Raw genomic sequence first — 45,397 nt, 5'->3', positions numbered from 1 at the left:
GGGGGCGGGGGCGGGGGGGGTGGGGTGCGCGCGGGGGGGGGGGGGGGGGGGGACGGGGGGGGGGGGGGGGGGGGGGCCCCCCCGGCCCCCCCCGCGGCGCTCGCCGCCGTGAACCGGCCGCCGTACCACCCGCCGCCGTACCGCCCGCGGCGCTCCCCTTACGGCCGCCACAGCGGGTGTTCGTCCTCCGCCCAGGTGCGGCTGACCACGCCGGTGCGCAGGCCGCGCCGGGCCTCCGGGTCGCCGACGGCCATGCCGATGTGGCCGGCCAGGACGATGCCGACGGTCAGGGCGAGCCAGTCGTGGACGAAGGTCGCGCCGGTGCGCCACACCAGCGGGGTGAGGTGGGTGAACCACATCAGCACTCCGGTGCCGAGCATCACCAGGCCGGCGCCCGCGATCCAGGCGGCGTACACCTTCTGCCCGGCGTTGAACTTGCCGGCCGGGCGGGAGCCGGGCCGGCGGTCGCGGCGCAGGGCGGCGCGCAGCCAGCGGCGGTCGTGCGGTCCGAACCGGTCGAGCAGGCGCAGATCGGCGCGGAAGGCGCGGGAGGCCAGCCCCAGCAGGACGGGCAGGGGCAGGGCGAGGCCGGCCCACTCGTGGACACGGACCACCAGCTCGCGACGGCCGACGAGCACGGCGAGCTGGGGGATGTACAGACAGGCCGCCGTGACCACGCACACGCCCATCAGCGCGGCCGTGGTGCGGTGGATCCACCGCTCGGCGGGGGTGAAGCGGCGGACCCCGGTGCCGGGCGCGGCGGCCGCGGGCTCAGCTCGTAGGGTCATCGCCGCGTCCGTTCGAGCGGCCCACCCACGCGTCGACGTCGTAGCCGCGCTCCTCCCAGTAGCCGGGCCGCACCTCGTCGGTGACCGTGATGCCGGAGAGCCACTTGGCGGACTTGTAGAAGTACATGGGGGCGACGTAGAGGCGGACCGGGCCGCCGTGGTCGTGGCCGAGGTCCTTGTCCTGCATGCGCAGCGCGACCAGGACGTCGGGACGGCGGGCCTGGTCCAGGGTGAGGCTCTCGGTGTAGGTGCCGTCGAAGCAGGTGAAGCGGACGGCCCTGGCCGTCGGGCGGACTCCGGCCGCGTCCAGCAGCCGGGACAGGCGGACCCCCTCGAAGGGCGTGCCGGGCACCCGCCAGCCGGTGACGCACTGGACGTCGCGGACCAGGCGGGTCCGGGGCAGCGCCCGCAGTTCGGCCAGTGTGTACGCCGCCGGGCGGTCGACCAGGCCGTCCACGGTCAGGCGGTAGTCGGCGGCGTCCTTGTGGGGGACGGAGACGGCGACCGAGTAGTAGCGGAAGCCGCCGCCGTTGGGGAGCAGGCCGGTCAGGCCGGTGGGGTCCTTGCCGGAGGCGGCGCCGAGGAAGGACTCCAGACCCCGTTGCAGGGTGGGTGCGGCGAGCACGCCGAGGGCGCCCAGGCCCAGGGTGCCCAGGAGGACGCGGCGGCCGACCGGACGGCCCTGCTCCTCCGCGGGGCCGGGCGGTGCCGCGGCGCCCGGCGCCGGGGACGCGTCCTCCGGCGGGCCGGCGGGACCGGGACCGGGACCGGGGCCGGCTGGACCGGGGGTGGCGGGCCGTTCGGGTGGTTCGGGGTTCACCCTTTCATTCGAGCACCCGCGGCCCCCGGCGGGCCAGGGATCGCGGACACCCGTCAGACTTCCGTCATCATTGCGGGGCCGGCACGGCCCTGCGAACGCACGACGCCGGGCGCTGTCGCGCGGGTCAGGAGGCGGCCTCCGCGGCCTTCTCCAGCTGGAACGCCTCGTTGCCCAGCCCGATCCGGGCGTGCGCCGCGGGCCTGCGGCTGCGCAGTACGGCGCCCTGGACCAGGCCGGCGACGGCGGCGAGGCCGATGATGCCGGGCAGCGCCCAGCTGAGCGCCGAGCCGGGTCCGGCGCCGACCAGCACGTCGAAGTCCTTGACCGTGTAGACGGCGATCACGAGCAGGGCCGCGCCCGCCAGGCCCGAGGTGACCAGCCGCCAGAGTTGCGCCCCCGCCGCTCCGCGCCGCACGAAGAAGACGATCACCGACAGCGAGGCCGCCGCCATGAGCACGATCACGCCGAGCGCCCCGATGTTGCCGCCCCAGGTGAACAGGTGGAGCACGGGCGCGGTCGGATCGCCGGCCGGTTTGCCGTCGGTGACGGCGAAGGCGACCACGATCACCAGGGAGAAGACGGTCTGCGAGAGCGAGCCGGTCGCGGGGGCGCCGCTGCTGCTGGAGGTGCGTCCGAACGCGGCGGGCAGCAGCCCCTCGCGTCCCATGGCGAAGGCGTACCGGGCGACGACGTTGTGGAAGCTGAGCATGGCCGCGAACATGCCGGTCACGAACAGGACGTGCAGCACGTCGGTGAAGGTGCCGCCGAGCCGGGACCGCGTCAGCGAGAACAGCAGCCCGGCGCTCTGCTCGCGGGACGCGGCGACGACCGCCGAGGGCCCGGTGGCGACGGTGAGGGCCCAGCAGCTGAGCGCGAAGAACACGGCGACCCCGCCGACGGCGAGGAACATCACCCGGGGCACCAGGATGTGCGGGCGGCTGGTCTCCTCCGCGTAGACCGGGGCCTGCTCGAAGCCGAGGAAGGCGGCGATGCAGAAGCACAGCGCGGTGCCGACGCCGGCGCCGGAGAGGGTGCCGGGGTTGAAGGCGTGCAGGGACAGGCCCTCCCGGGCGGGGTCGGCGACCGCGGCCACGTCGAAGATCACCACCAGGGCGACCTCGATGACCAGCAGCACGCCCAGCACGCGCGCGTTGACGTCGATCTTCAGCCAGCCGAGCACGCCCACGGCGGCGACGGCCGCGAGCGCCGGTGCCCACCAGGCGACGGTGACGTCGGCGTAGGTGGCCAGCAGGTTGGAGACCTCGAACCCGAAGATGCCGTAGATGCCGGCCTGCAGGGCGTTGTAGGCGACCAGGGCGACCAGGGCCGCGCCCGCCCCGGCCGTGCCGCCGAGGCCGCGGGAGATGTACGCGTAGAAGGCGCCCGCGTTGTGCACGTGCCGGCTCATCTCGGCGTAGCCGACGCTGAAGAGGATCAGCACCGCGCCGAGCCCCACGAACAGCAGCGGCTGGCCGACGATGCCCATCACCGCGAATGTAGTGGGCATGACACCGGCGACCACCATGAGCGGGGCGGTCGCCGCCAGCACGGAGAGCAGCAGCCCGCCCGTGCCCAGGCGGCCGGCGCGCAGGGCGCGCTCCTGCCCCTTGAAGGTGCTGATGCCGCTCTCGGCGGCGGATCTGCTCGTGCTGGAACTGCCCGTGGTCATCGGTACGGTCCTTTCGGCCTCGGTGAACGGTCGGTCGTCGTACGTCTCGGGGCGGGTCCGTCCGGGGACACGGAAGCGGTCACCAGGCCGTGCCGAGGGCGCTCGCACGGGCCGCGCGGAAGGCGGCGCGGGCGTCCCGGTCGGGGTAGGACCACGGAGCGGGGGTGAGGTGGTCGCCGATGCGGTGGAACAGGGCCGCCGCCTCGGCGGGACGGCCCTCGCAGTGCTTGGCGTGGGCGAGGAAGTTCAGGTCGACCATGCGGCGCGGGTGGCCCTCCTGCCCCCACTCCAGCCACCAGTCGAAGGCCGCCGTCATCACCTGCCGGGCCCGGCGGCCGGCCCAGTGGCCGGAGGCGGCCGGGTCGGCGGGCGCGGTGCCCGCGGCGGCCAGGACGCGGTAGCGCTCGGCGTGCGCGACCACCGGGAGGATGGCGAGCGGGGAGTCGGCGGGGGCCTGCTCGGCGGCCCAGCTCGCGAAGTCGTACACCTCGTGCAGCGGGTCCGGGCCGGTGTCCGGGCGGCGCTCGGCGAGCCGGGCCACCATCAGGTGGTGGGCGTGGTGGTGGTCGGGGTGGCGGTGGCGGATCTCGTCGAACAGCCGCACCACGTCCGCCTCGCCGCCCACGGCGCGCTCCAGCAGGAGCAGGCCCAGCCAGGGGGTCGGGTCGGCCGGCGCGAGCTCCGCCGCCTCCCGGCACGCCGCACGGGCCCGCTCGGGCTTCTCCTTGCCGCGCACGGCGAGCCCGGCCAGCGACACGCCGAGCAGCAGCCGGGCGTCGGCCGACTCCGGTTCGGCCAGCAGCCAGTCCTGGGCCCAGACGGCGGTGTGGGACTCCTGGGCGAGTACGGCGACGCGGTGCCCGCGCAGGTCCCAGTCGTCGCCGGTGCGCGCCATCAGGGCGCGGACCGCCTGCCAGCGGCCCTGGGCCAGGGCGGTGCGCGCCGCGACGAGCTCGCCGTCGTCGAGAGCGGCGTCGAAGGCCTGGGCCGCACGCTTGCGGCCGCGGCCGAGGGCAGGCGGGGGTGGGGGCACCGCGGTCTTCCTCACGCGCTCTTCGCTTGTGGCTCGGTCGCCTCGGGGGCCACGCTGCCCCGTCGGCGCGTTCGCCGTGGCTCGCTCGCCGTGGCCGGGTCACCGCCGTGTCGCCGGGTCACCGCCGTGTCGCCGGATCGCCGCCGTGTCGCCGGATCCCGGGTCCGCCAGCGGCCTGCCATCGGCTGATCACGGACAGCAAACCCTCAGCCAGTGCTTCACGTCAAGGGCCGGCGAGGCGTTACACGCGTCAACTCGCCTTGTGCCCAAGGCAATTGTCACGGTGCGGACGTCCGCGGCCCGGCGGCCGGGGCCCCGGCCGTCGCCCGTGTGGCGTACGCCATGGCGCGGCGGCCCCCGCGCGTCCCACCATGGCGCGACGGCCGTGCCCTCGCCCGCGACCGCAGGCGTCGTCACCGGACCGGCTGCCCGCAACCGGCTGCTCGCGACAGCGGAGCGCCCCGGGACGCTACAGTCGGCCCCCTACGCACCCCGTGGCCCGGCCGGATGATCGAGGTACGCAGCGTGTCGGTTCTGGTTCTGATTCTCGCCGTGAGTGCCGCCTGCTGCCTGGGCTTCGGGTTCGTACTGCAGCAGAACGCGGCCCAGCGGGCACCGCTCAGTGACTTCCTCTCCCCCCGGCTGCTGCTGGACCTGATGAAGGTGCCCCGCTGGCTGGGCGGGCTGGGCCTGATGATCGTCGGCATGATGCTGGGCGCGGTGGCGCTCGGCCGGGGCGAGATCTCCCTGGTGGAGCCGCTGCTCGCGACGAACCTGCTGTTCGCCCTCGCCCTGGTCCGCAAACAGACCCGGCAGCCGGTCGGCCGGCAGGGCTGGGCGGGCCTCGCGCTGCTGGCGGGCGGGGTGACCGCCTTCATCCTGGCGGGCCGGCCGCGGGCCGGCAGCGCGGTGACCGATCCGCTGCGGCACTGGCTGATCATCGGGGTGATGGCGGGCCTGGCGCTGCTGCTGACCGCCTACGCCAAGCGCTCCCGGCTGAGCTGGGGCCCGGTGCTGCTGGCGGTGGCCGCCGGCCTGCTGTACGGGCTCCAGGACGCGCTGACCCGGGTGAGCGGGCAGCGCCTGTCCGCGGGCGGCTGGGCGGAGCTGTTCTCCGGCTGGCAGCCGTACGCGCTGCTGGTGATCGGGGCCACCGGGCTGGTCCTGGTGCAGAGCGCGTTCGAGACCGCCCCGCTGCGCATGTCGCTGCCCGCGCTGACCGCGGCGGAGCCGCTGGCCGGGATCGTCTGCGGCGTGGGCTTCCTCGGCGACCGACTGCGCACCGACACCGGGGCGCTCGCCTGGGAGGCGGGCGGGCTCGCGGCGATCGTCACCGGGATCGTGCTGCTCGGCCTGCACCCGGCGATGCCGTGCGGCGTGCGGGCGCCCGAGCGGCAGCGCGACCTGCAACCGCGCTGAACCGCGGACGCGGAAGCGCCACCGCAGCCGTACCGCGGACGCGGAAGCGCCACCGCAGCCGTACCGCGGGCCCGGAAGCGCCGCCGGCGCGGGAGCCACCGCAGCCGTACCGCGGGCCCGGGAGCGCCGCCGGCGCGGGAGCCACCGCAGCCGTGCGGCGTGCGGGCGCCCGAGCGGCAGCGCGACCTGCAACCGCGCTGAACCGAGGACGCGGGAGCGCCACCGCAGCCGTACCGCGGGCCCGGAAGCGCCGCCGGCGCGGGAGCCACCGCAGCCGTACGGCGGACGCGGAAGCGCCGCCGGCGCGGGAGCCACCGCAGCCGTACGGCGCCGCGCGGGCGCGGGAGCGCGACGGTCGCGGGCGGTCGTCCGGCCGTCCCGGGGCGCCCGCACGCGCGTGCGTGCCTTCCGCGCGGGTGCCGTGCCTGCGCGGCGCGGCCGCCTGCTTGGATGGGCGGCATGAGCGCTGCTGACGAGATCCTCGACATCGTCGACGAGAACGACCGCGTCGTCGGGCAGTCCCCGCGCGGCGAGGCGTACGCCGCCGGGCTGCGCCACCGTTGCGCCTTCATCGAGGTGCGCGACGCCCAGGGACGGATCTTCGTCCACCGCCGCACGCCCACCAAACTGGTCCACCCCTCGCTGTACGACATGTTCGTCGGCGGGGTCGTCGGCGCGGGCGAGTCCTACGACGACGCGGCCCTGCGCGAGGCCGAGGAGGAGCTCGGGGTGAGCGGCCTGGCCCGCCCCGAGTTCGTGTTCAAGTTCCTGTACGACGGCGGCGCCGGCCGCAGCTGGTGGTCGGCGGTCTACCAGGTCCGCTGCGACCTGCCGGTGCGCCCGCAGGCCGAGGAGATCGCCTGGTACGGGTTCCTGACGCCGCAGGAGGTCGAGCGCCGGCTGCACGAGTGGGAGTGGGCGCCGGACGGCGTCGCCGCGTACGAGCGGCTGAAGGCGTACCGGGCGGCGGGGTCCCCCGCGTGAGCGCCCTGCGCGACGTCCGGCTGTGGTTCGCCCCCGAGGAGATCCGCCGGGAGGGCAGCACACCGGACTACCGCTTCTCGCTGGCCAACGAGCGCACCTTCCTGGCCTGGCTGCGCACCGCCCTCGCGCTGATCGGCGGCGGCTTCGCGGTGGACCAGTTCCTGCCGGACCTGCGCTGGGGCTGGCGCATCGGGCTCGCCCTCGCGCTGCTCGCGGCGGGCGTGCTGTGCTCGCTGCGCGCGGTCGGCCACTGGGTGCGCTGCGAGCGGGCGATGCGCCGCGGCGAAGACCTCCCGGCGTCCCGCTTCCCGGCGCTGCTGGGCGTGATCGTCGCGTTCGTCGCCATCGCCATGGTGGTGGTCGTCCTCGCCGGATGGGCGGGATGAGCGGGATGAGCGGGATGAGCGGACACGGCAACGGGACCGAGAGCCGCGGCGAAGGGGCCACGCAGCGCGCCGCGGGAGCGCCGAGCACCGGTACCGGCACCGGCACCGGCAGCCCCACGGGTGCGGGACACGGCGCCCCGGCGGGTGCGGGACGCGGTCGTGGCGGGCCCCTGGGAGGCGACGCGGGCGCGGGCGCAGGCACAGGCGGCGCGGGCGCGGACGACGGCACAGGGACGGACGGCGACGCGGGCGCGGACGACGCCACGGGCGCGGGCGCGGGCGGCGACGCGGGCGCGGGCGCAGGCACAGGCGGCGCGGGCGCGGACGACGGCACAGGGACGGACGGCGACGCGGGCGCGGACGACGCCACGGGCGCGGGCGCGGGCGGCGACGCAGGCACAGGCGGCGCGGGCACAGGCGGCGCGGACGGCGGCACGGGAACAGGCGGCGCGGCCGGGGGCCGGGATCCCGGGCTGCAGCCGGAGCGGACGCGGCTCGCCTGGCGGCGCACCACGCTGTCCTGCACGGTCGCCGCCGTCCTCGCCGCGAGGACCGCGCTGCACGGCGGAGCGTCGCCCGCCGGTGTGGCCGTGGGCGCCCTGTGCTGCCTGCTCTGGCTGGGCTTCCTCCGGCTCGCCCAGCGGCGGATCCGCGCCCTGGCCGGGGCGGTGGCGCCGGCGGCCCTCGCCCCGCGGCACGCCACGGCGGCCACCCTGTGCACGGTGGCGCTGGCGGTCTGCGCGGCGGTGCTCGTCGTATGACCGGCACCGTGCGGCGGCCGGCGTGGCACCGATCACGTTGGGTCCCCCTACTGGACGACATACCGACCGGTCGGCATCATGGGTGAGTCCCGTTCACGCGCCCGCCCGTAGGAGCCATGATGAGCCCCGATCACCCGCCCGGACTCGACCTCGACCGGCTGCGCGGCCTGCTCGACCGCGAGCGGCCCGGCCTGGTGCGGGGGCCCCTGACCGGCCGGCTGATCGAGGGCGGGCGGTCGAACCTGACGTACGCCGTCTCCGACGGTGCCTCCCGGTGGGTCGTACGGCGCCCTCCCCTCGGCCACGTCCTCGCCACCGCGCACGACATGAAGCGCGAGTACCGGGTGATCAGCGCGCTGCACCCGACGGCCGTGCCGGTGCCGGACCCGCTGCTGCTGTGCCAGGACGAGGAGGTGCTCGGAGCACCGTTCTACGTCATGGAGTTCGTCGAGGGAACGCCGTACCGCACCGCCGGCCAGCTCGCCGCGCTGGGCGAGGAGCGCACCCGTGACGCCGTGCTGTCGCTGGTCGACACCCTGGTGGAGCTGCACGCGGTGGACCCCGCGCGGGTCGGCCTGGAGGACTTCGGCCGTCCCGAGGGCTTCCTGGACCGCCAGCTGCGGCGCTGGGGCAAGCAGCTGGACGCCTCCCGCAACCGCGACCTGCCCGGCATCGACGAGCTGCACGCGGCCCTCGGCCGGCAGCTGCCCGGCTCCCCCGCCCCCGCCGTCGTCCACGGCGACTACCGCCTGGACAACGTGCTCATCGGCGACGACGACCGGATCCGGGCGATCCTCGACTGGGAGATGTCCACGCTCGGCGACCCGCTGACCGACCTGGGCCTGCTGGTGATGTACAGCACGCCGCTCGAGCTGCCCCACTCGCCCGTCTCCACCACGGCCGCCGCGCCCGGCCACCCCTCGCCCGCCGAGCTGATCGAGCGGTACGCCGCGCGCTCGGGGCGCGACGTGAGCGCCGTCTCCTGGTACACGGCGTTCGCCTGGTTCAAGCTCGCCGTGATCCTCGAGGGCATCCACTACCGCTACACGCTCGGCCAGACGGTCGGCCGCGGCTTCGACCGCATCGGCGATCTGGTCCCCGTCTTCATCCGGCACGGACTGACCACATTGCACGACGGTCTTCAGGAGGGCTGATCAGTCATGGACTTCACGTTCGACGAGCGCACCGAGGAGCTGCGCGCCCGGCTCCTCGCCTTCATGGACGAGCACGTGTACCCGGCCGAGCAGGTCGCCCACGAGCAGCGCGCGCGGCTGGCCTCCCCCTGGCAGAACCCGCCGGTGGTGGAGGAGCTGAAGGCCGAGGCGCGCCGGCAGGGGCTGTGGAACCTGTTCCTGCCGGACGCCGAGTACGGCGCCGGGCTGACCAACCTCCAGTACGCCCCGCTGGCCGAGATCACCGGCCGCTCCCCGCAGCTGGCGCCCACCGCCACCAACTGCGCGGCCCCCGACACCGGCAACATGGAGGTGCTCGCCCAGTTCGGCGACGAGGCGCAGAAGAAGCAGTGGCTCGAGCCGCTGCTCGCCGGTGAGATCCGCTCGGCCTTCGCCATGACCGAGCCGGAGGTGGCCTCCTCGGACGCCACCAACATCGGCACGCTGATCGAGCGGGACGGCGACGAGTACGTCATCACCGGCCGCAAGTGGTACGCCTCGGGCGCGATGCACCCGGACTGCAACATCTTCATCGTGATGGGCAAGACGGACCCGGACGGCGCCGACATCCGCCGCCAGCAGTCGATGGTGCTGGTGCCGCGCGACACCCCCGGGGTGACCGTCGTGCGGGCGATGCAGGTGTTCGGGTACGAGGACCACTACCACGGCGGTCACGCCGAGGTGGTGTTCGACCACGCGCGTGTGCCGGTGTCCCACCTCGTCGGCGAGGAGGGCGGCGGCTTCGCCGTCGCCCAGGCGCGCCTGGGCCCGGGCCGCATCCACCACTGCATGCGGCTGATCGGCATGGCCGAGCGGGCGATCGAGCTGATGTGCCGGCGCGCGGTGTCCCGTACCGCCTTCGGCAAGCCGCTGGCCCAGCAGGGCGTGGTGCAGAACTGGATCGCGGACGCCAGGGTCACGGTCGAGCAGCTGCGGCTGCTGGTGCTCAAGACGGCCTGGCTGATGGACACGGTCGGCAACCGGGGCGCGCACACCGAGATCCAGGCCATCAAGATCGCCACCCCGCGCGCGGTGGTGGACATCCTCGACCGGGCTATCCAGCTGCACGGCGCGGGCGGGGTCAGCCAGGACTTCCCGCTGGCCGAGCTGTACGCCGGGGCGCGCACCCTGATGATCGCGGACGGCCCGGACGAGGTGCACCAGCGTTCGCTGGCGCGGCGGGAGCTGAAGAAGTACCTGTGAGGCGGCGAGTGTGAGGGGCGGCCGCCGGCGGGCGGCCGCCCCTCACGCGTGCGCCGGCGGCGATCCCCCGGCCCGCCCGCCCCGCGGACCGCGGCCCCCGTCACAGCAGGTGGGCCGTCACGGCCGTGGAACCCTCCCCGCCGTGGGCCCGGTCAGGGCAGAGGCCCGTCACGGCACGGGTGCCGTCAGCGCCGCGGAACTCTCCCTGCCGCGGGACCGGTCACGGCCGCAGCGCCCGCAGCAGCAGGTCCGCGAGGTGGTCGGCCACCTCCTGCGGGCCGAGCGGGCCGTCCGGGCGGTACCAGGTGGACAGGTGGTGCACGGACCCGAAGTGGTAGTCGACGACGAGGTCGGCCGGGGTCGCCGTGGAGAAGACGCCCTCCCGCTGGCCCTCCTCGATCAGCGCGCGGAAGCGCTCGTGGTAGCGCCGGCGCTCGGCGCGCACCTGCTTGTTCTTCTCCGGGCTGAGGTGGTGCATGGAGCGGAAGAAGATCATCGCGTCGTCGAGGTTCTCGATCGTGGTGACCACGACGTCCGCCGCGGCGGCGCGCAGCCGCTTCTCGATGGGCTCGTCGGCGTTCGCGAAGGCGTCGAGCCGTTCCTGCTGGACGCGCAGCACACGCGCGTACACCTCGTGCAGCAGGTCGTCCTTGGAGCCGAAGTAGTGGTACAGCGCGCCCTTGGTGACGCCGGCCGCCTCCACGATCTCCTGCACCGAGGTGCGGTCGTAGCCCTGCTCGGCGAAGAGCCGGGTGGCGGCGGCCAGGAGCCGCTGCGGCACGGGAGTGCCGGCTGAGTCCGTCGTCCTGGGCACTGCCGCCACCTGCCTTTCTTGTCGCTGACTGGGTGCGCCGACCGGTGCTGCCGACCGGTTCTACGGGGTGTCGCCCCGCGTACGGGAACGCAGTTCCCGACGGAGGATCTTCCCACTCGCCGTTTTCGGCAAGTCCGGCAGGATCTCGACCTGCCGGGGATATTTGTAGGCGGCCAGTCTCTCCTTGCAGTACGCGGCGAGCGCACCGGGGTCCGGGTCCGCGCCCGGACGCAGGCTGACGTAGGCCTTGACGGTCTCCCCGCGGTAGCCGTCGGGCACCCCGACGACGGCCGCCTCGCGCACCGCCGGGTGCGTGTGCAGGACGTCCTCGACCTCGCGCGGCCACACCTTGAAGCCGGACGCGTTGATCATGTCCTTCTTGCGGTCGACGACGTACAGCCAGCCCCGCTCGTCCATGAACCCGATGTCGCCGGTGCGCAGTTCGCCGTCCGGGAAGGTCCGTGCGGTGGCGTCGGGGCGCCGCCAGTAGCCGGGCACCACCTGGGGGCCGCGCACCACGATCTCGCCCTGCTCGCCGAAGGGCACCTCCGCGCCCGCGTCGTCGACGATCCGCACCACGGTGTCCGGGCCGGGCACGCCGACCGCGAGGGTCCCGGAGGCCGGGTCGACGGGGGCCTCCAGGCCGGGCGGCACGGAGGCGCAGGGGGCGGTGCACTCGGTGAGGCCGTAGCCGTTGCGGATGTACGGCCCGAAGCCCGCGCGGAACCTCTCCACCAGCGCGGGCGGCAGCGGGGCGCCGCCGGAGGAGATGACGGTGAAGGAGGAGAAGTGGTCCGGGGTGACGGACGGGTGGGCGGCCAGCGCCATGAACGCGGTCGACGGGCCCACGGTGTAGTGGGGGCGGTGCTCGGCGAACGCCTCCAGGACCACCCCGGGCTCGAAGCGGTACGCCAGCACCAGCGTGCCCGCGCTGTTCAGGCAGGCGCCGAACTGGCAGACCATGCCGGTGATGTGGAACAGCGGGGCGAGCGCGAAGTAGACCGGCGCGTCGGGCAGGCCGAGGCCGGTGCGCTGCCGCTCGGCGTTGTACATGATGTTGCCGTGCGTGTTGGTGGCGCCCTTGGGGGTGCCGCTGGTGCCCGAGGTGTAGCTGATCAGGGCGATGTCGCCGGGCCCGGCGTCGCGGCCGGCGGGCGCCCGGTGGCCGGCGCGGGCGACGGTGACCAGGTCGTCGGCGTCCGGGGCCTGCGGCAGCCGTTCGAAGGTGAGCACGCGTGCGTCGTCGCGCGTCTGGAAGTCCAGCTCGCAGGCGGTCAGCGCGATCCGCACCGGCGAGCCGGCGGCCGTGGCGCGCAGATACGACTCCCACGCCCGGTCGGCGCAGATCAGCGCGGCCACCTCGGCGTCCTTCAGGACGTGGGCGACCTCCGCCGACTTGTACATCGGGTTGACCGGCACGACGACGGCGCCCGCCTTCCAGGCGCCGAGGACGGCGATCACGAAGTGCGGGGAGTTCTGCAGCAGTACGGCCACCCGGTCGCCGCGCTCCAGGCCGCGGGCGGCGAGGTGGCCGGCGACCGAGTCGCTGAGCTCGTCGATCTCGCGGTAGCCGAGGCGGGCGTCGAAGTAGGCGAGGAAGGTGCGGTCCGGGGCCTCGGCGGCGGACCGGCGCAGGGCGTGCACCAGGGAGGGCGCGGGGTCGACGGGGGCGCGCTGGGCGTCGTCGAGGAGGTCCAGCCAGGGGCGGGCGGCGTAGCGGGAGGCGGTCACCGGGTCTCCTCCCAGCGCCGCTGGAGGTGGTTCATGCCGGTCAGCCAGCGGTCCGGGTCGGCGGCCCGGGCCTGGTAGAAGGCGGCGACCTCGGGGTGCGGCAGGATCAGGAAGCGGTCCTCGGCGATGCCCTTGAACAGGGCGTCGGCCACGTCCTCCGGCTCGATCGCGGTGGGCTTGAGCACGATGTCGCCCGCGCTGCCGGTGGCGGCCAGCATGTCGGTGCGCACGCCCTGCGGGCAGATCGCGTGGACCTTGATCCCGCGGTGCCGGTACGTCAGCGACAGCCACTCGGCGAAGGCGTAGGCGCCGTGCTTGGTGACGCTGTACGGGGCGGCGCCGATCATGGTGAGCAGGCCGGCGGCGGAGACGGTGGAGACGAAGCGCCCGCTGCCGCGCTCCAGCCAGGCCGGGAGCAGTTCGCGGGCGGCGCGGACGTGGGCCATCACGTTGACGTCCCAGGCCGCGGCCCACACGTCCTCGCCGGCCGCCTCCGAACCGCCCGAGCCGAGGCCCGCGTTGGCGCAGTAGACGTCGACGGCGCCGCCGAGCGCGTCGCGGGCGGCGCCGACGACCGCGGAGGCGTCGCCGGGCAGCGCGATGCCCCCGATCTCCGCGGCGACGGCCTCGGCCCGGCCGGCGTCGAGGTCGTTGACGACGACCCGGGCGCCCTCCGCGGCGAACCGGCGGGCCAGCGCGGCCCCGATGCCGCCCCCGGCCCCCGTGACGACCACTCCCGCACTCTGAACGGCTTCCACGGCTTCCACCATCGGTCTCCTTCGGCTCCCGGGCGACGCGGCTCGCCCTCGCCGCGCCAGACTAACCGGTCGGTATGTAACGGGGAAGAGCCGTCGCGGTGTCCGCCCCGGCTCGTTCCTCCGTGCGCCCGCCCGGCCCGGCTCGTTCCTCCGTGCGCCCGCCCGCCCCGGCTCGTTCCTCCCTGCGCCCGCCCGCCCCGGCTCGTTCCGTGCGCCTCCCCCGCACGCTAGCGTGCGAGCAGCATGTGCGTGGGCATGACACCCGCCGCGATCACGGAGGTCACCGCATGAAGCTGTCCAGACGGAGTCTGCTCACCGGCACGGCCGCGGTCGCGGCCACGGGAGTCCCCGCCGCGACCGCCGGGGCGGCGCCGCGGCGCGGGAGCACGCCGCGGCGGCACGGGAGCGTGCCGCGCACCGGCTTCGAGCGCCTGGCCGCGGACGGCTACGCCCTGCTGGAGGGGCAGCGGACCGGCATCGTCACCAACCCGACGGGGGTGACCCGGGACGTGCGTCACATCGTGGACGTGATGCACGCCGACCCCCGAGTGAACCTCACCGCCGTGTTCGGTCCCGAGCACGGCTTCCGCGGCACCGCGCAGGCCGGCGGCTCCGAGGGCCGCTACGACGACCCGGCGACCGGGCTGCCCGTGTACGACACCTACCTCAAGAGCGGGCGGCCGCTCGCCGACGTGTTCACCGCGTCCGGCGTGGACACGGTCGTCTTCGACATCCAGGACGTGGGCGCCCGCTTCTACACGTACATCTGGACGCTGTACGACTGCATGGAGGCCGCCGCGCTGGCCGGGAAGCGGTTCGTGGTGCTCGACCGGCCCAACCCGGTGACCGGGCGCCAGGCCCTGGGGCCGGTGCTGCACAAGGAGTTCGCGACCTTCGTCGGGCGGCAGCCCGTCGCCCAGGCGCACGGCATGACGGTCGCGGAGCTCGCCCGGCTGTTCAACGGCGAGTTCCTGGCCACGCCGGTGCGGCTGGAGACGGTGCCGGTGACCGGCTGGAAGCGGTCGCAGTTCTACGACGCCTCGGGGCTGCCCTGGGTGCCGCCGAGCCCGAACATGCCCACCCCCGACACCGCCCTGGTCTACTCCGGGACCTGTCTGTTCGAGGGCACCAACCTGTCCGAGGGGCGGGGCACCACCCGTCCCTTCGAACTGCTGGGCGCGGAGGGCGTCGACGGGCGCTGGGCGGACGCCGTGAACGCGCTCGGGCTGCCGGGCGTCCGCTTCCGGGAGGCGTACTTCGCGCCCACCTTCTCCAAGTTCCAGGGCAGGACGGTGGGCGGGGTGCAGCTCCACGTCCACGACCGGGCCGCCTACGACCCGGTGCGGACCGGGATCGCGCTGCTGGTGACCGCCAAGCGGGTGTGGAGCGGCTTCGCATGGCGCCCGGACGACTGGATCGACAAGCTCACCGGCTCCACCCGCGTGCGCACGATGATCGACGCCGGGGCGGGCACCGACGAGGTGGTGGCCGGCTGGCAGCGGGAGCTGGCCGCGTTCCGCGAGGTGCGCGAGGAGTACCTGCTGTACCGGTGAGGCCGTGACGTATGGCCAACTCCCCCCGTTGGCAGGACGATGCGCGGCACAGCGCACCGTTTCGGGCCACAAGGGGGTCGGTCATGGCGGAACCGGCGATGAGCGTGTCTCCGTACTGGGAGCTGACCTTCGACGCGGACGGGGACGTGGACGGCCCCGAGCGGGACCGGCTGCTGGCGCAGGTGCCCGCGCGGGGCGTGCGCGACCTGATCGTGTTCGCGCACGGCTGGAACAACGACCGCTCCGGCGCCACCCGGCTGTACAGCCGCTTCTTCGCCCCCGTACCGCGCCTCGCGCCCACCGCGCGGATCGGCTACGTGGGCGTGGTGTGGCCCTCGATGCGGTTCTGCGACGAGCCGATCCCCGACTTCCCGCGGTCCGTGGCCGCCGGGCCGGTGCCGGCGCACGCGCTGGACAAGGACACCCGGCGGGCGCTGCTGGAGACGTTCCCCGGGCGGGCCACGGTGGTGGACCGGCTCGCGGAGCTGCTGGACGAGCGCCCGGACGGCACGGCGGCCCTGGAGGAGTTCGGGCGGCTGGCGCGGCTGCTGGTGGAGGCCGAGCCGTCTGGCCCGCAGGCGCGGTGCGCGGCGGACACCGGGGCGGACGGCGAGCCGCAGGGCGAGCCGGAGATGTTCCTGCGGCCCCCGGCGCGGGTGTGCGAGGAGTTCGCGCGGGCCGTGGCGCGGGCGGCGGCGCCGGACGAGCCGCGGACGTTCGCCCTGCCCAACCCGTGGGACGGCGCCAAGGAGCTGCTGCGCCAGGCGGCGTACTACGCGATGAAGCGGCGCGCGGGCACGGTGGGCGAGCGGGGGCTGGGCCCGGCGGTCGGCCGGCTCGCGGGCGCGGCGCCCGGAGTGCGGGTGCACCTGGTGGGGCACAGCTTCGGCGGGCGGCTGGTGTCGTTCGCGCTGCGCGGTCTGCCCGAGGGGGTGCGGACGGTGAAGTCCGTGACGCTGCTCCAGGGCGCGTTCTCGCACTACGCCTTCGCGCCCCGGCTGCCGGACGACCCGCGGGCGCGGGGGGCGTTGCAGGGCCTGCAGCACCGCGTCGACGGTCCCGTGGTGTGCTGCTTCTCCCGTTTCGACGCGGCGCTGGGCACGCTGTACCCGCTGGCGTCGAGGATGGCCGGCGACGACCGGTCGGTGCTGGGCCTGGACGCCGGCGGGCTGCTGGCGCGGTGGGGCGCGATGGGGCACAACGGCGTGCAGGCCGTGCCCGGCACGCGCGCCCTCACGCTCTCCGAGGCGATGAGCGCGCCACTGCCCGCCTCGGGCTGCGTGAACGTCGACGCGGCCGAGGTGGTCCGGCGCGGCGGGCCGCCGAGCGGCGCGCACAGCGACATCGTGCACCCGGAGCTGGCCCGGGTGGTGCTGGCGGCGGGCCGCATCCGCTGACCCGCCGCCGCCCGGGGTCACCGGTGCGAGGTGTACTCCACGACCTGCTGGTAGGTGGGCCGGTTCTGCCAGCTGATCCGGCCGTGCTTGATGCCGCCCAGGGCGCGCTGGGCGATGGAGTCGGCGCACCACTGGTCGCCCGCCACGCACTGGTCGTCGCCGGGGTAGACCTGGGCGGCCGTCAGACCGGCCGCCTGCTTCAGGGTGGCGAGCAGGACGTCCCGGCAGGCCCCGAGGCTGCCGCCGCCGCAGTAGGTGCGGGCCAGCGGGCCGCGCACCTGCTCGCCGAGCACCGTCCGGATGTCCTTGTCGACATAGCTCCACCAGCCGTACTGGAAGGAGCTGCCGGCGTGCGAGCCGGTGGGGCCGTGCCCGGCCGACGGGGACTCGTCGACCGGCAGGTTGCCGGTCATGGCGGTGTACAGGTCGCTGCCGAGGCCCGGTTCGAACTCGGCCTTGACCAGCAGCGGCCACCAGGCGTCCAGGATGCGGATGGCGTCCGCGTCGGCGTACTTCCTGGATCCGGCCGAGGTCTCGGTGCGCCGGGCACCCGCCGTGACCCACGCCCGCAGCTTGCCCGCCGCCGCGGCGGCCGCCGGGTCGGTGACGGGTGAGCCGTCGATCACCTGCAGCAGCCGGGGCAGCACGTCCTCGGCCCTGAGGTCGGCGAGGGCCGCGTCCGCCATCGCCCGCACCAGCGAGGAGCGGGTCACCCCGCCGGCCGCGACCAGCTTGCTCACCCGGTCCTCGAGCAGGTCGCCGCGGTGCACCGAGCCCTCACCCCAGGGCGCGGCCGCGTAGTCGGGGGCCTGCTTGTTGTTCCAGGAGATGTAGTAGTCCTGGTCGACGGAGTTCGGGTGGGCGGCCGGCTCGGTGTAGCCGGCGGTGTTGGTCGCCGGGTCCCAGTCGCCCCACTCGTACGCCGGTCGCGCCCACACCGGGAACTCGGGGTCGACGCCGCTCGCCCGCCGCGGGTTGTCGCCGCTGTTGTAGTACGCGGTGTGGGCGGAGTCGGCGTAGAACCAGTTGAACGTGTAGTTGATGTGCTGCGCGGCCCGCTGGAAGTCCTCGGGCCCCTTGACGTAGTCGGGGTCGTTCAGCATCTGGAAGCCGATGATGGAGTCGGCCTCGTGCAGGTAGGACGAGCGCAGGGTGGTGTAGGCGACCTTCTTGCCGCCGACGGTGGCGCGGTGGGTGACGGGGCCGTACTTGGTGCGCCAGGCGCGCATGGTGTAGGAGCCGGCCGCGGTACCGTCGGCGACGGTGGGCTTCCAGGAGTTGGTGTGCTCCACCTTGTCCATGGCCGTGCAGGTGCCGTGGTACAGGTAGTGGTGGTCGTCCTGGCACAGCTCGACGGCATAGGTGTCGATGATGTCCTGGCCGGAGGTCGTGGCGCTCCACGAGTAGTCCTGGCCGCGGCCGAGTTCGACGTACATGCTCAGGCCGGCGAACGAGGCGCCGCGGGCGCTGATGCCGGGGCCCTGGATCTCCTGGAGCATCAGCAGCTGGGGTGCGAAGTAGCCGGTCTGCGGGCCGAAGACGGCGACCGGGTGGCCGCTCGCGGTGTGCCGGCCGCTGACGACGAGGGCGTTGGACATGCCGCGCCGGGCCGAGGACAGGGCCGTGCGCGCGGCCGTGGCGGAGGCCGACCTGGCGGCCGTGGTGGCCGCGCTGCCGGTGCGGTCGTACACCAGCGGCTCCTGGGTCACCGAGCCGGCGTCGGGCAGCGCCCGCCCCTGCGGGCTGTCCGGCCTGGTGGCGTACGGGAAGCGGCGTCCGTCGTGGACGGTGAGGACCGCCTCGGGGTCGTTGCGCTCGCGGAAGGACTCCCAGACCCGGGTGCCCTCCTCGACGCCGTACTTGGCCTGGGCGGCCAGCAGGGACAGCGCGTTGTTCACCTCGCCGCCCCCGCCGGAGCCGAACAGCGAGCCGACCACGGAGGCCAGCGCGACCAGGTCGGTGGTCTTGAAGTGCTCGATGGTGCCGGCGTTGGTGATGGAGTCCTTGTGGCCGGTGAGAACGTACTCGCCGGGGAAGTAGCGGCCGGAGTCGGAGGCGTCGATGTAGGCGTTGACGCCGGCGATGTAGGCGTTGACGTCGTCGAGCGCCTGCTTGCCGCGGGCCCCGGCCCGGGCGACGGCGCCGTCGATCTGCGCCTGGAGGTCGGCCTCGGTGTAGGGGGCGTTGCGCCAGAACTCCTGCTCCAGGCCCTGGTTGGCGGCGGCGCCGCCGGCGAAGGAGGTCAACTGCCCGCGTCCGACGTGCCGGAAGAGGTCCATGAGCCACAGCCGGTCCTCGGCGGCGGCGTACCCCGCGCCGAACTCGGTGCCGTAGCGGGTGGTGCCGGTGATGTGCGGAACACCGGTCTTCTTGTCCCGGACGATGGTGACGTCGCCGCGCCCGTCGGGCCTCTCGGTGGAGGCGACCTGGCCGGCGGGGACTCCGAACGAGGCGTCGTCGAAGAAGTCGTTGATCTTCGCGTCGGTGAGGGAGGGGTAGCCCTTGGCCAGGTCGGCGTACGGGCCGAGCTGGTCCTCGGCGTGGGCGGGCTGGGTGCCGAAGACCTGGTTGAGGAGGATCTGGGCGAGGGTGGCGTTGCCGTTCTCGCCGGGCGGCAGGATGTCGGAGCACTGGCCGCCGCAGTGGTCACCGGCCGCTGCCGCCGCGTTCACTTCGGCCGCCTGCGCGGAGACGGAAGTGGAAAAGGGCGACAAAAGACCGGCGACGAGGGCGCATACGGACGCGGCCTTCAGGAACCCGTGGGATCCGCGGGGAGTTCTCAGTCTGTGGAGCGCGTGATGTGGGGTGCGCCGTGGCATGGCGGCTCCTCCCGTGCGGGGGTGGGGCGGATCGTTACCGCCGGTATCCCCGAGTTGGAAGGTGAACATGCGTCACTTTTCGGAGTCACCTCGTGAAGGTCAAGCAGGGCGGCGTTATGGGGGGCATCGGGAATCGGATGGAGCCGAAAGCCGGGCCGGCACGTCCGACCGGCGACGCCGTCGTGACGGCCGCGCGGGACGACGACGCCGTACGACGACGCCGAAGTGACCGAAGTGCAGAGGCAGTTGCAGATGTGACGGAGGTGCAGGGCGATGGCCGGTTTCCGGAGTCTGGCGAGACAGGTGAGGGACCCGCGGTGCGATCTGGCGCTGCGGCGTTATTCGTTGCGCAAGTGCCTGGAGCGGTTCGCGCCCTACGGGCACCGGGCGACCTGGGACCATCTGTGCTCCCGGGCGGGGTTCGGCCCGGAGGACAGGTCTCCCGATCCGGTGCGGCTCGTGGCCGCGCTGGACGAGCTGGAGGAGGCGCGTTCGGTGTGGCTCGACTACGAGGCCGGGTTCGCCAGGCGCCGCAAGAAGGAGAAGCACGACGGGCTGCGCAGGCCGGGCAGCGTGGACGACTGGCACCGGCTGACCTGGGGCGGTTTCGGGGTCGCCTGGTGCGACGACCCGCGGGTCCACCCGCGTGAGCCGCTGGCGGAGGTGCTGCGCCGGCTGATCGCGGCGCTGGAGCGCGAGCCGGGGGACTGCTGCCCGGTGTGCGAGGGGGAACGCCTGGTCTGGCGGTACGACCTGGACCACGAACCCTCGTCCGGTCCGGTCTGCGTGGAGTGCGGGATCCTGGTCCCGCGGCCCGTCCTGACACCGCAGGCGCTGGCGCACGCCAGGCGGGCGCCGCTGCTGGTGCCGGCTTGAGCACGGCCTGAGCACGGCGGGGGTGCGCCGGGGGGACGCCGCACCCCTGCGGGAACGGGGGCCTTCGCGAACGGGGGATCGCGAGGGGTGGTGCGAACGGGGGGCGCACAACGGCCGACGGCCGGTCGCGCCCGCGAGCGGCGACGGGGGAATCACACAGGCAGCCGTCGGGCCGTCACCAACCGGGGCTCAGGACAGGCAGCCGTCGGGCCGTCACCAACCGGGGCTCAGAACAGGCAGCCGTCGGGCCGTCACCAACGGGGGAACCACACGGACGACCGCCCGGCGGGGCGTGCCTGGCGCGTCACACCGCCGGTCCGTTGACAGGCGCCGCCCACCCGGCCATGCTAAGCAGTCGCTTAGACATCTTCACTGGGACAAGACCGCGAAGCGGGAGGCCGGGCACATGGCAGAGCCGAGGATCTTCACGTCCGTCGAGGAACTGAAGGCGGCGGTGGGCGAGCAGCTGGGGTACACCGACTGGCTGGAGATCGACCAGAAGCGGATCGACCTGTTCGCGGAGGCCACCGGCGACCACCAGTGGATCCACGTGGACCCGGAGAAGGCCGCCGCCGGTCCGTTCGGCACGACCATCGCCCACGGCTATCTGACCCTGTCGCTGCTCCCGCTCTTCGGCCCTCAGCTGATGGGTGTGGAGGGCGTGCGGATGGGCGTCAACTACGGCACCAACAAGGTCCGCTTCCCCGCCCCCGTGCCGGTCGGCTCCCGGCTGCGCGCCACCGCCACGGTCAGCGGTGTGGAGGAGGTGGCGGGCGGGGTGCAGGTGACCACCGCCTTCACCGTGGAGCGCGAGGGCGACGACAAGCCGGTGTGCGTCGCGGAGTCGGTGGCCAGGTACTACCTGTGACGGCCGGGCCGGGCCCCGCCCACGACGGCCGGGCGCCCGGTCTCAGCCCTGCCGCTTGGCCCCGACCATCCGCAGGACGAGGTCGGCGTACAGCGCGCCGACCTCCTCCGGGGTGCGGGGGCCGTCGACGTTGAACCAGCGGGCGACGTCGATGCACAGCGACAGCACGGCCAGCGTGGTGCCGCGCACGTCGGGCACGTCGAACTCGCCGCTCGCCACGCCGTCCTCGATGATCCCGCGCACCTCGGCGTCGACCTGGCGGCGCAGCGCGAGGATCTCCGCGCGTGCCTCGGGACCCAGCGAGTCGAGCTCGTACTGCACGACCCGGGCGGTGGTGCGCCCCCCGGCGTGCCAGCGGACGAACGAACTCACTGCGTCGGCGAGCCGCTCGGTGGCGCTGCCCTCGCGCCGGGCCGCGGTGCGCAGGATGTCCAGCGCCTTCTCGTGACCGATCCGGCTGATCCGGTGGAGCAGCTCCTCCTTGGTCTTGTAGTGGATGTAGAGCGCGGCCGGGCTCATCCCGGCGCGGCCCGCGATGTCGCGGGTCGTCGTCGCGTGGTAGCCCCGCTCGGCGAAGGCCTCCACGGCGGCCACGAGCAGCCGCCGGGCCGCGTCGGGCGTGACCTCGCCCCATGGCTGCGCGTCGCCGCAGGCCGTCTCCTCCGCCGAAGTCATCGCTCGTTCGCCCCTCTCTGCGTCAGGGGCTCCACCATACCGCCGAAGGTGAGCGCTCGCTTAGCGTGGCCGGTCGAACGAGTGACGGCCGAGGCGGCCGTGGCCGGCGTGGCGGGCGTGGCGCGCGTGGCGGCCGGCGGCCGCCGGCGGTGCTCAGAGCTTTTCGAAGGGGTCGTGCTCGGCGAGCAGCTTCTCCAGCCGGGCCTGGTCGACCCGGCTGACGATCTGCCCGGCCTCCTGCCGGTCGCGGATGACCTTGGCGAGCGTGAACGCGGACGTCACGAGGTACAGGACGGCGATGGCCAGGAAGCCCCGGACCCAGGCGTCGGCGCTCAGCCGGAGGATGCCGATCGCGGTGGCCGCCATGGCCACGGCGAAGGAGGCGACGGCCTGGCCGTAGAAGGCGGCCGTGCTCTGCTGCTTGACGGGTGTGTCGCTCATGGGACAAGCCTCGGTGAACGTGGCCGCCCTCACATCCGCCGGAATACTCAGTCCGGGTACTCAGTCCGGGTACGCACTCCAGGTACTCGGTCCGGTCTCAGAAGGCCGACACACCCGTCAGGGCCCGGCCGATGACCAGCTTCTGGATCTGGCTGGTGCCCTCGTAGAGGGTCATCACGCGGGCGTCGCGCAGCAGCTTGCCCGCCGGGTACTCGTCGATGTAGCCGTAGCCGCCGAAGACCTGGAGGGCGTTGTTGGCGGCGCGCACGGCGGCCTCGGAGGCGAACAGCTTGGCCTTGGACGACTCGACGGCGAACGGCAGCCCGCGGTCGACGAGGTCGGCGACCCGCCAGGTCAGCAGGCGGGCGGCGTCCACGTCCACGGCGATGTCGCTGATCAGCTCCTGGACGAGCTGGTGGTGGGCGATGGTCCTGCCGAACTGCTCGCGCTCCCCGGCGTAGCGCACCGCCGCGTCCAGCGCGGCCTGGGCTATGCCCACACAGCCGGCCGCCACCGACATCCGGCCCTTGGCCAGCGCGGACATGGCCACCGAGAACCCCTTGCCCTCCGGCGCCAGCAGCGCGGACGCGGGCACGCGCACGTCCTCGAGCACCAGCTCCGCGGTGGCCTGGCCGCGCAGGCCGAGCTTGCCGTGGATGGTCCGGCGGGTCAGGCCGGGCGTGTCGGTGGGGACGAGGAAGGCGGAGACGCCCTTGTGACCCGGGGCGTCGGTGGAGCGGGCGAAGAGCAGGACGACGTCGGCCCAGGTGCCGTTGGTGATGAACATCTTGGTGCCGTTGATGACGTAGTCGTCGCCGTCGCGCACCGCGCGGGTGGCAAGGTTGCCGGCGTCGGAGCCGGTGCCGGGCTCGGTCAGGCCGAAGCAGCCCACCAGTTCGCCGGCGGTCAGGCCCGGCAGCCAGCGCCGCTTCTGCTCCTCGCTCCCCCAGGCGGCGACGGTCTTGGCGACCAGGCCGAGGGAGACGGAGACGATGCCGCGCACGGAGGAGTCCCCGCGGCCGAGTTCCTCGGTGACGAGGCAGTAGGCGAGGTGGTCGCCGCCCGAGCCGCCGTACTCCTCGTCGATCGTCAGCCCGAGGAAGCCGACCTCGCCGAGCTTCTTCACGACGGACCGGTCGACCTCCTCGGCGCGGTCCCAGGCGACGGCGTTCGGGGCGATCTCGCGCTCGACGAAGTCCCGGGCGAGCTGCCGGACGGCGGCCTGCTCCTCGCTGAGTCCGAGGTTCATGACGGTTCACCCCACCTGGAAAGCATGTGCTGCGGACACTCGGCACTGGATGCCGGACGCCGGATCGCCGGATCGCCGGATGCCGGAAATTTAAATTATCACTGCTAGTTTTATGGCGCAGCCCTACTATGTGCGCCATGGCCCGACCGCGCAAGCCCCTGCTCAGCACCGACCGCATCGTCGCGACCGCGCGGGACCTGGTGGACGCGGAGGGCCTTGCCGCCGTCTCCACCCGCCGGCTCGCCGCCGAGCTCGGGGTGAGCGGTCCCTCGCTGTACAACCACTTCCGCACCAAGGACGAGATCCTGGAGGCGGTCGCGGACTCGGTGAGCGCGCAGGTCGACCTGTCGATGTTCGAGGACGGCCGCGACTGGCGGACCGCGCTGCACGACTGGGCGGTCTCCTACCGGGCCGCCCTGCGCGACCACCCGAACATCGTGCCGGTCCTGGCCGGCGGTCCCGGCCGCCGTCCCGCCGCGCTGCGGCTGGCCGACGCGGTGTACGGCGCGATGGTCGACGCGGGCTGGCCGCCCGCCCAGGCCACCTCGATCGGCGCGCTGATGCGGTTCTTCATCATGGGCTCGGCGCTCGGCTCCTTCGCCCGCGGGTTCGTGGACGACGCCAGCGCCTACGACCCCGCCGACTACCCGCATCTGGGCCAGGCCCATCTGCTCGCCGAGCAGCAGGAGAAGATCGACGAGCGGGCCTTCGAGACGGGCCTGACGGCGCTGCTGGACGGACTGGCGCTGCAGTACGAGCAGGTGGCGCGGAGCGCCTGAGCGGACCCGCGCGCCCCACCGCCGTACGCCCGCCCGTACGACCCGTACGCCCCGTACGCCCGCCCGTACGGCCGGCCGTACGCGTGGCCGCCTCGCCGCACCGCCCGTACGCCGGGCCGTCGCCGCCGCCGCGCACACTTCGGTGACGGCCGAACGATGTGTGCGCGAAGCTGGAAGGCATGAGGAGCACCGGAACGGTACGCACACCGCCCAGGGACGCGCAGGCCCCGGGTCTCGCCGCGCTCGCCGGGCTGATCGCCGACGAGACCCGGGCCACGTGCCTGCTGGCCCTGCTGGACGGGCGGGCGTGGACGGCGGGCGAGCTGGCCCGGCACGCGGGCGTCGCCGCCTCCACGCTCAGCGAGCACCTGGGCAGACTGGTCGCCGGCGGCCTGCTCGCCGAGGAGCGGCAGGGGCGGCACCGGTACGTGCGGCTCGCCGACGAGCGGGTGGCCCAGCTGGTGGAGGACCTGGCCGCGCAGGCCGGGCCCGTGCCGGCCCGGGCTCCGCGCACCCTGCGGGAGGCGAGCGCCGGCTCGGCGATGGCCCGCGGGCGGACCTGCTACGACCACTTGGCGGGCCGCCTCGGCATCGCGGTCACCGACGCGCTGACCGCGCGCGGCCTGCTGCGCCAGGACACGGGGTTCGCGCTCACGGACGCGGGCCTGCGGTGGTTCGAGGACGCCGGCATCGGCCTGGACCGTCGCGGCCGCCGGCCCCTGGCCCGGGCCTGCCTCGACTGGACCGAGCGCCGTCCCCACCTCGCGGGCGCCGCGGGCGCGGCGCTGTGCCGGCACGCCCTGGACGCGGGCTGGTGCGTACGCGTCGGCACGACCCGGGCGGTACGGCTCACCCCGGCCGGGCGGCAGGCCCTGTCGGCGCTGCTCGGCGTCGGCACGGCGGCGCTGGGCTGACCGCCCGGCGGCTCGGCGCCGGCCCGGGGACGCCGGGCCGACCGCCCGGGACCGCCCGGCCGCCCGAGACGGGGCGGCCGCCCGGTCCCGGACGCCGACGGCAGCCGTGCGCCCCGTCCGAAAACCGCCGGACTCCTGTCCGGTCCCCTGCCTAGCCTCTGGAGCATGATGAAGATCTCCCCGTCCCGTCTGGCCGCCGGCGCGGCCTCGGTCACCGTGGTGCTGTGGGCCTCGGCCTTCGTCTCGATCCGCAGTGCCGGCGGCGCGTACTCGCCGGGCGCGCTGGCCCTCGGGCGGCTGCTGGCCGGCGCCCTGACGCTCGGCGCGCTGTGCCTGATACGGCGGGAGGGGCTGCCGCCGCGCTCGGCGTGGCGCGGCATCACGCTGTCCGGGGTGCTGTGGTTCGGCTTCTACATGGTCGCCCTGAACTGGGGCGAGCGGCAGGTGGACGCGGGGACCGCCGCCCTGGTGGTCAACGTGGGCCCGCTGCTCATCGCGCTGCTCGGGGCCCGGCTGCTCGGCGACCCGATGCCGCCGCGGCTGCTGGCGGGCATGGCGGTGTCGTTCGCGGGGGCGGTGACCGTGGGGCTGTCCATGTCGGGCGGGGGCGGCTCGTCGCTGCTCGGCGTGGTGCTGTGCCTGCTCGCGGCCTTCGCGTACGCCGCCGGGGTGGTCGCGCAGAAGCCGGTGCTGGGCCGGGCGAGCCCGCTGCAGGCCACCACGTTCGGCTGCCTGGTGGGGGCGGTGGCCTGTCTGCCGTTCACCGGTCAGCTGGTCCACGAGGCCGCCCGCGCCCCGCTGCCGGCCACGCTGAACATGGTGTACCTGGGGGTCTTCCCGACCGCGCTGGCGTTCACCACATGGGCGTACGCGCTGGCCCGCACGACCGCCAGCCGCATGGGCGCGACGACGTACGCCGTACCCGCCCTGGTCGTGCTGATGTCGTGGCTGGCGCTGGGCGAGGTCCCCGGGCCGCTGACGCTCGTGGGCGGGGTGCTGTGCCTGGCCGGTGTGGCCGTGTCCCGCTCGCGGCCGCGGCGGCCGGGGCCGTCGCGGACCGGGACACGGACGGCCGGGAAGGCGCCGCACGAGCGGGTGGGCTGAGGGCCGCGGTCCGGCGCGGGCGCCCTCCGGCCGCGCAGCCGGGCGGGCCGACGGGCCGATGGGCCGACGGGCCGACGGACGTCCGGGAAGCAAGGGGCCGGGACCAGTGGGGCCCCCGGGGCCCGGGTCCTGGCCGGGGCCGTGGCGTCGGGCCCCACCGGTCCCGGGAGGCTGCGGCCCGCCCCGGTGGCCGGGGAGCCGCGGCCCGAGCGGGTGGCCCGCAGAATCGCAGCCCGGGCTCTCCCGGGCCACCCGGGCGGCGGGACGGCTCGGGAGGGTCAGAAGACGACCAGGGCGCGGCCTCCCTTGCCGGCGGTCATGTTGTCGAAGGCCGCCGGGATGCCGTCCAGGGCGATCCGGTCGGTGACGAGCGCGCCCAGGTCCAGGCGTCCGGCGCGCACATGGCCGGCGAGCACCGGCAGGTCCTCGGCCGGGTCGCAGTTGCCGTAGACGCAGCCGGACAGGGTGCGGCCCCAGTGGAAGAGTTCCAGCGCGTTGAAGGTGACCTGCTGGTCCTTGCCGCCGATGCCGACGACCGTGGTGCGGCCGCCGCGGCGGGTGGACTCCCAGGCGGCGCGGATGGTGGCCGCGCGGCCCACGCACTCCACGGCGACGTCGGCGCCCTGCCCGCCGGTGAGGGCGCGGATCTCGCGCGGGGTGTTCTCGGAGGCGATCACGTACTCGGTGGCGCCGGCCGCCCGTGCCAGTTCCTCCTTCTGCGGGGAGACGTCCACCGCGACGATCGTCGTGGCGCCCGCGATCCGGGCGGCCTGGAGGGTGGCCAGGCCCACGCCGCCGACGCCGAACACCGCGACGCTCTCCCCCGCCCGCACCCGCGCCGAGTGGTGGACGGCGCCGTAGCCGGTGAGGACGGCGCAGCCGAGGAGGGCCGCCTCGGTCAGCGGCACGCCGTCCGGCAGCGGCAGCACGCAGGAGGCGGTGACCACCGTCTCCTCGGCGAAGGCGGCCACGTTCAGACCGGGGTGCAGCGGGGTGCCGTCGGTGGTGCGGGCGTACACCTCGGCGGCGCCGTTCAGCGCGTTGGCGCACAGCCAGACCTCGCCGAGCGAGCAGGCGTGGCAACGGCCGCAGGAGGGCGCCCAGTTGAGAACCACGGCGTCTCCCGGTGCGACATGGGTGACGCCCTCGCCGACGGACAGCACGGTGCCCGCGCCCTCGTGGCCGAGGACGGCGGGCACCGGGACCCGCATGGTGCCGTTGGCCAGCGACAGGTCGGAGTGGCAGACCCCGGCGGCGGCCAGGCGCAGGCGGACCTGTCCGGGGCCGGGCTCGGGCAGTTCGATCCCGGTGATCTCCAGCGGGGAGCCGATCGCGGGCAGGACGGCGGCACGTACGGCCATGGGCAAGCTCCTGGGGTGGCGAGGAGGCGGCGGACGGGGGCTCGGGGGCCAGGGGAACGGGCCCGGCGGTCCGGGGAACGGTCCCGGTCGGGCTACGGCACGGGCTCGTGCGGGCTCCGGGAACGGGCCCGGGCCTCAGAACTGCAGGGACTTGGTCTGAAGGTATTCGGCCAGGCCGTGCGCGCCCAGTTCGCGGCCGACGCCCGACTGCTTGTACCCGCCGAAGGGGGCCCGCGGGTTGAACCGGCCGCCGTTGATGTCGACCTGGCCGGTGTCCATCCGGCGGGCGAAGGCCACCGCCTCCGCCTCGTCGCCCGCCCAGACGGCGCCCGCCAGGCCGTAGACGGTGCCGTTGGCGATGCGCAGGGCGTCGTCCTCGTCCTCGTAGCGCAGCACGCACAGCACCGGGCCGAAGATCTCCTCCTGGGCGATGGTCATGTCCGGGGTGACGTCGGCGAACACGGTCGGGCTGACGTAGTAGCCCCGCTCGTGCGGGGATCCGGGGCCGCCGGCGACCAGTCGGGCGCCCTCGGCCACGCCCTTCTCGATGTAACCGCGCACCCGCTCCCGCTGCTTGGCGTTGACCACCGGGCCGATGCGGTCGCCGTACTTCCCGGCGGCCGCCGCGGCGAGTCCGACCGCCTCCTCGTACTGGTCCCGGTGCACCAGCATCCGCGTCCAGGCGCTGCACGTCTGCCCCGAGTTGGACATCACGTTGGCCACGCCGACGTTCACGGCCTTGGCCAGGTCCGCGCTCGGCAGGATGACGTTGGCGGACTTGCCGCCGAGTTCGAGTGCGACCTTCTTGACGGCGGCGCCGGCGACGGCGCCGATCCGCCGGCCCACGGCGGTGGAGCCGGTGAAGGACACCAGGTCGACGTCCGGGTGCTCGGCGAGGGCCTGCCCCGCGACCGGGCCGAGGCCGGTGACCAGGTTGAGGACACCGGCCGGCAGGCCCGCCTCGTGCACCGCCTCGGCGAAGAGCTGGGCGGTGAGCGGGGTGTCCTCGGCTGGCTTGAGCACGATCGTGCAGCCGGCGGCCAGCGCGGGGGCGGCCTTGGCGACGATCTGGTGCAGCGGGTAGTTCCAGGGCGTGATCGCGCCGACCACGCCGACCGGCTCCTGGTAGACGGTGGAGTTGCCGACCTTCTCCTCGAAGGAGTACGTGGCGGCGAGGTCGGCGTAGGAGCCCGCGACCGCGATCGGCACGCCCGCGTGGACGCTCTGGGAGAACGCCAGGGGCGAGCCGAGTTCGGCGGTGACGGTCTCGGCGATCTCGTCCTTGCGCACCACGAGGACGTCCCGCAGGGCGGCCAGGCGGCCGGCCCGTTCGGCGGGCGGGGTGGCGGCCCAGGCCGGGAAGGCCGCGCGGGCGGCGCGTACGGCCGCGTCGACGTCCTCGGCGGTGCCGGCCGGGACGGTGCCGATGACCTGCTCGTCGGCCGGGTTCACCACCTCGATGACGTCCCGGCCGGCGGCGGGGCGCCAGGCGCCGTCGATGTACATGCCGTCGTGTGCCTTCATGGTGCTCCTCCGGGGCGGGGGGTGCGTCCTGGGCGTCCGCGGGGGTCCACGGCCGCGCAGTCGCGTCACAACCTACCGACAGCCCCATAAACTAGCGCCGATAGTTTTCTGGCGCCAGGGGGTCGCGCGGGGGTCCGGCCGGAGGGCTTCCGGCGGCCGTCCCAGGGGGCCGCACACGCGCCGGAGGACCCGGAAGTCGAGGCTCCGGCGAACCCGGCAGAGCCGGAGGACCCGGGAGAGCCGCAGGACCCTAAGGCGGGCGGGGGGCTCCGGGTTCACTCCTCCAGGTCGGGCAGACGGTCCGGGGACGGGCAGATGCGGTCGCCGTGCTGGTCGAAGACGAACAGGTGGGCGAGGTCGACCAGGAGCGGCACCTGCATGCCGTGGCGCAGCCGGATGTCCGGCGTGGTGCGGACGACCAGGTCGCCGGGCAGCCGCGGTTCGGCGGACGGGGCCGGCTCCGGTTCCCGCGCCGCACCCGCCCGCGCGCCGGCCTCCGCCTCGTACCCGCCCGCGCCGTACCCGGCGCCCGCGTCGTACCCGGCACCCGCGGGCGGGTCCAGCACGCCGACGGCTCCCGCGCGCAGGGCGCCCGCCCGCTCACGCAGCCGCTCCAGGACCGTGCCCTCCCGGCGGCGCCGCCGGACCGGGCGGCGGGCGGGCCGCGGGGCCTCCAGATCGGGTACGACGGCGGGGCGCGAGCCGGTGTCGAAGTGGACGAGCACCTCGTGCCCCTGGAACTCCATGTGCTCGACCAGGCCGGTGATCGGCACCTCGCCGGGCCGGGCCGAGGACGCCTTGGCGATGCGTACGGCCTCCGAGCGCAGCCCCACGATCACCTCCCGGCCCTGCTGCACGCGCAGCAACTGGTGGTCGAGCGAGAGGGGTTCGGGCAGGCGCAGGAACTGCTTGCCGAGGCTGATGGTCATCGCGCCGTCGAGCGGGGCGCGGACCACTCCGCGCAGCAGGTTGATGCGCGGGGTGCCGACGAAGGCCGCCACGAAGACGTTGCGGGGCAGCCCGTACACGGCGCGCGGCGTGCCGACCTGCTGCAGGACGCCGCCGCGCAGCACGGCGACCCGGTCGCCCAGCGACATGGCCTCGCCCTGGTCGTGGGTGACGTAGACCGTGGTCACGCCCAGTTCCCGGGTCAGCTTGGCGATCTCGGCGCGCAGGTGGTTGCGGAGCTTGGCGTCGAGGTTGGACAGCGGCTCGTCCATCAGGAACGCGGAAGGGTGGCGGGCGATGGCCCGTCCCATGGCCACGCGCTGGCGCTCGCCGCCGGAGAGCTGGGCGGGGAAGCGGTCGAGCAGGTCCTCGATGCCCAGCATCCGGGCCGTGGCGCCGACCCGGACGCCGGGGTCCGTGCCGGGAGACTCGATGCGCAGCGGAAAACCGATGTTGTCCCGGCTGGTCATGTTGGGGTAGAGCGCGAAGTTCTGGAAGACCATCGCCATGTGCCGCGCCGAGGGGGGCAGTTCGTTGGCGTACTCGCCGTCGAGCAGCAAGTGCCCCTCGGTGATCTCCTCCAGTCCGGCGATCATCCTGAGCACGGTGGACTTGCCGCAGCCGGAGGGCCCGAGCAGCACGAGGAACTCGCCCGGCGCGATGTCGAGCGACAGGCGGTCCACCACGCGGACGCCCTTGGCGTAGGTCTTGCTGACGTCGTGCAGAGAGATGGCGCGTGTCATGAGGGATGCCCCCGCAACTCACCCGGAGCGCTGCCGCTCCGCGGTCGGACGCCACGTGCGGGTCGTACGGGCGTGTGAGTCACGGAAGTTAACGGAATGTGCGCGCCCGGGGGAAGACACCGGGCGGGATCGGGCACCGGGGTCCACGAAGTGAGAAAGCGGACGCTCGGATTCAGCCACCCGCGTGGGCCAGGGTGCGCTGGACGGGGCGCACGGGCCGAGGGGGCGGGCGGTCCGCGTGCGCGGGCGGCGCGCGCGGCCCGTCCGCGCCCCGGCCCACCTGCGCACACGGCCCGTCCGGGCCCCCGTCCCCGCCGGTCTCATCGCGTCGACGTCAGGTGGGCGAAGACCACCACGTTGCTGGAGTAGCCGTCCTTGTGGGTGTAGAGGCCGCCGCAGGTGATGATGCGCAGCTCGGGGCGGCGGACGGGGCCGTAGACCTCCTTGTCGGGGAAGCGCGTCTTGTCGAAGACCCGCACCTTGTCCACGGTGTAGACGGCGGTACGGCCGTCCGCGCGCCGGGCCTCGACGTGCTTGCCGGGCGCGACCTGCCCGAGGGCGGCGAAGACGGCGGCGCCGGTCCTGGTGTCGCGGTGCCCCACGGCCACGGCCGTGCCGGACTCCCCCGGCGTGGGCCCGTTCTCGTACCAGCCGACGAGTCTGGGCTTGTCGACCGGGGGCGCCTCGAGCTGGCGGTCCTTGTCCAGGCCGATGCCGATGACGGGTGCGTCGATGCCCAGGGAGGGGACGCGCAGCGAGGTCGCGCGGGACCGGGGCAGGGGCTCCGGCGGGGGCGAGGAGGGGGCGCCGGCCGAGGCGGAGTCCTCGCCGCCGGGACCGTTCCCGTCGGAGCTGCCGCCGTCCCCGTCGTCGGCGGGGGACGTGGACGCCCGTGCCGCGGAGCCGTGGCCGGCCCGGTCCGCCGCCGGGCCCGCGTGGTGCCCCCCGCACCGGACCCCCGCCGTCACCAGGACGACCGCCAGGACGGCCGTCCGGAGCAGGCGGTAGGCGCGGGTCCGGTGCCAGGGCCTGCGTCCGCGCCTACGCGGCGCCATAGGGACGCCGGCGGATCAGCCGGAGGTACACGAGCCCGCTCACCACGACCAGCCCCACGGCCGCGGCGCCGGTCACCGGCGAGAAGGCCGCGGCCGTCCGGGCCGCGAGGCCGCCGCCACCCGCGTGCACACCGCCCCGGGGGCCGCCGGAGTCGCTCTTCCCGGCCGCGGCCGCCGTGCCGCGCTGGTCCTGGTCGCCCTCACCGCGGCCGGAGTCGTCGCCGGACCGGCCGCCCCGGTCGCCCGCCTCGCCGCGTTCACCCGGGTCGCCGATCCGCCCGCCCGGGCCCTGCCCGCCCGGGCCCTGGGCGCCCTCGCGGCGCCCGTTCTCGTCGTGGCAGTTGACGCGGAAGATCTTCTCCCGGCGCGGGGGCACGGTGCCCTCCGGGACGTTCGGGAAGATCAGCCGGTACTGCCCGTCGGCGAGCCCCAGCGGCTCGCTCTGGCCGACGCCCCCGGCGAGGGTGATCGAGCCGTTGTAGCCGTCGCCGGTGGGGGCCGGGGGCTGCGGCTCGATCCGGTAGGTGACGCTTACGTCGGCACCGAAGTTGGTGGCGTCCAGGTAGAACCGGCAGACCAGGGGATCGTCCTTCGTCACGCCGAACGGGACACCCACGCGGTGGATTCTGATGTCGCCGTTGGTCTGGGCCACGGCGGACGGCGCCGCCAGCCACGTGGCACCCGCCGCGGTCAGGGCCGTGACAGCGGCGGCTGCACCGGCGCGGGAGCCGAGGTTGCGTGGGAGTGTCAGGGTGGGCATGAGCGCTCCTCCGAGTCAGACGATTTTCATACAAATCGCTCTTTCACCTGACTCTCTTTCACGTCCGCTCCCCAGCACGGGGAACCCGGGCCCGACGCGCCGTCCCATGTCCCCCGTCCGGCCCAGCGACCCCCGCTCCCCGGACCCTCGGCTCCGGCCGCCGGGCCCGGCTCCGACCCCGGGGCGCGGCCCTCGGCCCGTGGGCCCGGGCCCGGCTGGGGCTCTGGGCCCCACCCCGGCTCCTCGCCCCCGTGGACCGGCGCGTGGCCGGACCGGGGGTCCAGGACCCGTGAGCCGGGGGCCGGGGCCGGCACCGGAGGCCAAGGCCCCCAGGGCCGGAGGCCGAGGCTCGAAAGCCGGGCCCGGGAGCCGTCCTCGGGTCCCGGAACGCACGTCCCGGGACCGGGCCGGGCTCCAGGGGCGGGAACCCGGGCCCGAGGCGGGGCCGAACTCCCCGGGGACGGGGGCCCGGGACCCGGGGTCCGGGCCCGGTTCTGCTGCCGGGAAGCGGAATCCGTGGCCGAGGGCGCCGGACGGCCGGTTCAGACCGCGGGGGTCAGTTCGACGGGGATGCCGTTGAGCACGGCGTTGCCCGAGAGCGGGTCGAGGAGGGTGCCGTCGAGGAGCTGGTTGACGTTGACGCCGGGGTCGGTCGCGGCGTGGGTGAGGCGGGTGCCCGGCCGGTCGTGTCCCCAGCCGTGCGGCAGGCTGACCACGCCGGGCCGTACGCCGTCGGTGACCTCGGCGGGCGCGGTCACCTCGCCGCCCGCGCCCTTGACCCGCACCGGGGCGCCGTCGTCGATGCCGAGCCGCCGGGCGTCCTCCGGGTGGATGTGCACGGTGCAGCGGTTGGAACCACCGGTGAGGGCGGGCACGTTGTGCATCCAGCTGTTGTTGGAGCGCAGATGGCGGCGGCCGACGAGGACGAGCCCGGTGGGGCGCTCGCGCAGGGCCCGCCGAAGGCGCGGCAGGTCCTGGGCGAGGGGGGCCGGCAGCAGTTCGATCCGGCCACTGGCCGTCTTCAGCGGCTGGGGCAGACGGGGGCGCAGCGGCCCGAGGTCGATGCCGTGCGGGTGCGCGAGCAGTTTCCGCAGGCTGAGCCCGTCGGGCCGGGCGCCGAAGCCGTCGCCGTAGGGGCCGAGCCGCAGCATCAGGTCCAGTCGCCGCTCGGGGCCGCCGGTGCCGGTGAGCAGGCCCGCGAGTTCCTCGGTGTCACGGCCGTGGACGGGCGAGTGCGGGTCCCGTACCGCCCGGCCGAGCGTCTGGGCGATCACCATGGCGTCGACCTCCGCGGGGTCGGCGCCCTGCATGCCCGTGACGGCGAGGATCAGGCGGGCCATGATCTCGGTCTCGGCCATCCGTCCGGGTTCCAGGGGGACGGAGGGGCGGGTGTAGCGGACCTGGTTGCGCACGGCCAGGGTGTTGAACGCGAAGTCGTGGTGCGGGCTCTGCGCGGGCGGCGGCGGGGGCAGGACGACATGGGCGTGGCGTGAGGTCTCGTTCAGGTACGGGTCCACGCTCACCATGAAGTCGAGGGAGCCGAGGGCCTTGTCCAGCCGGTCGCCGTCCGGGGCGGAGAGCACGGGGTTGGCGGCGACGCAGATGAGGGCGCGGACCGGCTCGCCGTCCGGCGTGGCCGTGTCGATCTCCTCGGCGAGCGCGGAGATCGGCAACTCGCCCTTCGCCTCCGGGTGTCCGCTCACCCGGGAGCGCCAGCGGCCGAGCGCGAAGCCGCGGCCGGGACCGGCGGGCCGGGGCGTTCTGTCGGTGGCCGCCTGCGGGAAGAGGGCGCCGCCGGGCCGGTCGAGGTTGCCGGTGAGGATGTTGAGGACGTCGACGAGCCAGCTGGCCAGGGTGCCGTGCGGGACGGTGCAGCTGCCGATGCGGCCGTAGACGGCGGCGGTGGGGGCGGCGGCCAGTTCACGGGCGAGGGTGCGGATCAGCGGCGCGTCGACGTCGCACGCCCCGGCCACGGCTTCGGGCGTGAAGTCGCGTATGGCCTCGCGGAGTTCGTCGACGTCCTGGACGTGCGGGGCGAGGTGCCCGAGGTCGGTGAGGTGCTCCTCGAAGAGGACGTTCGCCAGGGCGGCCAGGAGCAGGGCGTCGGTGCCGGGCCGGACGGCGACGTGCCGGTCGGCGAGCCGGGCGGTGCGGGTGCGGCGCGGGTCGACGACCGTGAGGGTGCCGCCGCGGGCCTTCAGCGCCTTGAGCTTGCCGGGGAAGTCGGGGGCGGTGCACAGACTCCCGTTGGACTCCAGCGGGTTGGCGCCGATGAGGAGCAGATGAGCGGTGTGGTCCAGGTCGGGGACCGGGATGGCGTTGGCGTCGCCGTAGAGCAGGCCGCTGGAGACGTGCTTGGGCATCTGGTCGAGCGTGGAGGCGGTGAACAGGCTCCGGGTGCCGAGGGCGGCCAGCAGGACGGGCGGGTAGAGGGCGCCGGCCATGGTGTGCACATTGGGGTTGCCGAGGACGACGCCGACGGAGTGGGGGCCGTACCGCTCGACGACCGGCCTGATCCCGGCGGCGACCGCCTCGAACGCCTCCTCCCAGGTGGCCTCCCGCAGCTCGCCGTCCCTGCGCACGAGCGGGGTGCGCAGCCGGTCCGGGTCGCCGTCGACGGCCCCGAAGGAGGCGCCCTTGGGGCAGATGAACCCCTTGCTGAACACGTCCTCCCGGTCGCCGCGCGCGCCGGTGACGCGGGTGCCGTCGATCGTGAGCGTCAGCCCGCAGGTGGCCTCGCACAGGGGACAGATACGCAGGGCGGTGCGGGTCACGTGACCTCCCGGTGGATGAGGGCGACGGCAGCCACGCGCGGGCGCCGAAGTGGCCCCGAGCATACCGACCGGTATGCATGGAGGGGACCCCCCTCACGGGAACCCGCACCACGATGTGCGGTACGGCACGCGCGGGCACCGTAGGCGCCGGGCACGCACCCCGGGGCAGCCTCCGGGCTCCGGGCAGCCTCGTCCGTCCGGGCCCCGGGTCTCGCCCGTCCGGCCTCCGGGCTCCGGGCCTCGCCCATACGACCTGCGGGCTCCGGGCCTCGCCCGTACGGGCTCCGGGCTCCGGGGGTCGCCCGTCCGGGCTTCGGGGCTCGTTCAGTCGAGGACGCGGGACAGGTAGGCCCGCAGCATCTCGCGCATCTCCTCGATGATCCGCTCGTCCCCTTCCGGGGCGACGCGGAAGGCGAGCTGGACGAGGGTGTCGGCGGTCTCCACGGCGATCAGGAACGTACGGCGCAGATCGTCGTCGGGCTCGCGGTGGAGGTAGCCGGACAGCAGGGCGGTAAGCCGGTCGGCGACCCGGCGGTTGGGCCGGGACTGGCCGGTTCCGACCGGTATCTGGTTGCCGAAGTCGACGAGGGAGAAGCCCGGCGCGGTCCGCTTCATCGCCAGGTACTCGTCGAGCACGGCGTCCATCGCGGTGCGCCAGCCCTGCTCCGCGGTCCCCTTCAGCCGCTCGGCGACCCGCTCGGTGTAGCGCTCGAGGTTGCGCTGGGCGAGCGCGTCGGCCATCGCGCGCTTGTTGCCGAAGAAGCGGTAGACCGAGCCGATGGGCACGCCCGCCCGCAGCGCGACGGCGCGCGTGCTCAGCGCGTCGTAGCCGACCTCGTCGAGGAGGTCGGCGCACGCGTCGAGGATCCTGGTCAGCCGTTCTGCACTGCGCCGCTGCACGGGCGCACGGCGTAGCGGGGTCACATGGGGCACGCCCCTCATGATGCCCAACCCCCACCGCGCGGTGAAGCGCGCCCTCCCCCTGCGCGAGCGCCCCCCACGCCCACTGCGCGCCGGGGCACCCCTGACCGCGGCCTACGCCTCCGGCACCGACGCCGTGATGTCCGCCGTGCTCTGCACGGGCCTGCCGGACACCGCCCACGCCGTCTCGTCGTCGGCGTAGAGGCGCGCCGTGACGTGGTGGGTGCCGCGCGGGACGAGCCGGGCGGGCAGGCGGTACGCGGGGCCGTGCAGGCGGGTGACGAGCCGGCCGTCGACCAGCAGGTGGGCCAGCCCCCGCCCGGCCGTGGCGCGGGCCGCCGTACCGGCCGGGGAGAAGCGGAAGCGGCGCACGGTCAGCCGCACCTCCCAGCTGCCGTCCGGCTCCGGCTGCACCTCGACGCCCACCTCGGGCGCGCCCCCGCCGTCCACCTCGCGGTAGTGCCGTCCCTGCTCGTCGGTGCGGTCGAGGAGCCGGCCCGCCGGCGCCTGCGACCGCCCCTGCCCGCTCCCCCGCCCGCCGCTCGGGCCGCACCCCGCCGGCCCGGCGAGCAGCAGGACGCAGACCGCGAGCGCGGCGGGAAGTCCGCGCGTCCACGACTTCATGCGGGGAGGGTAGAGGAGCGGTCCGCGTGGCCGGATCCCTCTCAAGTCTGGTTCGGCCCGCCGTACGCCGTCCGGCGCGAGGAGGACCGGAGTACCTCTTGCGTAGCGGAAACCGCATTCCTATGGTGTGCCATAGGAATCAGGCGGTGGCAGGCAGTGGCAGGCAAGGGAGCGATGATGAGCGGGGACGCACGCAAGACCGCGGAGGGACTGACCTATCTCTCCGGTTTCGGCAACGAGCACAGCTCGGAGGCGGTGCCGGGCGCGCTGCCCGAGGGCCGCAACTCGCCGCAGCGCGCCCCCCTCGGGCTGTACGCGGAGCAGCTCAGCGGCTCGGCGTTCACCGAGCCCCGCGCGCACAACCGCCGCTCGTGGCTGTACCGCATCCGCCCGTCGGCCGCCCACCCGGCCTTCACCCGCACCCGCAACGGCTCCCTGCGCACGGCGCCCTTCACCCAGACCGCGCCGGACCCCAACCGGCTGCGCTGGAACCCGCTGCCCGAGCCGCCGCGGGGCACGGACTTCCTCGCGGGTCTGTGGACGCTCGGCGGCAACGGCGACGTCACCCAGCGCGCCGGCATGGCCGTGCACCTCTACCACGCCAACTCCTCGATGGAGCGGGTCTTCAGCGACGCGGACGGCGAGCTGCTGATCGTCCCGGAGCGCGGCGGGCTGCTGCTGCGCACGGAGTTCGGGCTGCTGCACGCCGAGCCCGGCCATGTGGCGCTGGTCCCGCGCGGGGTGCGCTTCCGCGTGGAGCTCCTGGACGCCACCGCCCGCGGGTACGTGTGCGAGAACTACGGCGCCCCCTTCCGCCTGCCCGACCTCGGCCCGATCGGCGCCAACGGCCTCGCCAACGCCCGGGACTTCCTCGCGCCCGTCGCCGCCTACGAGGACGTGGAAGGGCCGGTGGAGGTGGTGAACAAGTTCTGCGGCAACCTGTGGACCGCCACCTACGACCACTCCCCGCTCGACGTCGTCGCCTGGCACGGCAACCATCTGCCGTACGTCTACGACCTGCGCCGTTTCAATGTCATCGGGTCGATCTCGTACGACCACCCCGACCCGTCGATCTTCACCGTGCTCACCTCGCCCTCGGACACCCCGGGCCTGGCCGGGGTGGACTTCGTCGTCTTCGCGCCGCGCTGGCTGGTCGGCGAGGACACCTTCCGGCCGCCGTACTTCCACCGGAACGTGATGAGCGAGTACATGGGCCTGATCGAGGGCGCCTACGACGCCAAGGCGGAAGGTTTCGTGCCGGGCGGCGGCTCGCTGCACAACATGATGTCGGCGCACGGCCCGGACCGGGAGACCTTCGACCGGGCGAGTGCGGCCGAGCTGAAGCCGCAGAAGATCGACGACGGGCTGGCGTTCATGTTCGAGACCCGCTGGCCGGTGACGCTCACCCCGCACGCGGCGCGCGCGGACCATCTCCAGCAGCGCTACGACGACGTCTGGCAGGGCCTGGAGCGTCACTTCCGCCCCTTGCACTGATCGTTGCCTACAGGTACGGATGGCCCGTGACCTCCTTCGCCCCGGACTCGATCGTCCTGAACCGCAAGCTGCCGCTGTGGTACCAGGTGTCGCAGTCGCTGCGCGCCTCGATCCTCGGCCGCTCGCCGCAGGACCCGCTGCGCCTGCCGACCGAGGAGCAGCTGGCGGCGCACTACGGCGTGAGCGTGCTGACGATGCGGCAGGCGCTGAAGGAGCTGGAGGACGAGGGCCTGATCACCCGTCACCGGCGGCGCGGCACGTTCATCGAGCCGGGCGTCCTGCGCGGCGCCCCGGTGCGGCTGCTGGGTTCGGTGGACGCGATCGTGGCCCAGCAGTCCGGCATGACGACCGAACTGCTGGACCACGGCACGACGCCGGTGCCCGCCGAACTCGCCGAACACTTCCCGGATCTGACGGAGGTGGCCGCCTACCACCGGCTGCGCGCGGACGAGAAGACGGGCGAGCCCACCAACCACGCCCGCAACTACGTCCGTCCGGAACTGGCCCGGCGCATCGCGGCGGAGGACCTGCTGCGGTGGCCGATGACCAAGGTGCTGCGGGACGTGGCGGGCGCCGGCATCAGCCGGATCACGGACACCGTGCAGGCGCGGCTGGCCGACCCGGAGACCGCGCGGCTGCTCCAGGTGCCGCTGCTGAGCCCGATCCTGCACTACACCGGTGTCACCTACGACGCGTCGGGGCGGGCGCTGGACGTGGCGGTCATCCACTACCGGGGGGACCGTTTCTCCTTCACCGTCACGCTCGACGCCACCTGACCGGGGCCTGGTGGCAGGCCGTACGATGCCCGGCGTGACGCACGACGACGCGATGCCGCTGGCCGATCTCATGCCGTGGTCCGTCGCACCCGTCCGGCTCGGCCGGACGTGGCCGGTGGCGCCCGACGCGGCCAGTCTGCGGGCCCGTTGGGACGCCCTGCTGAAGGCGGAGGGCGCCGGCCGGGAGGTGCTGTTCGAGCCGACGCGCTCCCGGACGCCGTACACGGCGGTCGGTCAGCTGCCGGGGCACGGCGGGGGCACGGAGCGGCTCGTCCGTGCCGCGGGCCCGTGCCCGGAGCCGGTGCGGGTGCTGGTGGCGCCCTTCGACGAGCAGTGGCTGATCCCCGACCACCGGCTGATCGACGCGGCCCGCCCCGAACTGTGGCGGGTGGCGGACGCCGGCCAGATCTTCGTGACCGCGACGGCCCCCGCCCCCGGGTCCGCGGGCCCGCTCCTGCTGGCGACGTCCCTGATACCCCTGCTGCGCCCGGACCGCGTCCGCCCGCTGTACCGCCGCCCGGGCGCCGAGGAGCCGAACCTCGCGCCCGGCCTGCTGGACCACCTGGCCGTCCGTCTCGGGGACAGGCCCACGGCGGTGGACGTTCTGGCCTGGGCGCTGGCGACGGCACGGCCCGGTCCGCACGGCCCGGCCGTCCCGCTCACCGCGGACCCGGAGCGGTGGGAGCGGGGCGTGCGGCTGGGCCGCCGGACGCTGTGGCTGATGCGCCGTGACGGCGAGCGCCCCAAGCTCCCCGGCGGCCGGCGCCCCTACGTCCGCGCCCCGCTGCCGGCCCGTCCCCTCGCCCTGCGCTACGACCGCGACGAGGAGGCCCTGTACCTGGACGAGGGCCGCATCGCGCCGGTGCCGCCGGAGGCCTGGGACTTCGAGGCGGGCGGTGTCCGGGTGCTGGAGCAGTGGTTCGCGGCCAGGACGGCCGAGGGCGCGCCCGGCACCCTGGCGGCGCTCCGCCCGGCCGCCTGGCCGCAGACGTGGACCTCCGAACTGCTGGAGCTGATCACCGTCCTGGCGCTGCTGGCCGAGGTGCGCCGGGACGGGCCCGAACCGGCCGACGCGGCCCCGATCACCACCGCCGAGCTGCGCGAGGCCGGTGTGCTGCCCGTCCCGGCCACGGCCCGCCGCCCCGCCTCGGTACTGGACCACCACGAAGAGGGCCCGGAGGGCCAGTTCGCCCTTCTCTGAAACCCCGAGGGCCGGTTCGCCCTTTTTCTCCCCGCCCCCGAGAGCCCGCACCCGGGCGCTGTGCCGGGGCCGGTGCTGACAGGAGTGGGGGGAGCGGGTCATGATCCGGCCATGGACCAGCTTCCCCTGCCCCTGGAGGGCATCACCGTCGTCGCCGTCGAGCAGGCCGTCTCCGCGCCCTTCGCCACCCGGCAGCTCGCCGATCTCGGGGCGCGGGTCGTCAAGGTCGAGCGGGTGGACGGCGGCGACTTCGCGCGCGGCTACGACACCGCCGCCGCGGGCCTCGCCTCGCACTTCGTGTGGTGCAACCGCGGCAAGGAGTCCGTGGCCGTCGACCTCAAGGACCCGCGCGGGCTGGACGCCGTACGGCGGCTGGTGGCGGACGCCGACGTGTTCGTGCAGAACCTCGCCCAGGGCGCCGCGGCCCGGCTCGGGCTGGACGCGGCCACGCTGTGCGCCGCGCACCCGCGGCTGATCGCCGTCGACATCTCGGGGTACGGGTCCGGCGGGCCGTACGCGGACAAGCGGGCCTACGACATGCTCGTGCAGTGCGAGGCGGGGCTGGTGTCGGTGACCGGCACGCCCCAGCAGCCGGTGAAGGCGGGGATCCCCGCGGCGGACATCGCGGCGGCCATGTACGCCTTCTCCGGCGTGCTCGCGGCGCTGGTGCGGCGCGGCACGACCGGGCGGGGCGGCCCGGTGGAGGTGTCGATGCTGGAGGCGCTCGCCGAGTGGATGGGGCATCCGCTGCACCACGCGATGCACGGCGGGCGGGCGCCCGCGCGCACCGGGCTGGCGCACGCCGTCATCGCGCCCTACGACGCCTACGCCACGGCGGACGGCGGGCGGGTGCTGCTGTCGGTGCAGAACGACCGGGAGTGGCGCCGGCTCGCCGCGCGGGTGCTGGAGCGGCCCGAGCTGGGCACGGACCCGGCGTTCGCGACGAACGCGGCACGGGTCGCGCACCGGGAGCGCACCGACGAACTGGTGGCGAAGGCGCTGGGCTCGCTCGGCGCCGACGAGGCGCTGCGGCGGCTGGAGGGCGCGGGCATCGCGTGCGCGCGCCTGCGGGACGTGTACGAGGTGGCGGACCATCCGCAGCTCGCCGCCCGGGAGCGGTGGCGGGAGGTGGGGACGCCGGCCGGGCCGCTGCGGGCACTGCTGCCGCCGGTCAGCCTGCCGGGCGGGGCCGAACCGCGCATGGGGGACGTGCCCGCGCTCGGGCAGCACACCGACGAGCTGCTGCGTGCCGTGGGGATGACGGGCGAGGAGATCGCAGCGCTGCGCCGGGACGGCGTGGTCGCCTGAGCGCGGGCCTGGTGGTGCTGGTGGTGCCAGTGGTGAACGGGATCCGAGGGAACGCCGGTGCCGCTCAGCGGCCGCCGAACAGCGAGCGGCGCAGCCGGCGCAGCGGCGCGAACAGCGACACCCGGCGCACCCGTGCGTCCCTGCCCGTGCGGTCGCGCACGTCACGCGCGGTCAGCTCACGCATCAGCGAGGTCGCCTCGGCCGTCTCGCGCTGCGGGAGCGCCGGTCCCGACAGCACCGCGAGATGGCGGTCGAGACGCGAACTGGTCGCGCTGCTCCCGCAGGTGATCGCAGGGACCCTCGCCCTGCTGCGCACTGTTATCTGCTCCATGTCACTCCCCACCCGTACGAGTCCACCCGGCCCGGGCAGAGTAACCCTATCGCCCCCTTGGGGCACTCGTGCATCTCGGTCACAGGATTCACCTTCCCCGTAAGGGGGTTGACGATTACTCTCCGAATCCGACAGATTTCAAGGCGAGTTGAACAATCGGCTGCGTGGTCGGCCGAGGTGACCCTCCGTCAGGTTCGACGGTCACGGCCAGTGACGTGGCGGAGCGGGTCAGACCGGAGGCGACCAGGGGCGTGTCCGCCGCGAAGAGCCCCAGGGAGCGCGGCTGTGCGCCGGGGCGCATGAGCCACAGCTGGCGCACCCGGCCGCTGGGCGGGGCGGTGTATCCGCTCAGCGTGACGACGGCTCGGCCCTCGGATGCGGAGGCGATCACTCCGATACTGTGCCCGCGCCCGTCCTGCCCGCTCGTGGCCCGTGCGTCGGGAGCGGCGAGAACGTGGGCGATCTCACGTGCCCGGTCGCGCTGGGCGTCGAGTTCGCCCTGCGTCCGGTTCGCCTGCACGGCGAAGAGCGCGGCGACGACGAGGGCCGCGGCGGCCGTCACGGTGGCGAACGGCACGAACAGGGGGCGCGGCCGGGGCGCACGGTTGCGTCCGGGCGGCGGCTGGGTTCCCCAGACGTGCGGGGGGAGTTGGGGGGTGTGCGCCCGGCCGGGCGCGGGGTCCTGCGGGGTGCTGCGCACGGCGGCCAGTACCCGGTCGCGCAGCGCGGCGGGCGCCGGGGCGGCGGCGGAGCAGGCCAGCCGTACGGCGTCCTCGGACAGTTCGCGCACCTCGGCGGCGCAGCGGCCGCATTTCCTCAGGTGCCGCTCGAAGCGGACCCGCTCGGCGGGCTCCAGCGCGTCGAGGGCGTAGGGCGCGGCCAGGGAGTGCAGGTCCTCGCGCCCGAAGAGGCGGTCGAGAAGGCTCATGCGACACCTCCCAGGCACTGGCGCAGCCGGGTCAGCCCGTCGCGCATCCGCGTCTTGACCGTGCCCAGCGGCAGCGACAGCCGCTCGGCCACCTCACGGTACGTGTAGCCGTCGTAGTAGGCGAGGGTCACGGACTGCCGCTGGAGGGCGGTGAGCCGGTCCAGGCAGCGCCTGACCCACTCGCGCTCCAGGCCCGCCTCGACCTCCTCGGCGACGTGGTCGAAGGCCGGGAACCCGGCGCGCACCGCCTCGCGCTGCTCGCGTTCGCCGGCGGCGCGGGCGCTGCGCACCCGGTCGACGGCGCGGCGGTGGGCGACGGTGAGCACCCAGGACAGCGCGCTGCCGCGCGCCGGGTCGAACCTGCCGGCGGAGCGCCAGAGTTCGAGCAGGACCTCCTGGGCCACCTCCTCGGACTGCGCGGGGTCGCGCACCACGCGCCGCACCAGCCCGTACACGGGCCCGGACACCAGCCCGTACAGCTCCTCGAATGCCTTCTGATCGCCCCCTGCCACGAGCACCAGAAGCTCGTCCGCCTCCACCCGTCTCCCCCTCTCCGGCGGCCCGCCCGCGGGCCGTTCGCTGTGCACACGGGTGCGCGCGGCGGGCGCGCACCCTTCGACGGAATACGGATCAGCGGCCCCGAAACGCGGGTCGAGCAGGGAAAAAGAAAATTTCCCCGACCGACCAATCCGCCCGCGCAGCCTCTCCGAATGCCCGAGCGACAGGCAAGTCGGCACTGAGGACGGAACGGCATGACACCTTTCTCCAGTCTCTCCGGGGACCGTGCGGGACGCAGGGGCCTGGCGTCCCTGATCTGCGGCGCGCTGGCCGCCGGGGGCCTCGCGGCCGCCGGCGTATCCACGCTGGAGCCGGGGGCGGCCTCCGCCTCCAGCCACCGCGAGGCCCCGCTCATCTCGGGCACCCCGCAGTACGACAACACGGACGTGTACGCGTTCGTCAGCCCGGACAAGCCGGACACGACGACGATCGTGGCGAACTGGATCCCGTTCGAGGAGCCGGCGGGCGGCCCCAACTTCTACACCTTCGCGGAGGACGCCCAGTACGACCTGCACGTCGACAACAACGGCGACGCGCAGAGCGAGCTGATCTTCCGTTACACGTTCAAGACGCACGTCAAGAACAAGAACACCTTCCTCTACAACACGGGTCCGGTGAAGAGCATCGACGACCCGAACCTCAACGTCACGCAGACGTACGACATCGACCTCATCAAGCTGCGCCACCAGAAGCTGGTGTCCAAGACCCGGCTCGCGGACAGCGTGCCGGTGGCGCCGTCGAACGTGGGCAAGGCGTCCATGCCGGACTACGGCAAGCTGCGGTCCCAGGCCGTGCACAAGACGGCGAGCGGCGCCTCGACCTTCGCCGGGCAGGCCGACGACCCGTTCTTCCTCGACCTGCGCGTCTTCGACCTGCTGTACGGCGGGAACCTCTCCGAGGTCGGCAACGACACGCTCAAGGGCTACAACGTCAACACCATCGCCCTCCAGGTCCCCAACGACATGATCCGCGAGTCCGCGCACCAGCCGGTCGTCGGCATCTGGTCCACCACCCAGCGCAAGAACGCCCGCGGCGGCTGGAGCCAGGTCTCGCGTCTGGGCAACCCGCTGGTCAACGAGGTCGTCAACCCGCAGAAGGACAAGGACAAGTTCAACGCGTCCGCGCCGTGGGACGACGCGCAGTTCCTGAAGAACGTCACCAACCCCGAACTGCCCAAGCTGATCGAGCAGATCTACAAGATCAAGGCGCCCGCCGAGCCGCGCAACGACCTCGTCAACGTCTTCCTCAAGGGCGTCAAGGGCCTCAACCAGCCCCCGAAGGTGCGCCCCGCGGAGGAGCTGCGCCTGAACACCTCGATCAAGCCGGCCGCGCATCCCAAGCGGCTGGGCGTCCTCGACGGCGACAACGCGGGCTTCCCCAACGGCCGCCGGCTCACCGACGACGTGATCGACGAGGCCCTGCAGGTGATGGAGGGCGAGCTGGTCGGCGCCAAGAACGACCTCGGCGACGCGGTGGACGAGAACGACAAGAAGTTCGAGAAGTACTTCCCGTACGTGGCCGAGCCGACCTCCGGCTCGCGCGGGCCGCTGGCCAAGGGCACCAAGAGCGGCACGGACGTGCGCAGCCAGCTCGGTGACGCGCTGCGGCCGGCGGGCGCGTCGGCGGGCACGGACAACACGGTGCTGATCGCCGGTTCGGCGGCGGCGGGCGCGGCCGGGATCCTGCTGATCGGTACGGCCCTCGCCTGGTGGCGTCGCCGGATGCAGCGCCCGTACTGACCCACTCCCCCCTGACTGGCGCGGGCCGCGCGCACCCCACCCCCCCCGCGCGCGGGGCGCGCCCCCCCCAACCGTTGGGGAACAACCCCGGGACGCAGGTGAGGGGAGGGGCCGCCGGCAAGGCCATACCCCACCGGCG

General features: G+C 74.5%; 40 protein-coding genes. 18 read left to right on the top strand and 22 right to left on the bottom strand.

Features of this window, described 5'->3' with window-relative positions:
* Nucleotides 1-158: 158 nt before the first annotated feature.
* From ACI2LW_RS23450 to ACI2LW_RS23435, 4 genes are all read right to left on the bottom strand, one after another.
* Nucleotides 159-788 (bottom strand): cytochrome b/b6 domain-containing protein, encoded by a 630-nt coding sequence (locus ACI2LW_RS23450; protein WP_404733164.1) that lies wholly within the window; start codon nucleotides 786-788, stop codon nucleotides 159-161.
* Nucleotides 772-1,608 (bottom strand): molybdopterin-dependent oxidoreductase, encoded by an 837-nt coding sequence (locus ACI2LW_RS23445; RefSeq protein ID WP_404733163.1) that lies wholly within the window; start codon nucleotides 1,606-1,608, stop codon nucleotides 772-774. The genes ACI2LW_RS23450 and ACI2LW_RS23445 overlap by 17 nt, the downstream gene beginning before the upstream one ends.
* A gap of 124 nt (nucleotides 1,609-1,732) precedes the next feature.
* Nucleotides 1,733-3,277 carry an APC family permease gene (locus ACI2LW_RS23440; protein WP_404733162.1) on the bottom strand — a complete coding sequence of 515 codons (1,545 nt, stop codon included), beginning with the start codon at nucleotides 3,275-3,277 and terminating at the stop codon, nucleotides 1,733-1,735.
* A 79-nt stretch (nucleotides 3,278-3,356) separates the two neighbouring features.
* A complete protein-coding gene (locus tag ACI2LW_RS23435; protein WP_404733161.1) occupies nucleotides 3,357-4,310 on the bottom strand; it encodes a hypothetical protein in 954 nt (317 codons plus the stop codon).
* A 525-nt stretch (nucleotides 4,311-4,835) separates the two neighbouring features.
* Here ACI2LW_RS23435 and ACI2LW_RS23430 point away from each other — a divergent pair.
* From ACI2LW_RS23430 to ACI2LW_RS23405, 6 genes are all read left to right on the top strand, one after another.
* Nucleotides 4,836-5,729: a DMT family transporter gene (locus tag ACI2LW_RS23430; RefSeq protein WP_404733160.1), complete on the top strand. Its 894-nt coding sequence runs from the start codon at nucleotides 4,836-4,838 to the stop codon at nucleotides 5,727-5,729.
* Between the two features lie 459 nt (nucleotides 5,730-6,188).
* A complete protein-coding gene (locus ACI2LW_RS23425) occupies nucleotides 6,189-6,713 on the top strand; it encodes an NUDIX hydrolase (RefSeq protein ID WP_404733159.1) in 525 nt (174 codons plus the stop codon).
* The gene (locus ACI2LW_RS23420) at nucleotides 6,710-7,099 is read left to right on the top strand and encodes a YidH family protein (protein ID WP_404733158.1); all 390 of its coding nucleotides are present in this window, start codon (nucleotides 6,710-6,712) and stop codon (nucleotides 7,097-7,099) included. The genes ACI2LW_RS23425 and ACI2LW_RS23420 overlap by 4 nt, the downstream gene beginning before the upstream one ends.
* Nucleotides 7,100-7,572: 473 nt before the next feature.
* The gene (locus ACI2LW_RS23415) at nucleotides 7,573-7,860 is read left to right on the top strand and encodes a DUF202 domain-containing protein (protein WP_404733186.1); all 288 of its coding nucleotides are present in this window, start codon (nucleotides 7,573-7,575) and stop codon (nucleotides 7,858-7,860) included.
* A 119-nt stretch (nucleotides 7,861-7,979) separates the two neighbouring features.
* Nucleotides 7,980-9,014, top strand: coding sequence for a phosphotransferase family protein (locus tag ACI2LW_RS23410; protein ID WP_404733185.1), 1,035 nt, complete (start codon nucleotides 7,980-7,982; stop codon nucleotides 9,012-9,014).
* Between the two features lie 6 nt (nucleotides 9,015-9,020).
* On the top strand, nucleotides 9,021-10,235 hold the full coding sequence (locus tag ACI2LW_RS23405) for an acyl-CoA dehydrogenase family protein (protein ID WP_404733157.1): 1,215 nt from the start codon (nucleotides 9,021-9,023) through the stop codon (nucleotides 10,233-10,235).
* Between the two features lie 220 nt (nucleotides 10,236-10,455).
* On the opposite strand, the gene ACI2LW_RS23400 is transcribed toward ACI2LW_RS23405, so the two are convergent.
* Genes ACI2LW_RS23400 through ACI2LW_RS23390 form a run of 3 tightly spaced genes read right to left on the bottom strand, consistent with a single transcriptional unit; the run spans nucleotide 10,456 to nucleotide 13,550 of the window.
* A complete protein-coding gene (locus tag ACI2LW_RS23400) occupies nucleotides 10,456-11,049 on the bottom strand; it encodes a TetR/AcrR family transcriptional regulator (protein ID WP_404733156.1) in 594 nt (197 codons plus the stop codon).
* 60 nt (nucleotides 11,050-11,109) lie between these two features.
* Nucleotides 11,110-12,780 (bottom strand): class I adenylate-forming enzyme family protein, encoded by a 1,671-nt coding sequence (locus ACI2LW_RS23395; protein WP_404733155.1) that lies wholly within the window; start codon nucleotides 12,778-12,780, stop codon nucleotides 11,110-11,112.
* Nucleotides 12,777-13,550, bottom strand: a complete 774-nt coding sequence (locus ACI2LW_RS23390) for an SDR family oxidoreductase (protein WP_404733154.1) — start codon at nucleotides 13,548-13,550, stop codon at nucleotides 12,777-12,779. Before ACI2LW_RS23390 ends, ACI2LW_RS23395 begins: the two co-directional genes overlap by 4 nt.
* A 275-nt stretch (nucleotides 13,551-13,825) precedes the next feature.
* Between ACI2LW_RS23390 and ACI2LW_RS23385 the strand changes: the two genes are divergently transcribed.
* A complete protein-coding gene (locus tag ACI2LW_RS23385) occupies nucleotides 13,826-15,091 on the top strand; it encodes an exo-beta-N-acetylmuramidase NamZ domain-containing protein (protein ID WP_404733153.1) in 1,266 nt (421 codons plus the stop codon).
* Nucleotides 15,092-15,174: 83 nt separating this feature from the next.
* Nucleotides 15,175-16,488 carry a serine-threonine protein kinase gene (locus ACI2LW_RS23380; RefSeq protein WP_404733152.1) on the top strand — a complete coding sequence of 438 codons (1,314 nt, stop codon included), beginning with the start codon at nucleotides 15,175-15,177 and terminating at the stop codon, nucleotides 16,486-16,488.
* Between the two features lie 17 nt (nucleotides 16,489-16,505).
* Here the strand turns inward: ACI2LW_RS23380 and ACI2LW_RS23375 are convergent, their stop codons facing one another.
* Nucleotides 16,506-19,307 carry a penicillin acylase family protein gene (locus ACI2LW_RS23375; RefSeq protein ID WP_404733151.1) on the bottom strand — a complete coding sequence of 934 codons (2,802 nt, stop codon included), beginning with the start codon at nucleotides 19,305-19,307 and terminating at the stop codon, nucleotides 16,506-16,508.
* Between the two features lie 273 nt (nucleotides 19,308-19,580).
* Here ACI2LW_RS23375 and ACI2LW_RS23370 point away from each other — a divergent pair, with 273 nt between their 5' ends.
* Together ACI2LW_RS23370 and ACI2LW_RS23365 are read left to right on the top strand one after the other, a co-directional pair.
* Nucleotides 19,581-20,183, top strand: coding sequence for a hypothetical protein (locus tag ACI2LW_RS23370; RefSeq protein ID WP_404733150.1), 603 nt, complete (start codon nucleotides 19,581-19,583; stop codon nucleotides 20,181-20,183).
* A 406-nt stretch (nucleotides 20,184-20,589) separates the two neighbouring features.
* Nucleotides 20,590-21,051, top strand: a complete 462-nt coding sequence (locus ACI2LW_RS23365) for a MaoC family dehydratase (protein ID WP_404733149.1) — start codon at nucleotides 20,590-20,592, stop codon at nucleotides 21,049-21,051.
* Nucleotides 21,052-21,093: 42 nt separating this feature from the next.
* Here ACI2LW_RS23365 and ACI2LW_RS23360 read toward each other — a convergent pair whose 3' ends face one another.
* The 3 genes from ACI2LW_RS23360 to ACI2LW_RS23350 all read right to left on the bottom strand — a co-directional run bounded on the left by ACI2LW_RS23360 (nucleotide 21,094) and on the right by ACI2LW_RS23350 (nucleotide 23,416).
* Nucleotides 21,094-21,726, bottom strand: coding sequence for a TetR/AcrR family transcriptional regulator (locus tag ACI2LW_RS23360; protein ID WP_404733148.1), 633 nt, complete (start codon nucleotides 21,724-21,726; stop codon nucleotides 21,094-21,096).
* A 153-nt stretch (nucleotides 21,727-21,879) separates the two neighbouring features.
* A complete protein-coding gene (locus tag ACI2LW_RS23355) occupies nucleotides 21,880-22,167 on the bottom strand; it encodes a YiaA/YiaB family inner membrane protein (RefSeq protein WP_404733147.1) in 288 nt (95 codons plus the stop codon).
* A gap of 97 nt (nucleotides 22,168-22,264) precedes the next feature.
* The gene (locus ACI2LW_RS23350) at nucleotides 22,265-23,416 is read right to left on the bottom strand and encodes an acyl-CoA dehydrogenase family protein (RefSeq protein ID WP_404733146.1); all 1,152 of its coding nucleotides are present in this window, start codon (nucleotides 23,414-23,416) and stop codon (nucleotides 22,265-22,267) included.
* Between the two features lie 137 nt (nucleotides 23,417-23,553).
* On the opposite strand from ACI2LW_RS23350, the gene ACI2LW_RS23345 reads away from it, so the two are divergent.
* From ACI2LW_RS23345 to ACI2LW_RS23335, 3 genes are all read left to right on the top strand, one after another.
* Entirely contained in the window at nucleotides 23,554-24,195 is a 642-nt protein-coding gene (locus tag ACI2LW_RS23345) for a TetR/AcrR family transcriptional regulator (protein WP_404733145.1), read from the top strand.
* A gap of 179 nt (nucleotides 24,196-24,374) precedes the next feature.
* The gene (locus tag ACI2LW_RS23340) at nucleotides 24,375-25,109 is read left to right on the top strand and encodes an ArsR/SmtB family transcription factor (protein WP_404733144.1); all 735 of its coding nucleotides are present in this window, start codon (nucleotides 24,375-24,377) and stop codon (nucleotides 25,107-25,109) included.
* Between the two features lie 168 nt (nucleotides 25,110-25,277).
* Nucleotides 25,278-26,213, top strand: a complete 936-nt coding sequence (locus ACI2LW_RS23335; RefSeq protein ID WP_404733184.1) for a DMT family transporter — start codon at nucleotides 25,278-25,280, stop codon at nucleotides 26,211-26,213.
* A 278-nt stretch (nucleotides 26,214-26,491) separates the two neighbouring features.
* On the opposite strand, the gene ACI2LW_RS23330 is transcribed toward ACI2LW_RS23335, so the two are convergent.
* The 8 genes from ACI2LW_RS23330 to ACI2LW_RS23295 all read right to left on the bottom strand — a co-directional run bounded on the left by ACI2LW_RS23330 (nucleotide 26,492) and on the right by ACI2LW_RS23295 (nucleotide 36,923).
* Nucleotides 26,492-27,574 carry a Zn-dependent alcohol dehydrogenase gene (locus tag ACI2LW_RS23330; protein ID WP_404733143.1) on the bottom strand — a complete coding sequence of 361 codons (1,083 nt, stop codon included), beginning with the start codon at nucleotides 27,572-27,574 and terminating at the stop codon, nucleotides 26,492-26,494.
* Nucleotides 27,575-27,709: 135 nt separating this feature from the next.
* On the bottom strand, nucleotides 27,710-29,098 hold the full coding sequence (locus ACI2LW_RS23325) for an aldehyde dehydrogenase family protein (protein ID WP_404733142.1): 1,389 nt from the start codon (nucleotides 29,096-29,098) through the stop codon (nucleotides 27,710-27,712).
* Between the two features lie 275 nt (nucleotides 29,099-29,373).
* Nucleotides 29,374-30,789, bottom strand: coding sequence for an ABC transporter ATP-binding protein (locus ACI2LW_RS23320; protein ID WP_404733141.1), 1,416 nt, complete (start codon nucleotides 30,787-30,789; stop codon nucleotides 29,374-29,376).
* 320 nt (nucleotides 30,790-31,109) lie between these two features.
* A complete protein-coding gene (locus ACI2LW_RS23315; protein WP_404733140.1) occupies nucleotides 31,110-31,844 on the bottom strand; it encodes a class F sortase in 735 nt (244 codons plus the stop codon).
* Nucleotides 31,831-32,604 carry a hypothetical protein gene (locus ACI2LW_RS23310; protein ID WP_404733139.1) on the bottom strand — a complete coding sequence of 258 codons (774 nt, stop codon included), beginning with the start codon at nucleotides 32,602-32,604 and terminating at the stop codon, nucleotides 31,831-31,833. Before ACI2LW_RS23310 ends, ACI2LW_RS23315 begins: the two co-directional genes overlap by 14 nt.
* Before the next feature lie 542 nt (nucleotides 32,605-33,146).
* The gene (locus tag ACI2LW_RS23305) at nucleotides 33,147-35,378 is read right to left on the bottom strand and encodes a molybdopterin oxidoreductase family protein (RefSeq protein ID WP_404733138.1); all 2,232 of its coding nucleotides are present in this window, start codon (nucleotides 35,376-35,378) and stop codon (nucleotides 33,147-33,149) included.
* A 324-nt stretch (nucleotides 35,379-35,702) separates the two neighbouring features.
* Complete coding sequence (locus ACI2LW_RS23300) at nucleotides 35,703-36,320, bottom strand: TetR family transcriptional regulator (RefSeq protein ID WP_404733137.1); 618 nt, start codon at nucleotides 36,318-36,320, stop codon at nucleotides 35,703-35,705.
* A 93-nt stretch (nucleotides 36,321-36,413) separates the two neighbouring features.
* Entirely contained in the window at nucleotides 36,414-36,923 is a 510-nt protein-coding gene (locus ACI2LW_RS23295; RefSeq protein WP_404733136.1) for a hypothetical protein, read from the bottom strand.
* A 177-nt stretch (nucleotides 36,924-37,100) separates the two neighbouring features.
* On the opposite strand from ACI2LW_RS23295, the gene hmgA reads away from it, so the two are divergent.
* The 4 genes from hmgA to ACI2LW_RS23275 all read left to right on the top strand — a co-directional run bounded on the left by hmgA (nucleotide 37,101) and on the right by ACI2LW_RS23275 (nucleotide 41,702).
* The gene (gene hmgA / locus ACI2LW_RS23290; protein WP_404733183.1) at nucleotides 37,101-38,417 is read left to right on the top strand and encodes a homogentisate 1,2-dioxygenase; all 1,317 of its coding nucleotides are present in this window, start codon (nucleotides 37,101-37,103) and stop codon (nucleotides 38,415-38,417) included.
* 26 nt (nucleotides 38,418-38,443) lie between these two features.
* Nucleotides 38,444-39,193, top strand: a complete 750-nt coding sequence (locus ACI2LW_RS23285; protein ID WP_404733135.1) for a GntR family transcriptional regulator — start codon at nucleotides 38,444-38,446, stop codon at nucleotides 39,191-39,193.
* A gap of 25 nt (nucleotides 39,194-39,218) precedes the next feature.
* Complete coding sequence (locus tag ACI2LW_RS23280) at nucleotides 39,219-40,394, top strand: type ISP restriction/modification enzyme (protein ID WP_404733182.1); 1,176 nt, start codon at nucleotides 39,219-39,221, stop codon at nucleotides 40,392-40,394.
* A 111-nt stretch (nucleotides 40,395-40,505) separates the two neighbouring features.
* Nucleotides 40,506-41,702, top strand: a complete 1,197-nt coding sequence (locus tag ACI2LW_RS23275) for a CaiB/BaiF CoA transferase family protein (protein WP_404733134.1) — start codon at nucleotides 40,506-40,508, stop codon at nucleotides 41,700-41,702.
* 64 nt (nucleotides 41,703-41,766) lie between these two features.
* Here ACI2LW_RS23275 and ACI2LW_RS23270 read toward each other — a convergent pair whose 3' ends face one another.
* The 3 genes from ACI2LW_RS23270 to ACI2LW_RS23260 form a co-directional block, all read right to left on the bottom strand.
* Nucleotides 41,767-42,033 carry a hypothetical protein gene (locus ACI2LW_RS23270; protein WP_404733133.1) on the bottom strand — a complete coding sequence of 89 codons (267 nt, stop codon included), beginning with the start codon at nucleotides 42,031-42,033 and terminating at the stop codon, nucleotides 41,767-41,769.
* A 115-nt stretch (nucleotides 42,034-42,148) separates the two neighbouring features.
* Nucleotides 42,149-42,961: an anti-sigma factor domain-containing protein gene (locus ACI2LW_RS23265; RefSeq protein WP_404733132.1), complete on the bottom strand. Its 813-nt coding sequence runs from the start codon at nucleotides 42,959-42,961 to the stop codon at nucleotides 42,149-42,151.
* Nucleotides 42,958-43,500 carry a sigma-70 family RNA polymerase sigma factor gene (locus ACI2LW_RS23260; RefSeq protein WP_404733131.1) on the bottom strand — a complete coding sequence of 181 codons (543 nt, stop codon included), beginning with the start codon at nucleotides 43,498-43,500 and terminating at the stop codon, nucleotides 42,958-42,960. Before ACI2LW_RS23260 ends, ACI2LW_RS23265 begins: the two co-directional genes overlap by 4 nt.
* Nucleotides 43,501-43,713: 213 nt before the next feature.
* Here ACI2LW_RS23260 and ACI2LW_RS23255 point away from each other — a divergent pair, with 213 nt between their 5' ends.
* Nucleotides 43,714-45,258 (top strand): DUF4331 domain-containing protein, encoded by a 1,545-nt coding sequence (locus ACI2LW_RS23255; protein WP_404733130.1) that lies wholly within the window; start codon nucleotides 43,714-43,716, stop codon nucleotides 45,256-45,258.
* The last annotated feature ends 139 nt before the right edge of the window (nucleotides 45,259-45,397 follow it).

Origin of the sequence: Streptomyces sp. NPDC004065 (assembly GCF_044903565.1) — a bacterium.
In the GTDB taxonomy this organism is placed as follows: domain Bacteria; phylum Actinomycetota; class Actinomycetes; order Streptomycetales; family Streptomycetaceae; genus Streptomyces.
Note: the sequence above shows the minus strand (reverse complement) of the source record. Positions and strands in the feature narration are given on the sequence as shown.

Coding starts and splice junctions, on each gene's coding strand:
- ACI2LW_RS23355 (WP_404733147.1), bottom strand. CDS start 22,167: ATGAGCGACACACCCGTCAAGCAGCAGAGCACGGCCGCCTTCTACGGC.
- ACI2LW_RS23320 (WP_404733141.1), bottom strand. CDS start 30,789: ATGACACGCGCCATCTCTCTGCACGACGTCAGCAAGACCTACGCCAAG.
- ACI2LW_RS23330 (WP_404733143.1), bottom strand. CDS start 27,574: ATGGCCGTACGTGCCGCCGTCCTGCCCGCGATCGGCTCCCCGCTGGAG.
- ACI2LW_RS23310 (WP_404733139.1), bottom strand. CDS start 32,604: ATGCCCACCCTGACACTCCCACGCAACCTCGGCTCCCGCGCCGGTGCA.
- ACI2LW_RS23315 (WP_404733140.1), bottom strand. CDS start 31,844: ATGGCGCCGCGTAGGCGCGGACGCAGGCCCTGGCACCGGACCCGCGCC.
- ACI2LW_RS23405 (WP_404733157.1), top strand. CDS start 9,021: ATGGACTTCACGTTCGACGAGCGCACCGAGGAGCTGCGCGCCCGGCTC.
- ACI2LW_RS23385 (WP_404733153.1), top strand. CDS start 13,826: ATGAAGCTGTCCAGACGGAGTCTGCTCACCGGCACGGCCGCGGTCGCG.
- ACI2LW_RS23275 (WP_404733134.1), top strand. CDS start 40,506: ATGGACCAGCTTCCCCTGCCCCTGGAGGGCATCACCGTCGTCGCCGTC.
- ACI2LW_RS23380 (WP_404733152.1), top strand. CDS start 15,175: ATGGCGGAACCGGCGATGAGCGTGTCTCCGTACTGGGAGCTGACCTTC.
- ACI2LW_RS23450 (WP_404733164.1), bottom strand. CDS start 788: ATGACCCTACGAGCTGAGCCCGCGGCCGCCGCGCCCGGCACCGGGGTC.
- ACI2LW_RS23350 (WP_404733146.1), bottom strand. CDS start 23,416: ATGAACCTCGGACTCAGCGAGGAGCAGGCCGCCGTCCGGCAGCTCGCC.
- ACI2LW_RS23300 (WP_404733137.1), bottom strand. CDS start 36,320: ATGAGGGGCGTGCCCCATGTGACCCCGCTACGCCGTGCGCCCGTGCAG.
- ACI2LW_RS23375 (WP_404733151.1), bottom strand. CDS start 19,307: ATGCCACGGCGCACCCCACATCACGCGCTCCACAGACTGAGAACTCCC.
- ACI2LW_RS23340 (WP_404733144.1), top strand. CDS start 24,375: ATGAGGAGCACCGGAACGGTACGCACACCGCCCAGGGACGCGCAGGCC.
- ACI2LW_RS23425 (WP_404733159.1), top strand. CDS start 6,189: ATGAGCGCTGCTGACGAGATCCTCGACATCGTCGACGAGAACGACCGC.
- ACI2LW_RS23265 (WP_404733132.1), bottom strand. CDS start 42,961: ATGAGCCTTCTCGACCGCCTCTTCGGGCGCGAGGACCTGCACTCCCTG.
- ACI2LW_RS23440 (WP_404733162.1), bottom strand. CDS start 3,277: ATGACCACGGGCAGTTCCAGCACGAGCAGATCCGCCGCCGAGAGCGGC.
- ACI2LW_RS23325 (WP_404733142.1), bottom strand. CDS start 29,098: ATGAAGGCACACGACGGCATGTACATCGACGGCGCCTGGCGCCCCGCC.
- ACI2LW_RS23390 (WP_404733154.1), bottom strand. CDS start 13,550: ATGGTGGAAGCCGTGGAAGCCGTTCAGAGTGCGGGAGTGGTCGTCACG.
- ACI2LW_RS23280 (WP_404733182.1), top strand. CDS start 39,219: ATGCCCGGCGTGACGCACGACGACGCGATGCCGCTGGCCGATCTCATG.
- ACI2LW_RS23295 (WP_404733136.1), bottom strand. CDS start 36,923: ATGAAGTCGTGGACGCGCGGACTTCCCGCCGCGCTCGCGGTCTGCGTC.
- ACI2LW_RS23365 (WP_404733149.1), top strand. CDS start 20,590: ATGGCAGAGCCGAGGATCTTCACGTCCGTCGAGGAACTGAAGGCGGCG.
- ACI2LW_RS23360 (WP_404733148.1), bottom strand. CDS start 21,726: ATGACTTCGGCGGAGGAGACGGCCTGCGGCGACGCGCAGCCATGGGGC.
- ACI2LW_RS23270 (WP_404733133.1), bottom strand. CDS start 42,033: ATGGAGCAGATAACAGTGCGCAGCAGGGCGAGGGTCCCTGCGATCACC.
- ACI2LW_RS23255 (WP_404733130.1), top strand. CDS start 43,714: ATGACACCTTTCTCCAGTCTCTCCGGGGACCGTGCGGGACGCAGGGGC.
- ACI2LW_RS23370 (WP_404733150.1), top strand. CDS start 19,581: ATGGCCGGTTTCCGGAGTCTGGCGAGACAGGTGAGGGACCCGCGGTGC.
- ACI2LW_RS23345 (WP_404733145.1), top strand. CDS start 23,554: ATGGCCCGACCGCGCAAGCCCCTGCTCAGCACCGACCGCATCGTCGCG.
- ACI2LW_RS23410 (WP_404733185.1), top strand. CDS start 7,980: ATGAGCCCCGATCACCCGCCCGGACTCGACCTCGACCGGCTGCGCGGC.
- ACI2LW_RS23335 (WP_404733184.1), top strand. CDS start 25,278: ATGAAGATCTCCCCGTCCCGTCTGGCCGCCGGCGCGGCCTCGGTCACC.
- hmgA (WP_404733183.1), top strand. CDS start 37,101: ATGAGCGGGGACGCACGCAAGACCGCGGAGGGACTGACCTATCTCTCC.